The sequence below is a fragment of the Streptomyces sp. NPDC127100 genome (assembly GCF_042724095.1).
In the GTDB taxonomy this organism is placed as follows: Bacteria; Actinomycetota; Actinomycetes; order Streptomycetales; family Streptomycetaceae; genus Streptomyces.
In genome coordinates, this window is the sequence record NZ_JBHXFL010000044.1 from 1 (window position 1) to 56,211 (window position 56,211).

A 56,211-nucleotide genomic window follows, 5' to 3' on the forward strand; every position below is an offset into this window, starting at 1 on the left:
TGGCCGTCCTGGGGAGGACGGCCACCGGGGCCTTCGGATCAAGCTGGGGGACCCATGCCCGCGTGGCGAACGCAGGCCGCGCACGGGTCCGGGGTGCCGGACGGGAGCGGATGAGAGAGGGCCCGCTCTGGGTCCTTCCGGCGGTCAGACCAGATGTGAGGTTCAGCCCTGGAGGGCGCCGACCTTCTGCGCCAGAGCCGACTTCTTGTTGGCGGCCTGGTTCTTGTGGATGACGCCCTTGGAGACGGCCTTGTCGAGCTGACGCGCGGCAACGCGCTGGTACTCGGTGGCCTTCTCGACGTCGCCCGCGGCAGCGGCCTCACGAGCCTTGCGGATCGCGGTCTTCAGAGAGGACTTGACGGCCTTGTTGCGCAGCCGGGCCTTCTCGTTGGTCTTGTTCCGCTTGATCTGGGACTTGATGTTCGCCACGAATGAGCCTTTTCAGGTTCAGGCACGGGGCCGCTCGGGTCCCGGGCCGGTGATTTCTTGAGGTGTGCCTCGCGCTGAGAGGGCATGAGACACAGCCCCCCACAGTACCAGCGGCCCGATGACTGGCCCAAACCCGTCCCCAACCCCTCCCAAACCCCTCCATGGTCCCCGCGCGTGGGACGATGGAAGCTGCGTAACGATCCGACCCGAGACCGCAGACACTGCGGACGCCTCAAGAATCAGGACCCTGCGTGCCCGCGATCCCTAGCCATGTGCCCGAGCCGAGCCGTACCGACCCGGCTCTGATCCGCAATTTCTGCATCATCGCGCACATCGACCACGGCAAGTCCACGCTCGCCGACCGGATGCTCCAGCTGACCGGTGTGGTCGAGCAGCGGCAGATGCGCGCCCAGTACCTCGACCGCATGGACATCGAGCGCGAGCGCGGCATCACGATCAAGTCCCAGGCGGTGCGGTTGCCGTGGGCCCCCACCCACGACAAGAGCAACACGCACATCCTCAACATGATCGACACCCCCGGGCACGTCGACTTCACGTACGAGGTCTCGCGGTCGCTCGCCGCGTGCGAGGGCACGATCCTCCTCGTCGACGCCGCCCAGGGCATCGAGGCCCAGACCCTCGCCAACCTCTACCTGGCGATGGAGAACGACCTCACGATCATCCCCGTCCTGAACAAGATCGACCTGCCGGCCGCGCAGCCCGAGAAGTTCGCCGAGGAGCTCGCCAACCTGGTCGGCTGCGACCCCGACGACGTGCTCAAGGTCTCCGCCAAGACCGGACTCGGCGTCGACGCGCTGCTGGACAAGGTCGTCGCCGAGATCCCGGCCCCGGTCGGCGTCGCGGACGCCCCCGCCCGCGCGATGATCTTCGACTCCGTCTACGACTCGTACCGCGGTGTCGTGACGTACGTCCGTGTCATCGACGGCCAGCTCAACAAGCGCGAGCGCATCCGGATGATGTCGACGGGCGCCACCCACGAGCTGCTGGAGATCGGCACCAACTCGCCGGAGATGCTGTCCGCCGACGGTCTCGGCGTCGGCGAGGTGGGCTACCTGATCACCGGTGTGAAGGACGTCCGCCAGTCCAAGGTCGGTGACACCGTCACCAGCCAGCACAAGGGCGCCGAGGAGGCGCTCGGCGGCTACAAGGACCCCCGGCCGATGGTCTTCTCCGGCCTCTACCCGCTGGACGGGTCGGACTACCCGGAGCTGCGCGAGGCGCTGGACAAGCTCCAGCTCAACGACGCCGCCCTGGTCTACGAGCCGGAGACCTCCGCGGCCCTCGGCTTCGGCTTCCGCGTCGGCTTCCTCGGCCTGCTGCACCTCGACGTGATCCGCGAGCGGCTGGAGCGCGAGTTCGGGCTCGACCTCATCGCCACCGCCCCCAACGTGGTCTACCGGGTGGTCATGGAGGACGGCACCGAGTACACCGTCACCAACCCGAGCGAGTTCCCCGAGGGCAAGATCAACGAGGTGTACGAGCCGGTCGTGCGCGCCACGATCCTCGCGCCGACCGAGTTCATCGGCTCGATCATGGAGCTGTGCCAGACCCGGCGCGGCACCCTGCTCGGCATGGACTACCTCTCCGAGGACCGGGTCGAGATCCGCTACACCCTGCCGCTCGCGGAGATCGTCTTCGACTTCTTCGACCAGCTGAAGTCGAAGACGCGTGGTTACGCCTCGCTGGACTACGAGCCCACCGGCGAGCAGACCTCCAGCCTGGTCAAGGTCGACATCCTGCTGCACGGCGACAAGGTGGACGCCTTCTCGGCGATCACCCACAAGGACGCGGCGTACGCGTACGGCGTGCGGCTCGTCGCCAAGCTGCGCGAGCTGATCCCGCGCCAGGCCTTCGAGGTGCCCATCCAGGCCGCCATCGGCTCCCGGGTGATCGCCCGCGAGACCATCCGCGCCATCCGCAAGGACGTCCTCGCCAAGTGCTACGGCGGTGACATCTCCCGCAAGCGGAAGCTGCTGGAGAAGCAGAAGGAAGGCAAGAAGCGGATGAAGATGGTGGGTTCCGTGGAGGTTCCGCAGGAGGCCTTCATCGCCGTCCTCTCCAGCGACGACAGCGCGGGATCGGCCAAGGGCAAGAAGTAACCGCCACCGTTCCCGTACACCACGGGCAAAGCGGACGCGAAGGGGCTCGCCGGGCGAAAGCGCGGCGGGCCCCTTCGCACGTCACGGGCGGGCGTTCGTGTGAAGTGACAGGGCGCGGAGTCTTACGCGCGGGCCGGTCGCCCTTTACTCTGATGCCTGCCCCATAGTTACTCGTGAGTTAAACAACGGCCGGGAACGGCCGCGCGAGCACGAGCCCGAACCACCGCCCGAGAGTGAAACCAGCCGCACCTGAGCCAGCCGCACCGTCGCGGGCCCGGAGGATGTCGTGAGCGACACACAGACACTGATCGAGAACCGTCCGCCCTCCGTGGCGGGACTCTTCCTGGAGCGTGTGGCGGCCACGCCGGACGCCGAGGCGTACCGCTACCCGGTCCCACCGGCCTCCGGCGAGGGCCCGGACGACTGGAAGTCGCTCACCTGGGCCCAGGCCGCCGAGCGGGTCTACGCGATCGCGGCCGGCCTGATCGAGCTCGGCGTCCAGCCCGAGCAGCGCGTGGCGCTGGCCTCCTCCACGCGGCTGGAGTGGATCCTCACCGACCTCGGCATCATGTGCGCCGGCGCCGCGACGACCACGGTCTACCCGCAGACCAACGCGGAGGAGTCGGCGTACATCCTGTCCGACTCGGAGAGCCGGGTGCTGATCGCGGAGGACGCCGCCCAGCTCGTCAAGGCCAAGGAGAAGCGGGCGGAGCTGCCCGACCTCACCCACGTCGTGGTGATCGACGCGGCCGGCGCGGACACCAGCGAGGACTGGGTCCTCACCCTCGACGAGCTGGAGCGCCGGGGCGCGGCCCGCCTGGAGACGGACCCGGAGCTGGTCGTGAAGCGGGTCGGCGCGCTCACCAAGGACCAGCTCGCCACCCTCATCTACACCTCCGGCACCACCGGCCGGCCCAAAGGTGTCCGCCTCCCGCACGACAACTGGTCGTACATGGCGAAGGCGATCGCCGCGACCGGCCTGGTCACCAAGGACGACGTGCAGTACCTGTGGCTGCCGCTCGCGCACGTCTTCGGCAAGGTGCTCACCTCCGGCCAGATCGAGGCCGGTCACGTCACCGCCGTCGACGGCCGCGTCGACAAGATCATCGAGAACCTGCCGGTCGTCCGGCCGACCTACATGGCCGCCGTCCCGCGCATCTTCGAAAAGGTCTACAACGGCGTCGCCGCCAAGGCCCGCGCGGGCGGCGGAGCCAAGTACAAGATCTTCCAGTGGGCCGCCGGCGTCGCCCGCGAGTACGCCAAGGTCACCCAGGACAACTTCAAGCGCACCGGCACCGTGAGCGCGCCCTTCGGCCTGTCCGCCCGGCACGGCGTCGCCGACAAGCTCGTCTACGCCAAGATCCGCGAGGCCTTCGGCGGCCGGCTGCGGGCCTGCGTGTCCGGCTCGGCCGCCCTCGCGCCGGAGATCGGCTACTTCTTCGCCGGCGCCGGCATCCACATCCTGGAGGGCTACGGCCTCACCGAGTCCTCCGCCGCCTCCTTCGTCAACCCCGGCGAGGCCTACCGCACCGGCACGGTCGGCAAGCCGCTGCCCGGCACCGAGGTGCGCATCGCGGACGACGGCGAGATCCTGCTGCGCGGCCCCGGCATCATGGAGGGCTACCACAAGCTGCCCGAGAAGACCGCCGAGGTCCTGGAGTCCGACGGCTGGTTCCACACCGGCGACATCGGCGAGCTCTCGCCCGACGGCTACCTGCGCATCACCGACCGCAAGAAGGACCTGATCAAGACGTCGGGCGGCAAGTACATCGCGCCCGCCGAGGTCGAGGGCCAGTTCAAGGCGGTGTGCCCGTACGTCTCCAACATCCTGGTCCACGGCGCCGACCGGAACTTCTGCACGGCGCTCATCGCCCTCGACGAGGCCGCGATCATGGAGTGGGCGAAGGACAACGGCCTGGACGGCAAGCCGTACGCGGACGTCGTCGCGGCGCCGGAGACGGTCGAGATGGTCGACGGCTACGTCAAGCAGCTCAACGAGGGCCTCCAGCGCTGGCAGACCATCAAGAAGTTCCGCCTGCTGCCCCGCGACCTCGACGTCGAGCACGGCGAGATCACCCCGAGCCTGAAGCTGAAGCGGCCGGTGGTGGAGCGCGAGTACAAGCACCTGATCGAGGAGATGTACGAGGGCTCGCGCGAGGCGTAGCGCACCGCGGCCGTCCGCGCGGCGGACGAGGACGGCCGCACGGCTCGGAACTCGGCCGGGGGACCTGCGTTCGGGTGTTCCTCTAGCACGGTTCTCACCCGTGGCGGTCCACTTCGGTGACTCCGTGCTCATGGACGGGTCCGTTCTGTCACTCTGTCGGGCAACGACTGCGAAGCACTCGCACGAACTGCCCGGGGAGCCGTCCATGGGGGCCATTCCGACGCAACGGGAAACCGTCTCCTGTGCCGGCGGTGCACCCGCACCCGCCGCCGAGGCGCCGGCCCGGGAGTGCGCGCGGGCGCACGTGACCCTGCTCGGCAGCTCCCTCGCGCCGGGCGCGGCCCGCGCGACGGTGCGGGCCACGCTCGCCGACTGGGCCGCGCTCGGCCTGCCCGGGGCGCAGCGGCTCACCGGCCACCTCGCCGCCGACGCGCTGGTGGTCGTCAGCGAGCTGGTCACCAACGCCGTCGTGCACGCCGGGACCGACGTCGAGGTGATCTGCCGGCTGGAGGAGACGGGCGCGCTCGTCGTCGAGGTCGCCGACCGCCACCTCTCCCGTGCGCCGCGGGGCGGCGGTCAGGACATGCCGGGCGAGACCCCGGAGTACGGGCGCGGCCTGCGGCTCGTCGCCGCGCTCTCCGAGGCCTGGGGCATCACCTACCGGCCGGGCGGCAAGACGGTCTGGGCCCGCCTGCCCGCGCGGGACGACGAGACCGCCGGACGGGCCGGGGCCGACGCCGGTGAGCAGGAGCCGCGGCACCCCCTGTCCCCGGCCGGCACCGAGCCCCCGGAGGACCCGGACGGCCGGGTGGACACCGAGTGCGGCGCCGACGCGGCACTCGGGGTCCGACCGACCGAGTGCGGCGCCGGCGCGGCGGACGGGCCGGACCGCACTCCGTGGCCGGACGGCCCCCGGTGGCCGGACCCGGGGGACGGCACGGCCGAACCGGGGCGGCGCGGCGTGCGCGACCGGGACTGGCTGGGCCGCGGGGCCCTGTCCTTCCTCGCCGAGGCCTCCGACCTGCTGGCCGGACAGCTCGACGAGGACCTGGTCGCCTCCCTCACCGGCCAGCTCGTCGTGCCGCGCCTCGCCGACTGGTGCGCCGTGTGGCTCGAGGACGAGGCCCTGGGCCGGGGAGCCTGGGGCGACGACACCGGGGCGGCCGTCGGAGCACGGCTGGCCCGCGTCTGGCATGCCGCCGAGAGCCGCGTCGACGCCCTGTGGCCGGCCCTGGAGAAGGCCCCGCCCCGCGCCCGCGACCCGTGGCGTTCCGGCCCCGTCGTCCACCCCTGGCCCGGCGACGCGCTCGGTCCGCACGGCGCCGCGCTCGCCTACCGCCTCGTCACCGGCGGCCGGCCGCTGGGCACCCTGGTCATCGGGCGGGCCGGCACCTCCCGCTTCCCCGACGAGATCAGCGGCCTGGTCGAGGACCTCAGCCGCCGGGTGGCGCTCGCCATCGGCGCCGCCCGCCAGTACGCCCGCCAGGTCACCATCAGCGCCGTCCTCCAGCGCGGTCTGCTGCCGGGCGCCGTCGCCGAGATCCCGGGCGTGCGCAGCGCCCTCGTCCACGAGCCGTGCGACAAGGGCGGACCCAGCGGCGACTTCTACGACCTCTTCCAGGCCGGCGACGGCCGCTGGTGCTTCACCATCGGCGACGTCCAGGGCAAGGGCCCCGAGGCCGCCGTCGTCATCGGGCTCGCCCGGCCCTGGCTGCGGCTGCTGGCCCGCGAGGGGTACGGCGTCCCCGACGTCCTCGACCGCCTCAACCAGCTCCTCCTCGACGACGCCACCGAGGCCGCGGACGCCGCCGCCCGCGCCCTCATCGCCGCCGGAGGCCGTCCGGTTGCCCCGGGCGACGGACCGCAGACCCGCTTCCTGTCCCTGCTCTACGGCGAGCTGGTCCCCGCCGGCGACGGCGTCGTCCGCTGCACCCTCGCCTCCGCCGGGCACCCGCTGCCCCTGCTGCTCGCCCCCGACGGCACCGTCCGCACGGTCGCCGGGCCGCAGACCCTCCTCGGCGTCCTCGAGGACGCGACCTACACCAGCGAGACCTTCGAGCTGCGGTCCGGCGAGACCCTGCTGTGCGTCACGGACGGCGTCACCGAGCGGCGCAGCGGCTCCCGCCAGTTCGACGACGGCGACGGGCTCGCGGATGCGCTCGCCGGGTGCGCGGGGCTGGACGCCGGACTGGTCGCCGAGCGCATCAGGCGGCTGGTGCACGAGTTCGGGGCCCGGCCCCCGGAGGACGACCTGGCGCTGCTGGTGCTCCAGGCCGAGTAACCGCGGCCGTACGGGACAATGGAACGCATGCCCTCCGCACTCCCCGACGGCGAACCCGTCCCCGCCGACGGCGCGCTGCCCGCGTCCGCGCTCGCCGGCGCCGCCGACCGCCCCCTCGGTTTCTACCTGCACGTCCCGTACTGCGCGACCCGCTGCGGCTACTGCGACTTCAACACCTACACCGCGACCGAGCTGCGCGGCACCGGCGGCGTCCTCGCCTCCCGCGACAACTACGCCGAGACGCTCGTCGACGAGGTCCGCCTGGCCCGCAGGGTGCTCGGCGACGACCCGCGCGAGGTCCGCACGGTCTTCGTCGGCGGCGGCACGCCCACCCTGCTGGCCGCCGGTGACCTGGTGCGGATGCTGCACGCGATCCGCGACGAGTTCGGCCTCGCGGCCGACGCGGAGGTGACGACGGAGGCCAACCCGGAGTCGGTCGACCCGGCGTACCTCGCCACCCTGCGCGAGGGCGGCTTCAACCGGATCTCCTTCGGCATGCAGAGCGCCCGGCAGCACGTCCTGAGGATCCTGGACCGCACCCACACCCCGGGCCGCCCCGAGCGTTGCGTCGCCGAGGCCCGCGCGGCCGGCTTCGACCACGTCAACCTCGACCTGATCTACGGCACCCCGGACGAGTCCGACGACGACTGGCGGGCCTCGCTGGACGCGGCGCTCGGCGCCGGACCGGACCACGTCTCCGCGTACGCCCTGATCGTGGAGGAGGGCACGCAGCTCGCCCGGCGCATCCGCCGCGGCGAGGTCCCGATGACCGACGACGACGTGCACGCCGACCGGTACCTGATCGCCGAGGAGACGCTGTCCGGGGCGGGCTTCGACTGGTACGAGGTGTCGAACTGGGCGACCTCCGACGCGGGGCGGTGCCTGCACAACGAGCTGTACTGGCGGGGGGCCGACTGGTGGGGTGCCGGACCCGGCGCGCACTCGCACGTGGGCGGGGTGCGCTGGTGGAACGTCAAGCACCCGGGGGCGTACGCGGGGGTGCTGGCGGCGGGGAAGTCGCCGGGGGCCGGGCGTGAGGTGCTGACGGACGAGGACCGGAGGGTGGAGCGGATCCTGCTGGAGCTGCGGCTGCGCGAGGGGGTGCCGCTGTCGCTGCTGCGGGAGGAGGGCCTCGCGGCCTCGCGCCGGGCGCTGGCGGACGGGCTGCTCCAGGAGGGGCCGTACGGGGAGGGGCGGGCCGTGCTGACCCTGCGCGGGCGGCTGCTGGCGGACGCGGTGGTGCGGGACCTGGTCGACTGACCGGGCTCCCTCCCGCCCGGCTGCGGGGGACTCAGGCCGTCACGAAGTCGATCAGTTCCTCCACGCGGCCCAGCAGTTCCGGCTGGAGGTCCTTGTAGGACCGCACGTGCCCCAGGATGTGCTGCCAGGCGGCCCCCGTGTTCTCCGGCCAGCCCAGCGCCCGGCACACCCCCGTCTTCCAGTCCTGGCCGCGCGGCACCCGCGGCCAGGAGGCGATGCCCAGGGAGGACGGCTTCACCGCCTCCCAGATGTCGATGTAGGGGTGGCCCACCACCAGCGCGTGCTCGCTCGTCACCGCCTCGGCGATCCGCCACTCCTTCGACCCCGGCACCAGGTGGTCCACCAGGACGCCCAGCCGCGCGTCCGGGCCCGGCGCGAAACCGTCGACGACGGACGGCAGGTCGTCGACCCCCTCCAGGTACTCCACGACCACGCCCTCGACCCGCAGGTCGTCGCCCCAGACCTTCTCGACCAGCTCGGCGTCGTGCCGCCCCTCGACGTAGATGCGGCCGGCGCGGGCCACGCGCGCCCGGGCGCCGGGGACGGCCACCGAACCGGACGCCGTACGGGTGGGCCGTACCGGACCCGCCGCCGGCCTGACCAGGGTCACCGCACGGCCCTCCAGCAGGAAGCCGCGCGGCTCCATCGGGAACACCCGGTGCTTGCCGAAGCGGTCCTCCAGCGTCACCGTCCCCGCCTCGCAGGAGACCACCGCGCCGCAGAAGCCGGTGCCGGGCTCCTCGACCACCAGACCGGGGTCGGCCGGGACCTCGGGCACCGGCTGCGGCTTCTTCCACGGCGGGGTCAGATCGGCGGAGTACTGGCGCATTCTGCCGACGATACGAGGAACGCCCGCGCCGTGATCAACGCGACACGCCGAAGCGGGCGGCCAGCGCGTCCCGCTGGGCCCGGACGAACGCCGCGTCCACCACCGCCCCGTGCCCGGGAACGTACAGCGCGTCCTCGCCGCCCAGGCCGAGCAGCCGGTCGAGGGCGGCCGGCCAGCGGGCCGGTACGGCGTCGGGCCCCGCCTGCGGCTCGCCGGACTCCTCGACCAGGTCCCCGCAGAAGACGACCGCGGGGTCTCCCGGCACCAGCACCGCGAGGTCGTGCCCGGTGTGCCCGGGGCCCACGTCGGCCAGCACCACCCGCCGGCCGCCGCCCAGGTCGAGCGTCCGCTCGCCGGACACCTCGTGGCGCACCGGGACGAGGGCGTCCGCGGCCTCCTCCGCGAGCCGGGCGTCCAGGCCGTGGGCCACCGCGTCCGCGCGCAGCGCCTCCCGGCCCCCCGCGAGGACCGCGGCCACGCCCGCCGCCCCGAAGACCTCCGCGCCCGCGAACGCCGCGGCGCCGAGGACGTGGTCGAAGTGCGCGTGGGTCAGCGCGAGATGCGTCACACGGCGACCGGCGAGCTCCCGCGCCGCCCCGCGCAACCGCGCGCCCTCGCCGAGGCCCGACCCGGCGTCGACCGACAGCGCCGCGTCCGCGCCGACGACCAGCCCCGCCGTGCAGTCCCACCCCGGCAGGCGGCACCGCCCCACCCCGGCCGCCAGCCGCTCCCACCCCAGGTCTTCCCAAGTCACCGTCACGGCGCCGACGCTAGCGCCGGAGGGCCCCGGTCACGACGGCGGCGCCCCGCCCTTGCCGGGGGCGTACCCCGCGGCCGTACACTGGGCCGGGGAAGTCTGGCACTCGAACACGGTGAGTGCCAGGGAGAACACCGGGCGGACGGCTTTTTGGAGGTGTGCGCGATGCTCAGTGAACGCAGGCTGAAGGTGCTGCGCGCCATCGTCCAGGACTACGTCGGCACCGAGGAGCCCGTCGGCTCCAAGGCCCTCACCGAGCGGCACAACCTCGGCGTGTCCCCGGCCACCGTGCGCAACGACATGGCGGCCCTCGAGGACGAGGGCTTCATCGCCCAGCCGCACACCAGCGCGGGGCGCATCCCGACCGACAAGGGCTACCGGCTCTTCGTCGACCGGCTGGCCGGCGTCAAGCCGATGACCGCGCCCGAGCGGCGCGCCATCCAGAACTTCCTGGAGGGCGCCGTCGACCTCGACGACGTGGTGGCCCGCACGGTGCGGCTGCTCGCGCAGCTCACCCGGCAGGTCGCCGTCGTGCAGTACCCCTCGCTGACCCGGTCGACCGTGCGGCACGTGGAGTTGCTCTCCCTGGCGCCCGCGCGCCTGATGCTCGTGCTGATCACGGACACCGGGCGGGTCGAGCAGCGCATGGTCGACTGCCCGGCGCCGTTCGGGGAGGCGTCCCTGGCGGATCTGCGCGCGCGGCTCAACAGCCGGGTCGCGGGCCGCCGGTTCTCGGACGTCCCGAGCCTGGTCGAGGATCTGCCGGAGGCCTTCGAGGCCGAGGACCGCGGTACGGTCTCCACGGTGCTCTCCACACTGCTGGAGACGCTGGTCGAGGAGAACGAGGAGCGGCTGATGATCGGCGGCACCGCCAATCTCACCCGCTTCGGGCACGACTTCCCCCTCATGATCCGGCCCGTCCTGGAGGCACTGGAGGAGCAGGTCGTGCTCCTCAAGCTGCTCGGCGAGGCGAAGGATCCGGGCGTGACCGTCCGTATCGGTCATGAGAACGCCCACGAAGGACTCAACTCCACGTCCGTCGTGTCGGTGGGCTACGGTTCGGGCGGCGAGGCGGTTGCCAAGCTCGGCGTGGTCGGACCGACCCGCATGGACTACCCGGGAACGATGGGAGCGGTACGCGCAGTGGCACGGTACGTCGGACAGATCCTGGCGGAGTCGTAGGTGGCCACGGACTACTACGCCGTACTCGGCGTACGCCGCGACGCGTCCCAGGACGAGATCAAGAAGGCGTTCCGGAGGCTCGCCCGCGAGCTGCACCCGGACGTCAACCCCGATCCGAAGACCCAGGAGCGGTTCAAGGAGATCAACGCCGCCTACGAGGTGCTGTCGGACCCGCAGAAGAAGCAGGTCTACGACCTCGGCGGCGACCCGCTCTCGCAGGCCGGCGGAGCGGGCGCGGGCGGCTTCGGCGCGGGTGGCTTCGGGAACTTCTCGGACATCATGGACGCGTTCTTCGGTACGGCGTCGCAGCGCGGTCCGCGCTCGCGCACCCGCCGGGGCCAGGACGCGATGATCCGCCTCGAGGTCGAGCTGGACGAGGCCGCCTTCGGGACGACCAAGGACATCCAGGTCGACACGGCCGTCGTCTGCAACACCTGCAACGGCGAGGGCGCGGCCCCCGGCACCTCGGCCCAGACATGTGACATGTGCCGCGGCCGCGGTGAGGTGTCGCAGGTCACCCGGTCCTTCCTGGGTCAGGTCATGACCTCCCGCCCCTGCCCCCAGTGCCAGGGCTTCGGCACCGTCGTCCCCACCCCGTGCCCCGAGTGCGCGGGCGACGGCCGGATCCGCTCGCGGCGCACCCTGACCGTGAAGATCCCGGCCGGTGTGGACAACGGCACCCGGATCCAGCTCGCGGGCGAGGGCGAGGTCGGCCCCGGCGGCGGCCCCGCCGGCGACCTGTACGTGGAGATCCACGAGCTGCCGCACTCGACCTTCCAGCGCCGCGGCGACGACCTGCACTGCACGGTCACCATCCCGATGACGGCGGCGGCCCTCGGCACGAAGGTGCCGCTGGAGACGCTCGACGGCATGGAGGAGGTCGACATCCGGCCCGGCACCCAGTCCGGCCAGTCGATCCCGCTGCACGGGCGCGGCGTCACCCACCTGCGCGGCGGCGGCCGGGGCGACCTCATCGTCCACGTCGAGGTCACGACCCCGACCAAGCTCGACCCCGAGCAGGAGCGCCTCCTGCGGGAGCTGTCCAAGCTGCGCGGCGAGGAACGGCCCCAGGGCCAGTTCCAGCCCGGTCAGCAGGGCCTGTTCTCCCGGCTGAAGGACGCGTTCAACGGGCGCTGACGGGGTGCGCTGTCGGGTGGCTGCGGCCGGCGGTGTCGTGCTCTTCGGGGGTGCGCGCCGGTCTGCCGGGGGTCCGGGGGTGGTCCCCCGGGCGGACACGGTCAGCCCGGTCAGCAGGGCCTGTTCTCCCGGCTGAAGGACGCGTTCAACGGGCGCTGACACGGGCCGCCGCCAGGGGCTTCGCGGTGCGGATGCTCCTGGCGTATGCCGGCGGAAGCCCGGATTCGGACTCGTGCGGAGGACGTGACAACATGCGCTCATGTCCTCCGCACTGACCGATCTCTTCCCCTACCCGATCGTGCAGGCGCCCATGGCGGGCGGCGTCTCCGTGCCGCAGCTCGCCGCCGCGGTGTGCGAGGCGGGAGGGCTGGGGTTCCTGGCCGCCGGGTACAAGACCGCGGACGGGATGTACCAGGAGATCAAGCAGGTGCGGGGGCTGACCGCCCGCCCCTTCGGCGTCAACCTCTTCGTGCCGCAGCCGGAGACGGCCGACCCCTCCGCCGTCGGCGTCTACGCCCACCAGCTCGCCGGTGAGGCCGCCTGGTACGGGACCGAGCTCGGCGACCCCGACTGCGGCCGGGACGACGGCTACGACACCAAGCTCGCGGTGCTGCTGGACAACCCGGTGCCGGTGGTGTCGTTCCACTTCGGCGTGCCGAGTCCCGAGGTCGTCGACTCGCTCCACCGCGTCGGCACGTTCACCCTGGTCACGGCGACCACCGCCGACGAGGCCCGGGCCGTCGAGCGGGCCGGCGCCGACGCGGTGATCGCGCAGGGCGTCGAGGCCGGCGGACACCAGGGCACCCACCGCGACCATCCGGAGACCGGCGGCGCCGGGATCGGGCTGCTGTCGCTGCTCGCCCAGATCCGCGAGGCGGTGAGCCTGCCCGTCGTCGCCGCCGGCGGCATCATGCGCGGCGCCCAGATCGCCGCGGTGCTCGCGGCCGGCGCGAGCGCGGCCCAGCTCGGCACCGCCTTCCTCGCCACCCCCGAGTCCGGCGCGCACGCCCTCCACAAGGAGGCGCTGACCAACCCGCTGTTCGTCCGCACCGAACTGACCCGCGCCTTCTCCGGCCGCCCCGCCCGCGGCCTGGTCAACCGCTTCCTGCGCGAGCACGGCCCGTACGCCCCCGCGGCCTACCCGGAGGTGCACCACCTCACCTCGCCGCTGCGCAAGGCCGCGGCGAAGGCGGGCGACGCGCAGGGCATGGCGCTCTGGGCGGGACAGGGCCACCGGATGGCCCGGGAGCTGCCCGCGGGGCAGCTCGTGGAGGTGCTGGCCGCCGAACTCGCGTCCGCGGGAACGGCGTTGTCGCAGTACGTGACGGGAGGTACGGGCCGATGACGGCTCCGGTGTTCGTGGTCGACTCGCTCGGGCCGGGGGACCTGGCCGGCGGTGAGTACGTCCTGGGCGGCCCCGAGGGACGGCACGCCGTCTCCGTGAAGCGGCTGCGGCCCGGCGAGGACGTCGTCCTCACCGACGGGCGCGGGCGCTGGGCCGAGGGCGTGGTGAAGGCCGCCGAGGGCAAGGACCGCCTGGTCGTGACCGGGCTGGACGGCGTCCACGAGGAGCCGCCGGAGCAGCCCCGCGTCACCGTCGTCCAGGCCCTGCCCAAGGGGGACCGGGGAGAGCTGGCCGTCGAGACGATGACCGAGGTCGGGGTCGACGCGATCGTGCCGTGGGCGGCGTCCCGCTGCGTCACGCAGTGGAAGGGCGAGCGCGGCCTGAAGGCGCTCGGCAAGTGGCGGGCGACGGCCCGGGAGGCCGGCAAGCAGTCCCGCCGGGTCCGCTTCCCCGACGTCGCGGACGCGGCGAGCGGCAAGCAGGTTGCGTCACTTCTGGCCGACGCCGCCTTCGCCGCCGTGCTCCACGAGAGCGGCGAGGAGCCGCTGGCCGCCGCCGAACTCCCCGCCTCCGGCGACATCGTGCTGGTCGTCGGCCCCGAAGGGGGTGTGTCGCCGGAGGAGCTGGCGCTCTTCGCGGCGGCCGGTGCGAAGCCCTACCGCCTCGGACGCAGCGTGCTGCGCACCTCCACCGCCGGCACCGCGGCGACCGCCGTCCTCCTGGCCCGCACCGGCCGCTGGTCCTGACGGGGCGTCACCCGGCGGTGGCGGCGGGCGCCGACGCCACCGCGGGGAACAGCTCCCAGCCGTCCAGCTCCACCGGACGGCCCCCGTCGCCGGGCAGCAGGCCGCGCCGGCCCGCCTCGTCCACCAGCGCCCGTACGACACCGGGTTCGCGCAGGTTGAGCAGGTTGCCGCGGCCGTCGGCCACGCAGCCCTCGAACCAGGAGTCGCCCTCGGTGGTGTACCGGCCCGAGCCCGGTTCGCCCGCCGGGAAGACGATCCGGACGCGGACGCCGTCGCGGTACAGCGTGAGGGCGTCGCGCCAGACGCCGTCGCGGCCCCTCCGCTGCCGGTGGCTCCACAGGTACGTCGTCCGTTCGTCCACGACGAGCCTGCGCCGTCTGCGGTCGTTGCCCATGCGCCGCACGGTAGCGAGGAGTGGCCGTATGCGCTCTACCGGTGCGCCCCGCACCAGTGGCAGGCTGCCCTCCATGGGGGCATTGAGGCGGATTTGGCGCATCCCGAGCATCCCGAGCACGCCGAGCAGCGTGCCGGGCGGTCGGCGCGTGGCGCCGATGGTGGCCGTCGCGGTCGTCGCCGTGGGCGGGCTCGTCGCCTGCGACCCGGGCGGACTCGGCTCGGCGACGGTGGCGTACACGACCGACCGGACCGTGACCGGGGAACTCGACCGGCGCGACGCCGGGGTGCGGTGGCTCACGTGCACCGCGTCCTCCACAAGCGACGGGACCACCGCCCCGGCGGGCGAGAACACCGTCGCCTCCGTGCACTGCCAGGGGAAGACGGACGACGGGCGGGACATCACCGTCGACGGCAAGGTCACCCGCGTCGTCAACGGCGCCTGCGTGCGCGGCGACCTGACCGCCGAGGTGGGCGGCAAGCAGTGGTTCCACGTCAAGGGACTGGGCAACTGCGACGCCGGGACCTCCCCGCCCGCGAAGGACCCCGCCGGACAGCGGCCGGGCCCCACGGTCACCGTCACCCGGACCATCTGGTGCCCGGACGATCCGCACTGCCGGCCCGTGGAGGGCAAGTAGCCCGCCGGGCGCGGCCGTCGCCTCCCGCGCATCGGCGGGAAGTGATCCGAACCCCTGTCGATCGACCCCCGCCCCTGCATAGGCTGTGCGGGTGACTCAGCCCGCAGCGCCTGCCTACCTCCGCTTTCCGCACCCGCACGGCGAGTTGGTCGCCTTCACCGCCGAGGACGACGTGTGGCTCGCCCCGCTCGACGGCGGCCGGGCCTGGCGGGTCAGCGCCGACAACATGCCGGTGAACCACCCGCGCATCTCGCCCGACGGCACCACCGTCGCCTGGACGTCCACCCGCGACGGCGCCCCCGAGGTGCACGTCGCGCCCGTCGACGGCGGCCCGGCCCGACGCCTCACGCACTGGGGCGGCATGCGGACCCAGGTGCGCGGCTGGACCCCGGAGGGACGGGTCCTCGCCCTCAGCACCCACGGCCAGGCCAGCCTGCGCCGCAGCTGGGCCCGAGCCGTCCCGCTGGACGGCGGACCCGCCGCCACCCTGCCCTACGGGCCCGTCGGCGACGTCGCGTACGGGCCGCACACCGTGCTGCTGTCCGTGTCGATGGGCCGCGAGGCCGCCTGGTGGAAGCGGTACCGGGGCGGCACGGCGGGCAAGCTGTGGATCGACGCCGGGGACGACGGCGAGTTCACGCGGCTGCACGCCGACCTCGACGGCAACATCGAGTACCCGTTCTGGGCCGGCGGGCGGATCGCCTTCCTCTCCGACCACGAGGGCACCGGCGCCCTCTACTCCTCCCTCGCCGACGGCTCCGACCTGCGCCGGCACACGCCGCTCGACGGCTTCTACGCCCGGCACGCCGCGACCGACGGCACGCGGGTCGTCTACTCCAGCGCCGGTGAGCTGTGGACGCTGGACGACCTGGACGGCGCCGAGCCGCGCCGGCTCGACATCCGGCTCGGCGGCTCGCGCGCCGACCTCCAGGCCCACCCGGTCGACGCCGCCCGCTGGTTCGGCTCCGCGTCCCCCGACCACACCGCCCGCGGCAGCGCCGTCGCGGTGCGCGGCGGCGTCCACTGGGTCACCCACCGCGCCGGCCCGGCCCGCGCCCTGGCGGCCACGCCCGGTGTCCGCGCCCGGCTGCCGCGCACCTTCCGCGCCGACGGCGAGGAGTGGGTGGTGTGGGTGACGGACGCCGAGGGCGACGACGCGCTGGAGTTCGCGCCCGCCACCGGCCTCGCGCCCGGCGCCACCCCGCGCCGCCTCGCCGCCGGGCAGCTCGGCCGGGTCCTCGGCCTCGCCGTGGCACCCGACGGCAGCCGCGCCGCCGTCGCCTCGCACGACGGGCGGGTGCTGCTCGTCGAGCGCGAGACCGGCGAGGTCCGCGAGGTCGACCGCAGCGAGGACGGTGACGCCTCCGGCCTCGTCTTCTCGCCCGACTCCGCCTGGCTCGCCTGGTCCCACCCCGGCCCCGACCCGCTGCGCCAGCTCAAACTCGCCAACACCACCGACCTGTCGGTGAGCGAGGCGACCCCGCTGCGCTTCCGCGACTACTCGCCGGCCTTCACCCTGGACGGCAAGCACCTCGCCTTCCTCTCCACCCGCTCCTTCGACCCGGTCTACGACGAGCACGTCTTCGACCTGGCCTTCGTCGAGGGCGCCCGCCCGTACCTGATCACGCTGGCCGCGACCACCCCCTCGCCCTTCGGCCCGCAGCGCCACGGCCGCCCCTTCGAGACCCCGGACCGCGAGGAGACCCCCGACAGCGAGGGCACCCCGACGACCCGCATCGACATCGAGGGCCTCGCCGACCGCATCGTGCCCTTCCCGGTGGAGGCCGCCCGCTACTCCCGGCTGCGCGCCGCCAAGGACGGCGTCCTGTGGCTGCGCCACCCGGTCATCGGCGTCCTCGGCGCCTCCCGCGCCAACCCGGACGACCCCGACCCGCACACCGAGCTGGAGCGCTACGACCTCGCCCAGCAGCGCGTCGAGCACCTCGCGGGCGACGCCGACCACTTCGAGGTCAGCGGCGACGGCAAGCGGGTGCTGCTGTGGACCGACGGACGGCTCAAGGTCGTGCCCAGCGACCGGCGGGCCTCGGGCGACGAGGACAGCGACACCAACATCACCGTCGACCTGGGCCGGGTCCGGCAGACCGTCGACCCGGCCGCCGAGTGGCGCCAGATGTACGACGAGACCGGCCGCATCATGCGGGACAACTTCTGGCGGCCCGACATGAACGGCGTCGACTGGGACGGCGTCCTCGACCGCTACCGGCCCGTCCTGGACCGCGTCGCCACCCACGACGACCTGGTCGACCTCCTGTGGGAGGTGCACGGCGAGCTCGGCACCTCGCACGCCTACGTCACCCCGCGCGGCGGCCACGGCGGCGGCACCCGGCAGGGCCTGCTCGGCGCGGACGTCTCCCGCCACGAGGACGGCACCTGGCGCATCGACCGCGTCCTGCCCTCGGAGACCTCCGACCCCCACGCCCGCTCCCCGCTCGCCGCGCCCGGCGTCGCGGTGCGGGCCGGCGACGCGATCGTCGCGGTCGCGGGTCAGCCCGTCGACCCGGTCACCGGGCCCGGCCCGCTGCTCGTCGGCACCGCCGGCAAGCCGGTCGAGCTGACCGTCTCCCCGTCCGGCGGCGGCGACCTCCGGCACGCCGTCGTCGTCCCCCTCGCCGACGAGGAGCCGCTGCGCTACCACGCCTGGGTCGCCGACCGCCGCGCCCACGTCCACGAGAGGTCCGGCGGCCGGCTCGGCTACCTGCACGTCCCCGACATGCAGGCGCCCGGCTGGGCGCAGATCCACCGCGACCTGCGGGTCGAGGTGGCCCGGGAGGGCCTCGTCGTCGACGTGCGCGAGAACCGGGGCGGGCACACCTCCCAGCTCGTCGTGGAGAAGCTGGCCCGGCGGATCGTCGGCTGGGACCTGCCGCGCGGCATGCGGCCGCTCAGCTATCCGATGGACGCCCCCCGCGGCCCGGTCGTCGCCGTCGCCAACGAGTTCTCGGGGTCCGACGGCGACATCGTCAACGCCGCGATCAAGGCGCTCGGCATCGGACCGGTCGTCGGCACCCGCACCTGGGGCGGCGTCATCGGCATCGACAGCCGCTACCGGCTGGTCGACGGCACGCTGATCACGCAGCCCAAGTACGCCTTCTGGCTGGAGGGCCACGGCTGGGGCGTGGAGAACCACGGCGTCGATCCGGACGTCGAGGTGCCGCAGCGTCCGCAGGACCACGCGGCGGGCCGCGACCCCCAACTGGACGAGGCGATCCGGCTGGCGCTGGAGGCGCTGGAGCAGACCCCGGCCAAGACCCCGCCGAGCCTGCCGTAGCCGCCGGCGGACGCCGTGCGCCGGGCGGGCGTGCTCCCCACGCCCGCCCGTGCCGCCGCCGGGGCACCGCCCGGGCCGTCCGGGCACGGGAGGAGCACGACCGCCCGCGGGCCGCGGCGGACTCGATACGATGCCGTTCAGAAGATCACCACCGTAAGGAGCGCCCATGTCCGGCGAGCCACAGGACGACTGCCTGTTCTGCAAGATCGTCGCGGGTCAGATCCCTGCGACGATCGTCCGGGAGACGGACACCACCGTCGCCTTCCGCGACATCAACCCCCAGGCGCCCACCCACGTCCTGGTGATCCCCAAGGCGCACTACCGCGACGCCGCCGCCCTCGCCGCCGGCGCCCCGCAGCTCGCCGCCGACGTGCTGTGCGAGGCCCAGGCCGTCGCCGACGACGAGAAGCTGGACAGCTACCGCATCGTCTTCAACACCGGCTCCGGCGCCGGTCAGACCGTCTGGCACGCGCACGCCCACATCCTCGGCGGCCGCGGCCTCCAGTGGCCCCCCGGCTGACCGACGATGTCCGTGCGTGAACTCGTCGTCCTCGGCACCGCCAGCCAGGTCCCGACCCGGCACCGCAACCACAACGGCTACCTGCTGCGCTGGGACGGCGAGGGGCTCCTGTTCGACCCCGGTGAGGGCACCCAGCGCCAGATGCTGCGCGCCGGGGTCGCCGCGCACGACCTGAACCGGATCTGCGTCACGCACTTCCACGGCGACCACAGTCTCGGTCTCGCCGGCGTCGTCCAGCGCATCAACCTGGACCGGGTCCCGCACGAGGTGACCGCCCACTACCCGCGCTCCGGGCAGCGCTTCTTCGACCGCCTGCGGTACGCCACCGCCTACCGCGAGACGGTCGCCCTCACCGAGGCGCCGGTCGACACGGACGGGCCGCTCGCCGTCACCCCCGCCTACACGCTGGAGGCCCGCCGGCTCTCGCACCCGGTCGAGTCCTACGGCTACCGGCTCACCGAGCCCGACGGCCGCCGCATGCTGCCCGCGCGGCTGGCCGCGCACGGCATCAAGGGGCCCGACGTGGGCCGCATCCAGCGCGAGGGCTCCCTGCACGGCGTCCCGCTGGACGAGGTCAGCGAGGTCCGCCGCGGCCAGCGGTTCGCGTTCGTCATGGACACCCGGCTGTGCGCGGGGGTCCACGAGCTCGCCGAGGGCTGCGACCTCCTGGTCATCGAGTCGACGTTCCTCGACGAGGACGAGGAGCTCGCCACCGAGCACGGCCACCTCACCGCCGGCCAGGCGGCGCGGGCCGCCCGGGAGGCGGGCGTGCGCCACCTCGTCCTGACCCACTTCAGCCAGCGCTACGCGGACCCGGAGGAGTTCGAGCGGCAGGCGAGGGCGGCCGGCTACGAAGGCGAGCTGACGGTGGCCCGCGACCTGATGCGAGTGCCGGTTCCGAAACGTCGGTGAAGTCGCCGTACCATGCTCTGATGCCCCTGCCCAAAGCTGAACTGCACCTCCACATCGAAGGCACCCTGGAGCCGGAGCTGGCCTTCGAGCTCGCCGCCCGCAACGGGGTCGCCCTCCCGTACGCGGACACGGACGCCCTGCGCGAGGCCTACCGGTTCGAGGACCTCCAGTCCTTCCTGAACCTGTACTACGAGCTCATGGCCGTCCTGCGCACCGAGCGGGACTTCGAGGACCTCGCCGACGCCTACCTGGCCCGCGCCGCCGCGCAGGGCGTACGGCACGCGGAGATCTTCTTCGACCCGCAGGCGCACCTCGCCCGGGGCGTGGGGATGGGCACGGTCGTGGAGGGCCTGTGGCGGGCGCTGGGCCGCAGCCGGGAGAAGCACGGCGTCTCCACCCGGCTGATCATGTGCTTCCTGCGCGACGAGTCCGCCGAGTCGGCCCTGGAGACCCTCGACGCCGCGAAGCCGTACCTGGACCGCATCATCGGCGTCGGCCTGGACTCCGCCGAGGTCGGGCACCCGCCGGTGAAGTTCCGCGAGGTGTACGTGGCCGCCGCCGCCCTCGGGCTGCGCCGCGTCGCGCACGCGGGCGAGGAGGGCCCGCCGGCGTACGTCACCGAGGCCCTGGACGTGCTCGGCGTCGAGCGGATTGACCACGGCCTGCGCTCGCTGGAGGACCCGGCACTGGTCGAGCGGCTGGTGCGCGACCGCGTCCCGCTGACCCTGTGCCCGCTCTCCAACGTCCGGCTCCGCACGGTCGACACCCTCGCCGACCACCCGCTGCCCGCGATGCTCGACGCCGGGCTGATGTGCACGGTCAACTCCGACGACCCCGCCTACTTCGGCGGCTACGCCGGCGACAACTTCGACGCCGTGCGCACCGCGCTCGGCCTCACCGAGGAGCGGCTGCGGGAACTGGCCCGCAACTCCTTCCTCGCCTCCTTCCTGGAGGACGACGAGGAGCTGCGGGCGCGCTGCCTGGCCGAGGTGGAGGCTTACGCCTTCCCGTCGGCGTAGGACTCAGCCCGTCCCGGACCCCGGTGTGGCGGCCGCCGACCGGGGTCCCGCCGTGTCGTAGGCGTGCCGCACCGCGACGGCCGGCGCGTCCACGTCGATCTCCACGACCGGCTGCTCCGTGGCGCCGACCTCGGGCACGGCCCCGCTCGGCGTGCCGGTGGCGGCGGCGACCAGGGCGGCCGGGGTGCCGCCGCGGCGGCGGATCGCGCCGGGCAGCAGCGGGCGCCCGCCGGTGTGCAGGGCGACGGCCGTCATCGGCAGGGCGGCCAGGAGCAGCCCGGCGCCGAGGACCAGGCCCATGCCCGCGTAGCCGGCCTGCGCCGACAGCACACTGCCGGTCAGCGGTCCGGCCGCGGTGCCCAGCGAGGACGCCGACCCGACGAGCACCGCCCACCGGCCGCGCGGGTCGAGCGAGGCGGCGAGGCCGATCAGGTACGACAGGACGACGGGGTACAGCGTGTTCCAGGCGATCTCGCCGGTCGCGAACGTGGTGGGGGTGGTCGCGGACGCGCTCACCGCGATGCAGCCCGCGATCAGCACCGTGCCCGCGCCGATGGGCATGGCCCGCCCGAGCCGCGGTCCGAGCGCGCCGGCCGCCAGCACGCCGACCAGTCCGGCGCCCAGGGCGACGGCGAAGACGGCCCCGAGGGCGGCGTCGCCCAGACCGGCCTGCGTCAGCCCGATCCGGCCGCTGACGCCCCACAGGGAGTTCTGCGCGAGGGACCAGCACAGCACGGTCGCGGCGAGGACGAGTCCCGAGCGGCGGCGGGGGAGCGGAGCGGTGGGGTCCGTGCCGGGCGCGGCCGGGGACGCGGTCGTCCCGCCCGGCAGGCGGCCGGTCAGCGGCCACACCGCGAGGGCGGTCAGCGCGATCGCGGCCAGCGGCAGGCCGTGCGCCCGGCCGAGGTGCGGCACCGTCAGGTAGACGGCGCCGGCCAGCGCGGACACGGTCAGCAGCCCCAGCGTGGAGGCACGGTGCGGGTCCCGCTCGGCGGCGATCCGGGTGGCGGCGACCGTGGTGGCCGTACCCGAGCCGAAACCGCCGAGGACAGCGCCGGCGACGACGGCCGGGACGGCGGTGGTGAGCGCGGCGGAGCCGTAGCCGACGACGGCCAGCACGAGCCCGAACCGGGCCAGCGTCCGGGCGCCGATCCGCTGCACCCGGGAGGCGAGCAGGAAGCCCGCGGTCGCCGAGCTCAGCAGCAGGGCGCTGCCGACGGCGCCGGCCTGCGTGGTGGTCAGCGGCAGGCTGGTGTCGAGCCTGCCGACGGTGGTCGGCAGCAGATAGGGAGGAAGGTACCCGGCCGTGAAAAGGGCGACGAGGGGCCAGGGAGTGGTACGGGGGGCGAGCACGGGCGTTCCCAGGGCATGCGAAAGGGACGTGGGAGGCGGAGGGGGCGACGACCGTCCGACGGACAGGAACGCGCGGGCAATTTGTATCAAGCCAGGGGAGGCACGAAACAGCCACCCCGCCGTGATCTGGATCACATTTGTGTTTGCGTGCGGTGGGCCGGGGTAGCAGAGGGCGCTATCGCCAGTGGACCGAGCCGCTCCCGGCCGGAATCGTCGCCTCCACCTTGGCCCGGATCTCCCGCATCACCGCGACGATCCGCGCCTCGTGATCCGGCGTCAGACGGGCCACCGGCACCGAGCAGCTGATCGCGTCCAGGGCCGGAACCTCGTGGCGCAGCGCGAAGCCGAAGCCGACGATGCCGGTCACGCCCTCCTCGCGGTCGACCGAGTGGCCGCGCTCCCGGATCTGTGCGAGGTCGGCCGCCAGGGACTCCCTGCCGGTGTGCGTGTTCGGGGTCAGCGCCTCGTACGGCCCCTCGGGCAGCTCGTCGTCCGGCCGCTCCGCCAGCAGCGCCTTGCCCAGGGCGCCCGCGTGGGCGGGCAGCCGGCGCCCCACCCTGCTGATCGTGCGGGGGTACTCGTGCGACTCCCGCGTCGCCAGGTAGGCCACGTCGTGCCCGTCGAGCCGCCCCAGGTGGATCGTCTCGCCCAGCGCCTCGGACGCCTCGTCCAGATACGGCCGCACCACCCGCACCCGGGGGTCCGAGTCGAGGTAACCGGTGCCGGTGAGCAGGGCGCTGATGCCGATGCCGTACAGCGAGCCGGTGACGTCGGTGCGGACCCAGCCGCGCGAGATCAGGGTCTGGAGCAGCGCGTACATCGAGCTGCGCGGCACGCCCAGCTCGTCCGCCAGCTCCTGGAGCCGGGCCGGGCGGTCCCCGCGCGCGGCCAGCACCTCCAGCAGCTCGACCGTGCGCGCCGCCGACTTCACCTCGCGGACGCCGCCCGCCGCGCCCCCTGTCCCGGACATGTGCCGATCGTAGACGGACGCCGCCGGCCCATTGACGGCTCCCGTACGCGTATCTAATCTCCATCTCCGTACGTGGACGACATCTACATACGGAGACGGTGGTGAGAGCGTGGGTCCCGGCACCGGCCCCGGCCCCGTGAACCCAGGACCCTGCTCGCCGCCGGACCCGACCTCGTAGGAGCCGCCCTGTGAACCTCACCGTCACCGACGTCCGCCTGACGCCGATCCTCGTCGCCGACCCGCCCCTGCTCAACACCCAGGGCGTCCACCAGCCGTACACCCCGCGCCTGATCGTCGAGGTGGAGACCGCCGACGGGATCACCGGCGTCGGCGAGACCTACGGCGACGCCAAGTACCTCGAGCTGGCACGCCCCTTCGCCGACAAGCTGGTCGGGCGCCGGGTGAGCGACCTCAACGGCCTGTTCGGCATGGCCGACGAGGTCGCCGTCGACTCCTCCCGGGTCTCCGGCCGGGTGGACGTCGGCGGGCTGCGCGGCGTCCAGACCGCCGACAAGCTGCGCCTGTCCGTCGTCTCCGGCTTCGAGGTCGCCTGCCTCGACGCCCTCGGCAAGGCGCTCGGCCTGCCCGTGCACGCGCTGCTGGGCGGCAGGGTCCGCGACGCCGTCGAGTACAGCGCCTACCTGTTCTACAAGTGGGCCGGCCACCCCGAGGGCGTGGCGTGCGAGCCGGACGACTGGGGCGCCGCCCTGGACCCGGCGGGCGTCGTCGCCCAGGCCCGCGCCTTCACCGAGCGGTACGGATTCACGTCCTTCAAGCTCAAGGGCGGCGTCTTCCCGCCCGAGGAGGAGATCGCCGCGATCAGGGCCCTCGCCGAGGCCTTCCCCGGCCACCCGCTGCGCCTCGACCCCAACGGCGCCTGGTCCGTGGAGACCTCGCTCCGGGTCGCCGCGGAGCTCGGGGACGTGCTGGAGTACCTGGAGGACCCCGCGCTCGGCACCCCGGCCATGGCCGAGGTCGCCGCGAAGACCGGGGTGCCCCTCGCGACCAACATGTGCGTGACGACGTTCGCCGAGATCCCGGAGGCGTTCACCCGGGGCGCCGTCCAGGTCGTGCTCTCCGACCACCACTACTGGGGCGGGCTGCGCAACACCCAGCGGCTAGCCGCCGTCTGCCGCACCTTCGGCGTCGGAGTCTCCATGCACTCCAACACCCACCTGGGCATCAGCCTCGCCGCCATGACCCACGTGGCGGCCACCGTCCCGGACCTCCACCACGCCTGCGACTCCCACTACCCCTGGCAGTCCGAGGACGTGCTCACCGAGCGGCTCACCTTCGACGGCGGCCGGGTCACCGTCTCCGACGCCCCCGGCCTCGGCGTCGAACTCGACCGCGACCGGCTGGCCTTCCTCCACCGCCGCTGGCTCGACGACGACGGCGCCCTCCGCAACCGCGACGACGCGGCGGCGATGCGTGCCGCCGACCCGAAGTGGGCCGCTCCGTCCGTGCCGCGCTGGTGAACCCTTCCCCGGCTCGTCGACGGCGTGGTGCACACTGGCCTGAACCGCACCATGCCAGGGAGCGCACCGTGACAGCGACCACCGTGTCCGCGGCGTCCGACGGGACCGTCATGACCGCCGTGTCCGCCGACGAGAGAACACACCGCCACCCGCAGGACGAGGGGTCGGACCGGCACCCGCAGCTCGACCCCCTGGCCGGCCTGCGCACCCCGCAGGACCCGCCCTGGGACGTGTACCTCACCGGCACGGTCTTCCTCGACGTCGTCTTCACCGGGCTCGACTCCGCCCCGGTGCGCGGGACCGAGTCCTGGGCCCGGGGCATGGGGTCGAGCCCGGGCGGCGTGGCCAACATGGCGACCGCGCTGGCCCGCCTCGGCCTGCGCACCTCGCTGGCCGCGGCCTTCGGCGACGACCACTACGGCGACTACTGCTGGGACGCGCTCGCCAGGGGCGAGGGCATCGACCTGACCCCCTCGCGCACGGTGCCCGGCTGGCACTCGCCGGTGACGGTCTCCATGGCGTACGAGGGGGAGCGCACGATGGTCTCCCACGGCCACGAGCCGCCGCCCGGGGAGCCGTCCCCCGACTGCCCGCCGCGCGCGCGTGCCGCCGTCGCCTCCCTCACTCCCGGGGTCCGCGCCCCGTGGATCGCGCAGGCCGCCGCGCGGGGCACCCGGATCTTCGCCGACGTCGGCTGGGACGACACCGGCGCCTGGGACCTGGCCGGGCTGGCCGACCTCGCGCACTGCGAGGCGTTCCTGCCGAACGCGGAGGAGGCCATGCGCTACACCGGCAGCACGTGCCCCCGCGCCGCCGCGCACGCCCTGACCGAGCACGTACCGCTCGCGGTGGTCACCCTCGGCGCGGAGGGCGCCTACGCGGTGGACCGGCGGACGGGGGAGAGCGCCGAGGTCCCCGCCATCGCCGTGGAGGCGCTGGACCCGACCGGCGCCGGGGACGTGTTCGTCGCCGGGTTCGTCACCGGCACCCTGGCCGGCTGGCCGCTCGCCGACCGCCTGGCCTTCGCCGGCCTGACCGCCGCCCTCTCCGTCCAGGAGTTCGGCGGCTCGCTGTCGGCGCCGGGCTGGTCCGAGATCGCGACCTGGTGGCACGAGGTCCGGTCGGTCGAGGGGCAGGACCCGGCGGCCCTGCGCCGGTACGCGTTCCTGGCGGACCTGGTCCCGGACGAGCCGGCCACGCCGTGGCCCCTGCGGCGGGCGGTCCCGACCATCGGCTTCCGCCGCCCGGCCTGACCGCCGCCGCCCTCGGCCGCCCTCAGAAGCCGAGGCGGCGGAGCTGCTTGGGGTCGCGCTGCCAGTCCTTCGCGACCTTCACGTGCAGGTCGAGGAAGACGGGGGTGCCCAGCAGGGCCTCGATCTGCTTGCGGGACTTGATGCCGACGTCCTTCAGGCGCTTGCCCTTGGGGCCGATGATGATGCCCTTCTGGCTGGGGCGCTCGATGAAGACGTTGGCGTGGATGTCCAGGAGCGGCTTGTCGGCGGGGCGGTCCTCGCGCGGCAGCATCTCCTCCACGACCACGGCGATGGAGTGCGGCAGCTCGTCGCGCACGCCCTCCAGCGCGGCCTCGCGGATCAGCTCGGCGACCATGACCTGCTCGGGCTCGTCCGTAAGGTCGCCCTCCGGATAGAGCGTGGGGCCCTCCGGCAGCAGCGGGATCAGCAGATCGGCGAGCAGGTCCACCTGCTGGTTCGCGGTGGCCGACACCGGGACGATCTCCGCCCAGGTGATGCCCAGCTCCTCGCCGAGCCGGTCCACCGCGATGAGCTGCTCGGCCAGCGTCTTGCCGTCGACCAGGTCCGTCTTCGTGACGATCGCGACCTTCGGGGTCTTCTTGATCCCCGCGAGTTCCTTGGCGATGAAGCGGTCGCCCGGCCCGAGCTTCTCGTTCGCCGGCAGGCAGAAGCCGATGACGTCCACCTCGGCCCACGTCGTGCGCACCACGTCGTTCAGCCGCTCGCCCAGCAGCGTGCGCGGCTTGTGCAGGCCCGGGGTGTCGACCAGGATCAGCTGGGCGTCCGGACGGTGCACGATGCCCCGCACGGTGTGCCGGGTGGTCTGCGGGCGGTTCGAGGTGATCGCCACCTTCTGCCCGACCAGAGCGTTCGTGAGGGTGGACTTGCCCGCGTTGGGGCGGCCCACGAAGCAGGCGAAACCGGCCCGGTGGACAGCCTCGGCCGGCTTTTCGGATGACTGGGTACGCACGCTCATGGCGCCCATTGTCCCTGATCCCCGGAGCCCCGCCGTACCACCGCCGGGAGCGGACCCGGCGGGGCGGTCGGGGGTCAGTCCGCGCTCACCGTGTCACGGACCGTCCCGTCGGGCGAGGCGACCAGCACCGGGGTGCCCGCACCGCCGAGGTCCCGGACCGCCGCCAGGTCCTCGGCCGACGCCGACCCGGCATCGGTCACCACGGCCGCCGCCTCCAGCGACCTCGCACCGGACGCCACCGCCATCGCCACCGCCGTGCGCAGGGCGCTGAGCTTCAGGGAGTCCAGGGCGACGGTCCCGGCGACGTAGGTACGGCCGGTCTCGTCGCGGACCGCCGCGCCCTCGGGGACGCCGTTGCGGGCGCGGGCGGAGCGGGCCAGGGTGACGATCTTGCGGTCCTCGGGGTCGAGGTCGGTGGTGTCGGTCATGGTCAGAGCATACGGAGGCACCGCGCCGGTCACCCCGCCACCGGGTACATCGCCCCGCGCCGCCCCTGGGGCGAGGCCAGCCACTCCAGCTTCGCGGCGGTGTTCGCCTCGTCCAGCGGCGTGTGCAGCACGATCGTCAGGTCGGGCCGGGCGGGCACCTTCAGCGCCGTCGACTCCACGCACAGCAGACCGACCAGCGGATGCTCCAGCTCCTTGCGGATCTGCCCCGCGTCCTCGATGTCCCGCTCCTCCCACAGCCGCAGGAAGTCGGCGCTGTCGTCCCGCAGCCGGGCCAGCACCGCCCGGAAGCCCTCGTCGTCGGGACTGGCCGAGCACGCCGCGCGGAACTGGGCGACGACCGTACGGGCGTTGCGCTCCCAGCTCTTGGACCTGGCCCGGTACAGCGGGTCCGTGAAGAAGTCGACCAGGCAGTTCTGCGTGGTGTCGGGGCGCATGCCCAGCACGAGCGCGGCCGCCTCGTTGTACATCACGCAGTTGTAGTACCGGTCCATGATGTGCGCCGGATACGGCATCCACGTGTCGATCAGCCGCCGCAGCCCGTCGCACATGTCCCGCCTCTCGGGCTCCACCTCGGGCGCGGGCGGATTGAGCCCGGCCAGCAGGTACAGGTGCCGGCGCTCGGCGTCGCTCAGCCGCAGCACGCGGCCGACCGCGTCCAGCACCTGCGGGGAGACGGAGATGTCCCTGCCCTGCTCCAGCCACTGGTACCAGGAGGCGCCCACCCCGGCGAGCACGGCGACCTCCTCGCGGCGCAGCCCCGGCGTGCGGCGCCGCCCGCCGCCGTCCGGCAGCCCCGCCTCGGCCGGCGTCACGCGTGCGCGGCGGCTCATCAGGAACTCCCGCAGTTCGCGCCGCCGATGGGTCTTGAGCCCGGTTTCCGTCACGTGCCGATTCCCCCCTGATTCCCGGCTGGTGGTGTCACCACCAGGACAACTGGCCGCTCCCCACGATCATTCCGGCGCCCCCAGGCTCTTGTCCATGGCGATCGACACCTCCACCTCCACCCCGCCGGCGCCCGTCGGCACACCGGCCGCGGCCCGGCTCTCGCCCCGCGACCGGCTCGTCCTGTTCGTGCTGTGCGCCGCCCAGTTCATGGTCGCGCTCGACTTCTCCGTCCTGAACGTCGCCCTGCCCGTCCTCGGCGCGGACCTCGGCATGAACCAGTCCGCCCTCCAGTGGGCGGTCACGGCGTTCGCGCTGCCGTCCGGCGGCTTCCTGCTGCTCTTCGGCCGCATGGGCGACCTCTACGGCCGCCGCCGGCTGTTCCTCGCCGGCCTCGCGCTGTTCGGCGCCGCCTCGCTGCTGGCGACCCTCGCCTGGGACCCGGCCTCCTTCCTCGTCGGACGCGCGCTGCAGGGCCTCGGCGCGGCGGCCATCGTGCCGACCGGCATGTCCCTGCTGACGACGACCTTCCCCGAGGGCCCGGCCCGCGACCGCGCCCTCGGCATCTCCGGCACCCTGCTCTCGCTCGGCTTCACGGTCGGCATGGTGGCCGGCGGGGTGCTGACCGACCTGCTGAGCTGGCGCTCCACGATGGGCCTGCTGACCCTGTTCGCCCTGGTCGTGCTGCCCCTCGCCCCGGGCCTGCTGCCCGAGTCACGCACTCAGGACCGCCCCCGCCTGGACGTGCCCGGCGCCGTCACCGTCACCGGCGGGCTGCTCTCGCTGATCTACGCCCTGTCGACGGCCGCCGAGCACGGTTTCGGCCGTACCGACGTCCTCGTCGGTCTCGTCGCGGGCCTGCTGCTCCTGGCCGCCTTCGCGGTCGTCGAGTCCCGCACCGCCGCCCCGCTGGTGTCCCTGCCGATGCTGCGCCGCCGCACGGTGGCCTGGGGCAACCTGGGCGGTCTCGTCACCTTCTCGATGATGTCCACGGTGGTCTTCGTGCTCACCCTGTACCTCCAGGAGGTCCTGCACCTGTCCGCCTTCGGGACGGGGCTGGTCTTCGGCGTGCAGGGCGTGCTGTCGGTGGTGGCCGGGACGTACGCGCCCCGCGTCATCGGCCGTTTCGGCGCCCGCCGCACCCTGGTCGGCGCGCTCGCCGGGCAGGGCGCCCTGGGCCTGTCCCTGACGGCCCTGGGGGAGGGCGGCTGGTCGGTGGTCCTGGCCACGGCCGCGGTGTCCCTAGCCAGCATGTGCCACCTGGGCGCGATCATCTCCTACGGCCTGACCGTCACCTCCGGCGTCCCCGACGAGGAGCAGGGCCTGGCGACCGGCCTGGTCACCTCCACGCAGCAGGTCGGCATCACCGTCGGCATCCCGCTGCTGGGCGTGCTGGCCACCACCTCGGCGGACCTGCGCTCCGGCGTGCACACGGTGCTGGTCCTGGACGCGGTGATCGTGCTCGCGGCGGCCGCCCTGATCGCGGCCGGACTGCGGACCCGCCGCTCAGGGACGGTCGAGGCGCAGCCGGTCCGCACGCGGTAGGCCGGCGACGACCAGGTCGTACGAGTCCTCGACCAGCTCCCGGACGACGCGATCCGGGAGCCCGCCGTCGGCGGTCACCGTGTTCCAGTGCCGCTTGTTCATGTGCCAGCCGGGCACGATCAGGCCCTCGTGCTCGGCGCGCAGCCGGATGGCGTCCTCCGGGTCGCACTTGAGGTTGACCGTGAGCGGCCGCGCGTCGAGCGCGGTGAGGGCGAACATCTTCCCCTGGACCTTGAAGACCGAGGTCTCCGGGTTGAAGGGGAAGTCCTCCACCGCCGCGTTGAAGGACAGGCAGAGCGCGCGCAGCTGCCGGGGCGTCACTCCGCCGCCTCCTCGGCGCCGGCCCTGGCCGGGGCCACCGGCTCCACCAGCACCGTCACGATCTTGTTCCGGCGGCCCGCGGAGGCCTCCGCCGTCAGCCGCAGCTCGCGGCCGTCGGGCAGTCCGACGATCGACGTGGCCCCGGCGATCGGCACCCGGCCGAGCGCCTTCGCCAGCAGGCCGCCGACGGTCTCCACGTCCTCGTCGTCGAACTCCTCGAGCCCGTACAGCTCGCCGAGGTCCCCGATGTCCAGGCGGGAGGTGACCCGGAAACGGTCCTCGCCCAGCTCCTCGACCGGCGGCAGCTCGCGGTCGTACTCGTCGGTGATCTCGCCGACGATCTCCTCGAGGACGTCCTCGATGGTGACGATGCCTGCCGTGCCGCCGTACTCGTCGATGACGACGGCGACGTGGTTGTGCTCCTTCTGCATCTCGCGCAGCAGGTCACCGGCGTTCTTGGTGTCGGGCACGAAGAAGGCCGGGCGCATCGCCGTGGACACCAGGTCGCCCTCCGCGTCCCGGCTGATGTGCGTCTTGCGCACCAGGTCCTTCAGGTACACGATGCCGACGATGTCGTCCTCGCTGTCACCGGTGACCGGTATGCGGGAGAAGCCGGAGCGCAGGGCGAGGGTGAGGGCCTGGCGGATGGTCTTGTACCGCTCGATGACGACGAGGTCGGTCCGCGGGACCATGACCTCCCGCACGAGCGTGTCGCCCAGCTCGAACACCGAGTGCACCATGCGGCGCTCCTCGGCCTCGATCAGCGACTCCTTCTCGGCGAGGTCCACCAGCGCCCGCAGCTCCGCCTCGGAGGCGAACGGGCCGCGGCGGAAGCCCTTGCCGGGGGTGAGCGCGTTGCCCAGGAGGATGAGCAGCGACGGGATCGGGCCCATGACCCGGCCCAGCGGCACCAGGACGTACGCCGCCGCCGTCGCCGTGTTCAGCGGGTGCTGACGGCCGATGGTGCGCGGGGACACCCCGACGGCCACGTACGACACCAGCACCATCACGGCGATGGCGATCGCCAGCGCCTCGCCGGTGCCGTCGAACTCCTTGAGGCAGGCGTACGTGACCAGCGCGGCGGCGGCCATCTCGCAGGCGACGCGGACCAGCAGCGCCACGTTCAGGTAGCGCGTGGGGTCGGCGGCGACCTTGGCCAGCCGGGCGCTGCCGCGCCGCCCGGAGCGCACCGCCTCCTCGGCGCGGAAGCTGGACACCCGCGCCAGGCCGGCCTCCGCGCACGCGGCGAGCCAGGCGACCACGACCAGGGCGACGGCGCCGGCGACGAGCGGGAGGCTCATGAGACCGTCGGGGCCGGGGACGGGCCGGTCAGGCCCTTCTCCGCACGCCAGCCGTCCACGATGGCCGCCTGGAGGCCGAACATCTCGGCCTTCTCGTCGGGCTCCTCGTGGTCGTAGCCGAGCAGGTGCAGCACCCCGTGGACGGTGAGCAGCTGGAGCTCCTCGTCCATGGAGTGCCGCGTCTCCGCCTCGGCGCCCTGCCTGGCGGCGACCTCCGGGCACAGGACGATGTCGCCGAGCAGGCCCTGCGGCGGCTCGTCGTCGTCCTTCGACGGCGGACGCAGCTCGTCCATCGGGAAGGACATGACGTCCGTCGGACCGGGCAGGTCCATCCACTGGATGTGGAGCTGCTCCATGGCGTCGGCGTCCACGACGATCACCGAGAGCTCGGAGAGCGGGTGGATGCGCATCCGCGCGAGCGCGTGGCGGGCGATGTCGAGGATCGCCTGCTCGTCGACCTCGGTTCCGGACTCGTTGTTGACGTCGATCGACATGGTCGTGCTGGTCTACTTCCCCTGGGAGGCCTTGGCACCGGGCTTGCCGCGCCCCTTGTGCCCGCCGTTCTCGGTGCCATTCGTGCTGTCGTACTTCTCGTACGCGTCGACGATACGGCCCACCAGCTTGTGCCGGACGACGTCGTGGGACGTCAGCCGGGAGAAGTGGACGTCGTCGACGCCCTCCAGGATCTCCTGCACCTGCCGCAGACCCGACTTGGTCCCGCCGGGCAGGTCGACCTGCGTCACGTCACCCGTGATCACGATCTTCGAGTCGAAGCCGAGACGGGTGAGGAACATCTTCATCTGCTCGGGGCTGGTGTTCTGGGCCTCGTCCAGGATGATGAAGGCGTCGTTGAGGGTCCGGCCGCGCATGTACGCGAGCGGCGCGACCTCGATCGTCCCGGCCGCCATCAGCCGCGGGATCGAGTCCGGGTCGAGCATGTCGTGCAGCGCGTCGTACAGCGGGCGCAGGTAGGGGTCGATCTTCTCGTAGAGCGTGCCCGGCAGGAAGCCCAGCCGCTCGCCGGCCTCGACCGCCGGACGGGTCAGGATGATGCGGTTGACCTGCTTGGACTGCAAGGCCTGCACCGCCTTGGCCATCGCCAGGTAGGTCTTGCCGGTGCCCGCCGGGCCGATACCGAAGACGATGGTGTGCTTGTCGATCGCGTCGACGTACCGCTTCTGGTTCAGCGTCTTGGGGCGGATGGTGCGGCCGCGCGAGGACAGGATGTTCTGCGTGAGCACCTCGGCCGGGGTCTCCTGGCCGTCGCTCTCCCCGTTCTCGCTCGCCTTGAGCATGGCGATCGAGCGTTCCACTGCGTCCTCCGTCATCGGCTGCCCCGTGCGCAGCACCAGCATCATCTCGTCGAACACGCGCTGCACCAGGGCGACCTCATGGGCGTCGCCGACCGCGCTGATCTCGTTTCCCCGGACGTGGATGTCGGCCGCCGGGAAGGCCGTCTCGATCACGCGCAGCAGGGCGTCGCCGGATCCCAGGACGGTCACCATGGGGTGCTGGGCGGGGACGGTGAAGTGTGCTCTCGCCTGCCCCTGCGCGGGGGTGTGAGCTGAGGGTGTCTGAGTCATGGGCCGGCGCTCGAGGCCTGCACGTCCTCCTCTGCGGCGTGCGCCGCGTGACAGGTGTGTCTGCTGCCTCCCAGCGTACGACTCCCCGCCGACAGCACCCAGGTCTTTTATCCGACCGGCCCCCGGGTATGCCCCGGGGCACTCACCGCCGGCCGCGGAGCAGGTCCCGGAACCAGTGGTACGACGCCTTGGGCGTCCGCGTCCCCGTGGCGAAGTCCACGTGCACCAGCCCGAACCGGCGCGCGTACCCCTCGGCCCACTCGAAGTTGTCCAGCAGCGACCACACGAAGTAGCCGCGCACGTCCACGCCCGCCTCCAGCGCCCGGTGCAGGGCGCGGACGTGGCCGTCGAGGAAGGCGATGCGCTCCTGGTCGTCCAGGCCCTCGTAGGAGCAGCCGTTCTCCGTGATGACGACCGGCGGCAGCCGGTCGCCGTAGCGGTCGCGCAGGCCGGTGAGCAGCTCCGTGAGCCCCTCGGGGACCACGGGCCAGCCGAAGTCCGTCAGCGGCCGGCCCTCGACCGGGTGCACCGAGAAGGGCAGCCCGGCCGGGAGCCGCACGCCGCCGGTCCCGCTCTCGGTGTCCTGCGGGGCGCCCACCCGCGCCGGCGCGTAGTAGTTCACGCCGTACCGGTCCAGCGGCTCGGAGATCACCTCCAGGTCGGCGTGCACGTCGCCCGGCATCAGGTCGCCGATGCCGTCCGGGTACCGGCCCAGCAGCAGGGGGTCCGCGAACAGGCGGTTCAGCAGGATGTCGTAGAACTCGGCCGCCTCCCGGTCGGCGGCCGTGTCCGAGGCGGGCCAGGTGGGCCCGTGCGAGTTGGCGATGCCGATGTCGCTCGCGCCGGCCGCGCGCAGGGCCCGTACCGCCAGACCGTGCGCGAGGAGCTGGTGGTGGGCCGCCGGGAGGGCGTCGAACAGCAGCTCCCGGCCGGGGGCGTGGGTGCCGAGGGCGTGGCCGAGCAGGGTGTGCTCGGCGGGTTCGTTGAGGGTGAGCCAGGTGCCGACCCGGTCGCCGAGCCGCCGCGCGACGACCGACACGTACTCCGCGAACCGGGACGCCGTGTCCCGTTCGAGCCAGTCCAGGTCCGCCGGGAGGTCCCAGTGGAAGAGGGTCGGCATCGGGCGGACGCCCGCCGCGCACAGCTCGTCGACCAGGCGGTCGTAGAAGTCCAGGCCCCCGGGGGAGTTCACCCGGGGCCAGGAGACCGAGAACCGGTAGGCGTCCACGCCCAGGCCGGCGAGCAGCGCCACGTCCTCGCGGTAGCGGTGGTAGTGGTCGCAGGCCACCGCCGCCGTCGAGCCGTCCCCGATCCGCCCCGGCCGGTCCGCGAACACGTCCCACACGGACCGTTCGCGCAGGTCGGCCGCGCCCTCGATCTGGTGTGCCGAGGTCGACACGCCCCACAGGAAGCCGTCGGGGAACCGGGGTACCGGGTTGCTCGCGTCGGTCGCCATGCGCGGATCATCCGTACCCCCGGTAACGGAAGTCAACGCCCTTGCGCGTCAAGGGTGTTGCGCGCGGTGTTACGCGCCCTCCTTCAGCACGCGCGAGATGAGTTTGCGCTGCTCGTCCGTCAGCCGGGGATCGGCCGCGTACACCGTCCTGCCGTCCACGGTGATCTGGTAGCTGAACCCGTCCGGCACCCCGACGGGCGGCGTGCTCCGCCCGTCGGCGACCGCCCGTTCGGCCAGGGCGTGCCACTCGGCCGCGTCGGGGCGTTCCGCGGTCTCGACCTCCGCGTGGCGTTCGATGCCCGCGAAGCCTCCTGTGCGCCTCACCTGAATCCGCATGGGACCGTGTCTAGTACGGAACTACCGCGTGCGCACCCCGACCTGTTCCCAGGCCTTGCGCACCGCGTCCAGCTCGTCCGCGTCGCCGTAGCGCTCCCGGGCGGCCGCCACCGTCAGCGCCGCGAAGTCCGTGAACGAGGCGTCCTCCCGCAGCTCGCCCCCGGTCAGGACGTCGTACCAGACCTGCCCGGCCCGCTCCCAGGCGTGCCCGCCCAGCTCCGTGGCGAGCAGGTAGAAGGCGTGGTTGGGGATGCCGGAGTTGATGTGCACGCCGCCGTTGTCCCGGCCGGTGCGCACGTAGTCGTCCATCGTCGCGGGCTGCGGGTCCTTGCCGAGGACGTCGTCGTCGTACGCCGTGCCCGGCGCCTTCATCGAGCGCAGCGCCACCCCCGTCACCCGCTCCGCGAGCAGTCCGGCACCGATCAGCCAGTCGGCCTCGGCGGCGGTCTGACCGAGCGTGTACTGCTTGATGAGGGAACCGAAGACGTCGGACACCGACTCGTTCAGCGCGCCCGGCTGGCCGTAGTAGGTCAGGTTGGCGGTGTGCTGGGTGACGCCGTGCGTCAGCTCGTGGCCGATCACGTCCACGGGGATGGTGAAGTCGAGGAAGATCTCCCCGTCCCCGTCGCCGAACACCATCTGCTCGCCGTTCCAGAAGGCGTTGTTGTACTCGCGGTCGTAGTGCACGGTCGCGTCCAGCGGCAGGCCGGCGCCGTCGATGGAGTCGCGCCGGTACGCCGTCAGGAACAGCTCGAAGGTGGCGCCGAGCCCCGCGTAGGCGCGGTTGACCGTCGCGTCCCGGCCGGGTTCGTCGCCCTCGCCCCGCACCTTGCGGCCGGGCAGGTCGGTGCCGTGCCGGGCGTCGAAGATCGTGCGGTGGGGCCTGCCGGCCTCGGCGCCGGCGCGCGGGGTCACGGTGGGGGCGCCGATGACGGTGGTCAGACCGCGGCGGGTGCGCTCGGCGGCGTCGCGCTGGATGGTCCGGCGCGCGGGCCCGGCGAGCACGGGGTCCTCGTTCCGGGCCAGTTTGTCGAGGACGTGCGGCGGCACGATGGTGCAGAAGACGGGCTCGAAGCCCCCGTTGGTCGTCATGCCCGGAACCATCGCACTGTGTGACTCTACTGTCACTACCTGCAACCATGATCGGTGGAATGCGGTGCCAAGAGGGCCCGGTGAGCAGCCGGAAGTGGTATACGGCACTTTTTGTCCGGGTTCCCTCTGTGGTCCCGCATACTGATACGGACCCGCGTGACCGGCGAGGCTCGGCTAAGGTGCTGGGCACTATGCGTTACGGGCTGCTTCTCCTTAGCTGCCGCGGCGAGGGCCTGTAAGAGGCCGACTCCCTCCCCGCGGTGCTTGGTGTTGCGCGTCGGCCGTCCTTCCGGACACGCGGACACCGCGGACATCACGAGGAGCCCACGCGATCATGGCCAACCGCCAGCAGCCCAGTTCCATGCCGACCACCAAGTACCGCGGCTACGAGCAGGTCGACATCCCCGACCGCACCTGGCCCGACCGGCGCGTCACCCAGGCCCCCCGCTGGCTCTCGACCGACCTGCGCGACGGCAACCAGGCGCTGATCGACCCCATGTCGCCCGCCCGCAAGCGCGCGATGTTCGACCTGCTGGTCAAGATGGGCTACAAGGAGATCGAGGTCGGCTTCCCGGCCTCCGGCCAGACCGACTACGACTTCGTGCGGTCGATCATCGAGGACCCGGACGCCATCCCGGACGACGTGACCATCTCCGTACTGACCCAGGCCCGCGAGGACCTGATCGAGCGCACGGTGGAGTCCCTGAAGGGCGCCCGGCGGGCCACCGTCCACCTGTACAACGCCACCGCCCCCGTCTTCCGCCGCGTCGTCTTCCGCGGCTCGAAGGACGACATCAAGCAGATCGCCGTGGACGGCACCCGCCTGGTCATGGAGTACGCCGAGAAGCTGCTGGGCCCCGAGACCGAGTTCGGCTACCAGTACAGCCCCGAGATCTTCACCGACACCGAGCTGGACTTCGCCCTGGAGGTCTGCGAGGCGGTGATGGACACCTACCAGCCCGGCCCCGGCCGCGAGATCATCCTCAACCTGCCCGCAACGGTGGAGCGTTCGACGCCGTCCACGCACGCGGACCGCTTCGAGTGGATGCACCGCAACCTCTCCCGCCGCGAGTACGTCTGCCTGTCCGCCCACCCGCACAACGACCGCGGCACGGCGGTCGCGGCGGCCGAGCTGGCGGTCATGGCCGGCGCCGACCGCGTCGAGGGCTGCCTGTTCGGCCAGGGCGAGCGCACCGGCAACGTCGACCTGGTCACCCTGGGCATGAACCTGTTCTCGCAGGGCGTCGACCCGCAGATCGACTTCTCCGACATCGACGAGATCCGCCGGACGTGGGAGTACTGCAACCAGATGGAGGTCCACCCGCGCCACCCGTACGTGGGCGACCTGGTCTACACGTCCTTCTCCGGCTCCCACCAGGACGCCATCAAGAAGGGCTTCGACGCCATGGAGGCCGACGCGACGGCCAGGGGCGTCACCGTCGACGACATCGAGTGGGCCGTCCCCTACCTGCCCATCGACCCCAAGGACGTCGGCCGTTCCTACGAGGCGGTCATCCGCGTCAACTCGCAGTCCGGCAAGGGCGGCATCGCCTACGTCCTGAAGAACGACCACAAGCTGGACCTGCCCCGCCGGATGCAGATCGAGTTCTCCAGGCTCATCCAGGCCAAGACGGACGCCGAGGGCGGCGAGATCACGCCGACGGCGATCTGGGACGTCTTCCAGGACGAGTACCTGCCCAACCCGGACAACCCCTGGGGGCGCATCCAGGTCAAGAACGGCCAGACCACGACCGACCGCGACGGCGTCGACACCCTCACCGTCGAGGCCACGGTCGACGGCGCGGAGACCACCCTGGTCGGCAGCGGCAACGGCCCGATCTCGGCGTTCTTCCACGCGCTCCAGGGCGTCGGCATCGACGTACGCCTGCTGGACTACCAGGAGCACACGATGAGCGAGGGCGCCTCCGCGCAGGCCGCCTCGTACATCGAGTGCGCGATCGGCGACAAGGTCCTGTGGGGCATCGGAATCGACGCGAACACCACCCGTGCCTCGCTGAAGGCGGTCGTCTCCGCCGTCAACCGGGCGGCTCGCTGACCAGCCGAATCGGTGGTTCAGGGCCCCGCACGCCGGAAAACGGCGGGCGGGGCCCCGTCGTATACCGGCCATCTCCACACGCAGGTCACGGAAAGGTCTCTCCCCGGGTACTGACTCCACGTCGGTGATGTGGCTAACATCACGCCAGCGCGGCGATGCTGCCGCGCCGTTACGGAGGTGCGACGTGCTGCCTGGACGGGGACGAGACGACCGAGCTGCCCGGCTGCCGCGCATCCTGGGCACGCGCACCGCGTGGACGCCCGTCGGCGACGGCGAGTTCTTCTGCGCCGGCTGCGGGGGCGACCGCAACTACCAGCGCCTCGCCGGCCGCCGCCGCTTCACCCTGCTCGGGGTGCCGGTGCTGCCGCGCGGCGAGTCCGCGCCCACCGTCGAGTGCGCATCCTGTCGCCGCCATTACGGCACCGACGTCCTGGACCACCCGACCACCACCCGCTTCTCCGCGATGCTCCGCGACGCCGTCCACACCGTCGCCCTCGCGGTGCTCGTGGCGGGCGGCACCTCCTCCCGTACGTCCCTGGAGACGGCGGCCGTCGCGGTGCGCGCGGCCGGCTTCGAGGACTGCACCGAGGACCAGCTCGGCGCGCTGGTCGAGGCGCTCGAAGCCGACACCGGGCGGGTGCGCGACGAGCCCTGCGTGCCCGGCCTGGCCATAGAACTGCACGAGGCGCTGGACCCGCTGGCCCCGCACCTCGCCGCCGTCGGCCGTGAGTCGATCCTCCTCCAGGGTGCCCGCATCGCCCTGGCCGACGGCCCCTACACGCCCGCCGAGCGCGACGCCCTGGCGACGGTCGGCGCGGCGCTGACCATCCGCTCGGACGACGTGACCCGGCTGCTGGAGTCAGCGGGCACCCCTTCCTGACCCCGCTCAGCGGCCTCCCGTGAGGTCCAGGCGCAGCACGTGGCGGTCCATGCCGGGCCCGAAGTAGTCCCGGCGCAGCCCGGCGTCGGGTTCCTCGGGACGGAAGCCGAGGGAGCGGTAGAGCAGGATCGCGGCGTGGTTGGCGGGCTCCACGGTGAGCCGGACCCGTTCGATGCCGTCCCGGCGCAGCCGGGCCAGGATCTCCGTCATCAGTTCCCGGCCAAGACCGTGCCGGCGCCGGTCCAGGGTCACGCACAGGCCGAGGATCCAGCTGTCCCGGCCGAGCGCCGGCGTCGTCGTGGCGGCCAGCACGTAGCCGCGCAGCCGGCCCCCGCCGTCGTCGAGGACCAGGAAGTGCTCCGCGTACATGTCGAAGAGCTGACGCAGCAGGAAGCCCGGATAGGCGACCTCCTGGAAGACCTCCTCGTCGAGTCGTCGCAGTTCGGGAAGGTCGGACTCCCGGGCCGTCCGCAGAAGCGGAGGCAAGGTGTCCGGGAACGGCCCCCGCTGCGCGAGCTGCTCGTGGCGGTCCAGGGCGCGTTCCAGTGGTTCGGCGGTCATGCAACCCCCAGTCAGGATGTGCGGACGTCAACTCGACGGGCAACGGCGCGACACTCGAAGGAATGACGGGTCCCGCTGGCGGCCGGTGCTCCTTCTGGCTAGAGTGAGCGCCCAACTCCCGCTGTGCAAGGGAGAGTTAGGTTGTGCAACGGTGCGCCTGACGTGCGCCCGGAAGATGTGGACTGGCGGGTTCCCGGCTGTCCGGATGTCCTGCGGCGGCCTATCTTGCGAGCAAGGAGACGCCTCTTTCCATGGCCGGCGTCCACAGGACCCGCGCTCGCGTGCGCACGGTCTTGTCCACAAGCGAACGGAACGCGGCAGGGTGACTATGGACCGCAATGCCGACGCGCCTTGGTCGAAGTTCGATCCAGAGGTGTATGTCGACAACAACTACCGGACCCCGCTCGAGGTCGACCGGCTGATCGTGCGCCTCATGCGCGACTACTTCAGCCGCTGTTTCGCGGGAGCCGTACCGGATGCCGTCCGGGGTGTCGACGTCGGTGCCGGTGCGAATCTGTATCCCGCCCTGTCCATGCTGCCCTGGTGCGAGAAGGTGCTCCTGCTGGAGTACGCCGGACCGAACGTCGAGTACCTGGAGCGGCAGGCCTCCCCCCGGGGATACGACACGGCCTGGGACGCCTTCTGGGAGGAGCTGCGGGTGGCCCCGGCCTACCGCGACCTCGAGCCGAGAGCCCGGTTCAGCGAGATCGTCCGGGTCGAGCGCGGCAACCTCTTCGACCTCGACGGGCAGCGCCGCTGGGACCTCGGGACGATGTTCTTCGTCGCCGACTCGATGTCCGAGTGCCCCGAGGAGTTCCAGCGGGGCGTGCGCTGCTTCATGAACGCGCTCAACGAGGGCGCGCCCTTCGCCGCCGCGTTCATGAAGGAGTCGGTCGGCTACCGGGTCGGGGAGCACCAGTACCCGGCCTACCGGGTGAACGAGGAGCGGGCCAGGGAGAGCCTGACCCCCTTCTGCAAGGAACTGGAGATCCACGACCTGCACCACGTGGTGCGGCCGGGACACGAGGGAATTCTCCTCGCCCTGGGGCAGCGGAACGCGGAGATTGCCGCCCCGTGAGAACGGGGACCATGTCCGAGCGCACGGTCTGACACACAGGGCAACGAGATCTGTACGAGGGGTACGGGGATGCAGATCAAGCCACGCCAGCACCTGCTGGACATCTGGCAGGCCATGGCCCGCCACTCGTTCGACGACGGGAAGCTGGTCCAGGGGCCCACCGACGGGCTGAGCAGCGTCGCGGACGCCGAGCGGCTGCTCTGCCTGCTGTATCCGGCGACCGAGGTGCCCGCCTTCCGCCTCGACCAGCCCGACACGACCGAACGGGACGTGCTGCGCGCGCTGGAGCGGGTCGGCACCCGGCTGGAGATCCCCGCCAACCTGATCACCGCGCTCGCCCAGTTCACCCGCACCCACACCGGGCCGGACGAGAGCCCCACCTTCGCCGGCGGGCACTACTTCAAACCGGCCGACCCCCAGGGGAAGATCACCCACGAGCAGAGCCAGCTCGGCGTGGTGGACTCCTTCTCCATGTCCGTCACGCTCTCACTCGCCACCCTCGGGTACCTCAAGGTCTACGAGACCACCACCACCCGCCCCGAGATCCTCAAGGCGATCGCCGAGCTGCGCGAGGCCACCAACGCCCGGCTGACCTCCGCCATGATCAGCCTGCTGCGCTCCTTCACGGTCAACGTCTTCGACGCCGAGTCCGAGCAGGGCCGCAGGCTGATCCAGGTCATCGGCCAGGGCAGACAGTCCGACCGGATCGCCCTCCAGCAGTTCTCCCGGAGGTTACGGCCCCTGCGCGCCACCATCATCGAGAGCCTCACCCGCGGCATCCAGTTCGACGAGGGCATCCGGGACGAGAGCCAGCTCTTCGAGTGCGGCTGGGCCTGGGGCATCGTCCAGGACGCGCCCCGCGTCACCGACCTGGACGTGCAGGTGCCCGGCCAGCCCGACGGCATCGCCGACCGGCTGCCCTACGTGTACTTCACCGTCGTCGCCCTGGACGGTATCCAGGACCTGTTCTCCGAGCGCACCCTCACCCTCGGTCTGCTCGACGCCGACCAGCAGAAACTCGCCGAGGCCCTGCGGCTGCGCTGGGAACTGAGCCAGCAGTACTGGTCCGCCATCGCCCGCTTCGGCTCCGAGCGCTGGCCGCTGGAGGACCTGCCCTGGCAGACGACCGGCCTGCAGCTGGAGTCCGAGTACTTCTCCCTCACCGTCGCCGCCATCCTCGTCCACGACCTGGTCCGCCGGAAGGCCACCGACGACGACCTGACCCGCACCGTCGCCATCATGGAACGCCTCGCCGACCGCGGGCGCGTCACCAGCCGGATGACCCGGGACGACCCCACCATCCGGCTGCACAATCCGGGCGTCACCATGCCGCTCGCCGGATCCGAGCGCTCCGGCAGCCCCCTGCTGTGGCGCATGACCGACTTCTCCGCCCAGCTCCTCAAGCGGATCATCCAGCTCGCCGAACTCTCCCGGAACATCGGCGCCCAGGACCGGCTGCTCCGCCTCGCCGAGCAGACCTTCGAACACCTGTGGAACCGGCGGATAGAGGACGACGATGGCGCCGGCCTCTGGGACAACGTCCGGGCCGTCTACCCGGACGCGCACGACGCCGAACTGCGCATGTCCTGGAGCATCACCGAGCGCGTCACCGAATGCCTCGTGGCCGCCCGGAACCTGTACGAGCAGCAGCCCATCCGCAGCCCCGAACTCGCCGAACTGGCGCGCGAACTGCTCAGCGAGGCCACCCACCTGTTCGGCAAGGAGCAGCTCGAGGCCTCCGCCGCCGCCGACGGGAGCAGGGCCCGGGCGATGCGGAGCATCGAGAGCCGTCTCGACCACGCCCGCAGCCTGGTCGACGACCGGCCCGCCACCGCCTTCGCGCTCGCCCTCCCCGTCCTCCAGGAACTCGACACCCTGGCCCAGGCCAGGGGCGCCGCCGCACAGGAGGTGTGAGCGTGCTCGTCTTCGCCGCCTCCGACAAGGGAGGCACCGGGCGCTCGGTGACCAGCGCCAACCTGGCCTACCAGCGCGCCCTCACCGGCGACCACGTGGCCTACGTGGACTTCGACTTCGGCTCGCCCACGGCCGCCGCCGTCTTCGACGTGCCCGGTGCCATGCGCGGCACCGAGGAACGCGGCCTCCACTCCTACCTGGAGGGCGAGACCGCCGAACCGGTCAGGATCGACGTCTGGCGGCAGACCGAGCACCCCCTGCTACGCGCCCGCCCCAACCAGTCCGGGCGGCTGGTCCTGTTCCCCGGCGACGCGGGTGGCGGCGAGTTCGCCACCGGCGAGGACGCCCTCGAACGCTGCGTCGACCTGCTGCTGCGCCTGAACAGCGAGTTCGACCTGATCGTCGTCGACCTCAGCGCCGGCCGCAGCTACGCGGTCGACATGGTCCTCGCGGCGACCGCGCACCCCCGGATGCAGTTCGTCCCCTTCCGCTGGCTGGTCTTCCACCGCTGGACCCGCCAGCACGTGATCGCCGCCTCCGGACTGGTCCACGCCGAGCACGGCATCATCCGCGGCGGCGTGGAACGCGGCCACGACGAGAAGGCGCTGCGCGCCGCCACCCGCTTCGTACGGGCCGCCGTACCCGACCCCGAGTCGCCCCTGTGGTCGCAGGGCTCGCCCGCGCAGGCCGCCTGGATGCAGGCCTGCGACGAGGCACTGCGCCGGCTCGCCGCCGAGCACCGCATCGGCGACAGCGTCGTCCTCGGCGTCGTGCCGCTGGAGCCCATACTCCAGTGGCGCGAGCAGCTGATCACCGAGGAGGACGTGCTCTCCACCCAGATCGCCAACAAGGAGACCCTGGAAGCGCTGGAGGAGATCGCCCGGCGCCTGACGGACGACACGTACTGGGGGCGGCCGTGACGGAGACCGGGTTCCGCGAGACGGCCGCCGAGCCGCGCACCGAGGCGGTGCCGCTGGCCCATCTCTCCCTGGAGCTGGGCCACCTCTACATGGAGGACTTCGAGGCCGGACCCGAGCGGCTGCGCGAGCACTTCACCCAGGTACAGCCCTGGGTGGCCGCCGCCCGTGCCGCCGCCACCGCCCGCACCGGCGGCAAACGCGCCCGGATCAGCACCTGCTTCCTCATCGACGACTACTTCGCGCGCTTCTCCACCCCCGCCGAGGTCGTCCCCATGCTCCTGGCGGAGGCCGAGCGGGCAGGGCTGACCGTCGACTACCTCGCCCGCGAGTCCGGCTGCGCCGTCACCGGCAAGGTGCCCGTCGCCGAGGCGGTGGCCGGCCGCATCGTCGAGTCGCCGCCGCCCGGCAGTTACGGCCTGCGCCCGCCGGCCACGCAGAGCGGCTGGCTGGCCAACGGCGAACGCAGCCCGGTCGCCCGCGCCCCGCAGGCGATGAAGCGCGCCGTCGCCTGGCAGCCGCCGCGGGAGACGGCGGCCCGCCGGCACTCCGTCTTCCTGGACGTCGAGCTGTGGAGCGACGACGCCGACGGGCAGCGCACCTGGTCCTGCCCCTTCCTCGCCGCGGTGTGGCAGCTCGCCCGCCTCGGCCTGCTGCGCAACCAGGGCGAGGCCGTCCTCGTGCCGCAGCCGCACACCGGCTCCGGCTTCCCCGACGACTGGGACGACCTGCCCTCGCTGCTGCGGCTCAACCCCCGGGCGGACCCGTTCGCCGCCTACCGGGCCTGCTCGGTGCTGCCGAACCGGTTCCTTCCCGTCGAGCACGCCGTCCGCGTGATCCTCGACCAGATCGAGGCCGAGCCCGACGCCCTGGACCAGGTCGCCAAGCGGTCCGCCGGCGAGCGGATGCCCGTCCCCGACTCGGTGGCGGACCGCATCTCCTACGTCTACTACGCGGGGCTCTGACATGGCGCCGCGGGAGATCGCGCCGGGCCCCGTCCTCGCCTGCGGGGAGGTCCGCACCTGCCTGCTGCCCACCCGGCAGGCCCTCGACATCCGCGCCGCCGCCCAGCTCCTGGCCCTGCGCTCCGACGAACGGGTCCTGCTCTCGGAGCGCCCCAACCTCTACGCGCGTTCCCCCGACACCCTCACCGGCGTCGACTGCCACCTCCCCAGCGCCAACGGCGCCCGGATCCGCGCGGTCGGCACGGTCGTCGCACGGGCCTCGCTCACCGAGGGCCGCGTCCTGCAGTCCTCCGCGCACTTCCGCGTCCCCGCCACCGGCCCCGACCAGCGTCGGCCCTGGGGCCAGTACCTGGTGCGGCCGGGAGTGGTCGAGCCGCTCGGCAGACTGCCCCGCGAGGCGGTCGCGCAGGGCGTGCTCGGCGGCGGGCGGCACGGCGACCTCGACGCCGGACTGATCGCCGACGGTCTGCTCACCCGGCTGCTGCGCCACCCGCTCCTCGACCACCGCCCGCCCCTCAGGTCCCGCCCCACCCGGCTGCGCTGGGCGGCGCTGCCGGCGACGCCGGGCGAGGGGCCGTCGATCGAGCGGTTCACGCTCGCCGAGGACGAGCTGCGGACCGTGCTGCTCCGGGTGCCCGAGGACACCGCCGGCGGCGACCTCGCCGGCCTGTGCGACGACCTCGCCCTGCACGACTGGCTGCTCACCACCCTGGTCCGCGTGCTCGACGGCATCCGCCTGGGCGCCGGCCCGGAACACGGCCACGCCCTCGTCGAGGCACTGCGCCCCGCCGTCGGCCACCTGCTGCACCTGTGGATGCCGCGGGCCCGGGTGCCGCAGGAACTGGCCGCGCTGTGGGACCCCCTGGAGGAGCGGCCCGGCTTCACCCGCCAGTGGCAGACGCTGGTGCAGCGCATCCGCGACCAGCTCACGCTGCACTCGATCCCCTCCGTCCACCGGGAGGTGGAGCCGGCCTCCTGAGCGGACGGCACGACCTCCAGGCACATCCCCGCACCCCGATCCGACGCGCATCCCAACGGGGGGAGAAGCGAGATGAGCACGGCACAGTCACCCCAGCCCGACGGCACGGCCGTACCGCCGGACCGCACCAACGGCCCGGCGGTCCCCGGCCGCACGGCCCTGACGGGCGAGTCCCCATGGCCGCGCCGCCTGCTGGCCGGCCTGATCCTCGGCGCCCTGGCCTGGAGCGTCACCGCACTCCTGAGCCCGGGCAGCGGCGCGCCGCGGCAGCTCGCGACCGCCGCGCTGTGCGCCGTCGCCGCGGTGCTCGTCCAGTACGTGCACGGCCTGGGCCGGCGGGCCGAGGAGCCGCAGGCGGAGGACCCGCACGCCCGTGAGCTGCGGGTGGAGGAGCACACCCGGCGGGTGGAGGAACACACCCGCCGGGTCGAGACCGCGCTGGCCGAGCACGCCGCCGCCGTGCGCGACGGCCTGAACCAGTACGACGACGAGCTGCGGACCGGCCTGGTCCGGCACACCGAGGACGTGAAGCAGCTCGTCGAGAACCACCTCGTGCAGGCGGGCCACGGCACCGAGCAGCCCCACCCGCCGCCCTACCCGCCGCTCGACCGGGCCCGCATCGAGGGCGTGCCCGAACTGGCCAAGAGCTTCGCGGAGGTCCTCGCCCCCGGGCCCTCGATCCTCTACACCTTCGTGCGCCTGGAGATGACCCGGGTCGTCGGCTACATGGCGGACCTCACCAACCTGACCGCGGAGTGCCCCGGCGAGAACCACGACTGGATGCTCGCCCTCACCCGCGCCGCCGAGCAGAGCATCTGCGCCACCAGCACCTCCGTCGACCGCCTGTTCTGGAACAGCGAGCCCGCCAGCCGCTACCTGGAGGCCCAGCAGGACGCGGTCGACGAGCACGAGGTGTCGGTGCGCCGGCTGTTCCTGCTGGAGAGCGCGCGCGAGCTCGACGACCGGCTGCTGCGGCTGTGCGAGGAGCAGGAACTGCGGCACATCGAGGTACGCGCGGCGGTACTGCCCGAGCTGCCGCCGCACCTCCAGCGCGGCACCACCAACGACTTCATCGTCTTCGACGAGGAAGTGTCCTTCGAGATCGAGCAGGACCTGCGCGACGTCAACGTCAGGACCCGGCTCATCGCCCGCCAGGAGCACGTACGGGACCGGATGAAGCGGTTCAAGGAGCTCTGGGAGGCGAGCATGAGCCTGCGCGAGCTGGAGGTGCGCGTCGACGCCGAGGAGGACGGCAACTGGATGGTCGACCGGGCCTGACCTCGTCGGGCGTTACTCCCGGGGGAGTAACGCGGGCCGCGTGTCACCCCGGGCAGTAGCCGCCGGATCGGCCTCCCGCCCGACGCCCCGGCGTCCCGGTGCCGGAAGTCTGGAGACGTACCCACCCAGACATCCGACCGGAGGGAGCCCGTCACATGGGGGCCGCAAGGACACGCGCGGGGACGAGCGGGAGGCGACGCCGGGCGCTGCCCTGGCTGGTGCTCGGGCTGTGGATCGCCGTACTGACCGTCGTCTCGCCGTTCGCGTCGCAGTTGTCGGACGTGCAGCGCGACCGCGCCGTCGACTACCTGCCGGCGAGCGCCGACTCCACGACGGCCGCGAAGATCCAGGACGGGCTGCCCGGCGGCGAGGCCACCGAGATGGTCGTCGTCTACCACCGCGACACCGGGCTGACGGCGGCCGACAGGGCCACCGCCGCCGGGCAGATCGACCGGATCGCGGGCGCGCACCGGCTGACGGACCGTCCGGTGGGCGTCCCGTCCGAGGACGGCACCACCCTCATGTATCCGGTCGCCAGCACCGAACCCGGCCAGGACGAGAAGGCCCGCGACGACCTCGTGGGCGCCGTGCGGGACGTCGCGCGGGGCGGCGGCGGGCTGAGCGTCGAGGTGGGCGGCGCGGGAGCCCTCGCCACCGACTCCGCCGAGGTCTACAACTCCCTGAACGGCCCGCTGCTCTACACCACCGCCGCCGTGGTCGCGCTGCTGCTGATCCTCATCTACCGCAGCCCGTTCCTGTGGCTGATCCCGCTGGCCGTCGCCGGCCTCGCCGACTACCTCTCCATGGGCGTGGCCTACGGCCTCAACCAGGCGTTCGGCACCGCGGTGTCCGGCCAGAGCACCGGCATCATGACCATCCTCGTCTTCGGCGTCGGCACCGACTACGCGCTGCTGCTCGTCTCCCGCTACCGCGAGGAACTGCGCCGCGTGGAGCGGCCGTACGACGCGATGCTCGCCGCGCTGCGCGGGTGCGGTCCCGCCGTGCTCGCCTCGTCCGGCACCGTGGCCGCCGGGCTGCTGTGCCTGCTCGCCGCCGACCTCAACTCCAGCCGCGGCATGGGCCCGCTCGGCACCGTGGGCGTGCTGTGCGCCCTGGCCGCCATGCTGACGCTGCTGCCCGCGATCCTGGTCCTGCTGGGCCGCCGGGTCTTCTGGCCGCTCGTCCCCCGCCACGGCAGCACCCCCAGGGTCCGCCGGTCGCTGTTCGCCGCGATGGGCGGCTCCGCCGAACGCCGGCCCCGTGCCGTGCTGGTGGGCGGTGCGCTGCTGCTCGGCGCGCTGGCGCTCGGCTCGCTCGGCCTGCCCGGCTCGCTCAAGCTGGAGGACTCCTTCACCTCCGAGCCCGACGCCATCGCCGCCATGGACACCCTCGCCGCCGCCTATCCGCAGCACGGCACCCAGCCCATCACCGTCATCGTCCCCGGCGACCGCGCCGACGCGGCCCTCGCCGAGGCCCGTGACACCCGGGGGGTGGAGAGCGCCGAGAAGGGCCGCAGCGGCGGAGGCTGGACCGAGCTGACCGTCCTGGCCTCCGCCCCGCCGCAGTCGGCGGCCGAGACCGCCACCATCGAGGCGCTGCGCGACAGGCTCGACGACTCCTACGTCGGCGGCCCCAGCGCCCAGCAGATCGACCTGGACGACACCAACGCCCGGGACACCGTGATCGTCGTCCCGATCGTGCTGCTCTCCGTCCTGCTGATCCTCGTGGTGCTGCTGCGGTCACTGGTCGCCCCGCTGATCCTGGTCGGCGCCGTCGTCGCCGTGTGGGGCGCGGCGCTCGGCGTCGGCGGACTCGTCTTCGGGCCCGTCCTCGGCTTCGAGGGCACCGACCCGGGCCTCGGTCTGCTGTCCTTCGTGTTCCTGGTGGCCCTCGGCATCGACTACGGCATCTTCCTGATGCACCGCATGCGCGAGGAGGCCCTGAACGGCGCCGGACCCACGCGGGCCGCGCTCACCGCGCTGCGCACCACCGGCGGGGTCATCGCCTCCGCCGGGCTCGTCCTCGCGGCCACCTTCGCGGTGCTGACGACCATGCCGATGGTGTCGCTCGTCGAGCTGGGCTTCGTCATCGCCGTCGGCGTCCTCCTCGACACCTTCCTCGTCCGCACCTACCTGGTCACCAGCGCGAGCGTCGCCCTGCGCCGCCGGGTGTGGTGGCCGGGGCGGCTGTCCCGGGAGCCCGGGGAGGCGGCGCCGGCCGGTGAGCGGGAGCCGGTCGGTGTCTGACCCGGTGAGGGACCGGAGCGCGCCCCTGCCGTCCCGCGGGGGCGCGCCCGTGGCGGAGGATGGGCGCGTGCAGGCATCCACCGAGGCAACGTCCGGACCCCGCGTCGGCGAGCGGATCATGGCCGTCGTCAACCGCGACCCGCGCACCGTCCCGCACGGCACCCGCAACGACGCCGTGCTCGCCGCGGTCCTCCTCGCCGGGGCCGTCTGTCTGGCGCTGTTCACCGACGAGGGCCGCCGTCCCGACGCGGCCGGCTGGACGCTGCTGGTCGCGGCGCACGTCCCGATCGTGTGGCGGCGACGGCACCCGCTGCCGGTGCTCGCGACGGTGGTGGCCCTGGTCGGGCCGTACCACGCCCTGGACAACAACCACGCCGCCGCCGGACCCGCCTCCTACGTCGCGCTGTACACGCTGGCCGTCACCGGCCGCCCGCTGCGCACGCTCCTGTCCGGCGCCGGGGTCCTCACGGTGTCGGTGAGCATCATGCTCACCGTCAACACCCATCAGGCCGTCGAGCTGCTCCGCATCTCCGGCTGGGTGGTCGCCATCCTGTTCGCGGGCGTCGACGTCCGCTACTACCGCCAGTACGTGGCCGCCATCGTCGAGCGCGCCGAACGCGCCGAACGCACCCGCGAGGAGGAGGCCCGGCGCCGTGTCGCCGAGGAGCGCCTGCGCGTCGCACGGGACCTGCACGACCTGCTCGCGCACAGCATCACCCTCATCGGCGTGCAGACCTCGGTCGCCGCCCATGTCCTGACCGCCGACCCCGGGCGCCTGGACCGGGCCGCCGTCGCCAAGGCCCTCGACGACATCGCGGACACCTGCCGGACCGCGCGCGGCGAACTGCGGACCACGCTGGAGGTGCTCCGCGAGCAGGACGCGCCCGACGCCCGTGGCCCACTGCCGGGGCTGCACGGCCTGGCGCACCTGGCGGAGGCCGCCCGGCTCGCCGGGGCGCGGGTGGACCTGTCGGTCCGGGCGGGCGACGTGCCGCCCGCGGTGGGCGCCGCCGCGTACCGCATCGTGCAGGAGGCGCTGACCAACGCCGTGCGCCACGCGGGCCCGGAGCCGTCCGTCCGCGTCGCGGTGCACGCGGAGCCGGGCGCCCTGCGCCTGTCCGTCACCGACGACGGCACCGGCCCGGACCCCGGCGGCACTCCGGGCTTCGGGCTGGTCGGGATGCGGGAACGCGCCCGGAGCGTGGGTGGCACACTCGACGCCGGACCGCGGGCCCGGGACGCCGGCGGCTTCGGGGTGACGGCCGTGCTGCCGACGCCCACCGCCCCCGAGCCGGCCGTGACGCCGGCGACCGTGACCCCGGAGAGGGACGCATGACCATTCGCGTGCTGCTGGCGGACGACCAGAACCTGGTCCGTGCCGCGTTCGCCCTGCTCGTCGCCTCGGCTCCCGACATGGAGGTCGTCGGCGAGGCCGGCACCGGCCGCGAGGCCGTGGAACTGGCCCGCGCCCGGCGCGCCGACCTCGTCGTCATGGACGTCCGCATGCCCGATCTGGACGGCATCGAGGCGACCCGGCTGATCGCCGCCGACGAGGACCTGGCGGGCGTGAAGGTGCTGGTCCTCACCACGTACGACACCGACGACAACATCGTGGAGGCGCTGCGGGCGGGCGCCGCGGGCTTCCTGGTGAAGGACACCCGGCCCGCCGAACTCCTCGACGCCATCCGCACGGTGACCGCCGGCGACGCCCTGCTCTCGCCCGGCCCGACGGCCCGCCTGATCGAGCGGTTCCTGCGGACTCCGTCGGCGCCGGTGCCGGGCGCGGCCGGCCCCGACTGCCTGTCCGCGCGGGAGCGGCAGGTCCTCACCCTGGTCGCACGCGGCCTCACCAACACGGAGATCGCCGATTCCCTCGGGCTGAGCCCGCTGACCGCGAAGACCCACGTGAGCCGCGTCATGGGCAAGCTGGGCGCGCGGGACCGGGCGCAACTGGTCATCGTTGCCTACGAGTCCGGGCTGGTGACGCCGGGCGACCGTCAGGCGCAGTAGGTGTCCGTGCCGGGCCGCCGTCCGGTCGCGAGGAAGGCGGAGACCGTGCGGTCGCCGCAGGCGTTGCCGTTGGCGAGGTAGGCGTCGTGGCCGGTGGAGTTCACGGTCACCATGACCGCGCGCCGGCCGAACGCCTCCCTGAGCCTGCGGGCGCCGCTGAGCGGGGTGGCGACGTCCCGCTCGTTCTGGACGAGCAGGACGTTGGACGGTCCGCGGTCGGTGATCCGCACCGGTGCCTCACGGGGCGGGTAGGGCCAGGCGGCGCACACCATCGCGTTGCGGGGCATGCCCGCGGTGAGGGGGTACTTGGCCCGGCTCTCGGCGACGTCCTTCTCGTACACGGCCTGCGCCTTCGGCCACGCGACGTCGTTGCACAGCGTCCCGGCGCCGACTGCGGTGACGTTCTGGAGCACGGCCTCGGGCGGCGCCTGGGGCGCGGGCGGCACGGTGCCCTGCCGCGCGGCGTTCATCAGCCTGGCGAGCGTGGGGTAGCGGCTGGGGGAGTAGAGGCTGTCCAGCATGGTCTGGCGCAGCACGTTGCCGTTCAGCTCCGCCGGGTTGGCGCCGGGCCAGGGGAGGGGCTCCCGGTCGAGCCGGGCGGCCAGCCGCAGGAACAGCGGCCGTACGTCGGCGGCCCGGGTCGCGACGCGGTCCGGGTTGCCGGGCTTCGAGGCCCACGCGGCGAAGTCCGGGAAGGTGTCCTCCACGCCCTGCTCGTGCCCGGCCAGCCAGGCGCGGGCGACGCGGGTGGGGTCGGGGTCGTCGTTGCTGTCCAGCACGATGCGGTCGGTGCGGTGCGGGAACAGCTGCGCGTACACGGATCCGACGTACGTCCCGTACGACACGCCCCACGCGGAGAGCCTGCGCTCGCCGAGGGCGGCGCGCAGGCGGTCGATGTCGCGCGCCTCGTTGGCGGTGCCGAGGTGCCGGATCAGCTCGCCGCCGTTCGCGGCGCAGGCGTCGGCCGTGCGGCGGGCGGTGGCCATGTTCCCGTCCACCGAGCCGTCGGCGGCGGGCCAGGGATGGAGCTTGGAGGTGGCGAGGTCGCCGTAGTCGAGCCCGCAGGTGACGGGCGTGGACGGGGCGAGGCCGCGCGGCGCGAAGCCGACGAGGTCGTAGGCGTCGCGGACGTCCTGCGGCAGCTTCTGTCCCTTCCCCGACGGGTCGCCCAGACTGGAGCCGCCCGGTCCGCCGGGTATCAGCAGCAGGGTCCCGCGCCGGGCGTCCGGGTTCTCGCTCGGGATGCGCGAGACCGCGATGTCGATGCGGGGGCCGTCGGGGTCCGCGTAGTCCATGGGGACCCGGAGGGTGGCGCACTGCTGCCGGGGATCGAGGCCGGAGCCCTCGCAGGTGGTCCAGGCGAGGCCCCCGGACGGGCTCGCGGCGGCGGAGGCGGCCACGGGTGCGGTGACGGCCAGGAGGGCGGTGGACACGCCGACGACTGCGGCGTTGCGGATGGTGCGGGTGCGCTGCGTCATGCGGAAGAGCCTCGCGGATCTCCGGGGGCCGCCCCATCCGGTCAACTGCCTGAAAGGCCCTGGGGTTTACCCCACCAGGCCCCTGACGAACGCCGCCCAGGCCCCCTGCCCGACGAGGACCACGTCCCCGCCCGCCACCTTGCTGTCCCGCACGGGCACGACCCCGGGAACTCCGTCGGCGACCTCGACGCAGTCGCCGCCTTGGCCGTTGCTGTAGGTGCTCTTCCGCCAGCGGGCGGCGCCGGGGAAGTCGTAGCCGACCTCGACGCAGTCGCCGCCTTCGCCGTTGCTGTAGGTGCTCTTCGTCCAGCGGGCGTTGCTCAGGTCGTACTCGCGCATCGTCTGAAGTCCTCCGCCGCCGATTCGATCAGGGCCAGGGACGCCTCCGGCGACAGCGTGGCGACCCTGAGCAGATCGTATGTGCGCTCGGCGTGCTTCACCACGGCTGGATCGTCGATGAGAGTTCCCGAATACTCCGTCTCTGTATAGGCCACCGGCGGCGCGTCTTCGAAGCCCATCAGTTTCAGCATCCCGCCCATGGCCGCATGCGCGCCCGTGGCGTACGGCAGTACGGTCACCACCGCTGTGCGCTCCGACATCAGGCGCGCGATGTGGTCCAGCTGCGCTGCCATGGCCTGCGGGCCGCCCACGGGCATGCGCAGTACGTTCTCGTGCAGAGTCACCCAATACTCGGGACGCGCGGCGTCGTCGAGGATCAGGGACCGTTCCAGACGGGCGCCGACGATCTCGTCCACGTAGGAATCCGGCTTGAACGGGTTCGCGGCGACCGTGACCGCGCACGCGTACTCCTTGGTCTGGAGCAGACCCGGAACCACCGTGGGCGCGAACTCGCAGATCCGCGTCGCCATCCGCTCCAGCTCCACCACCCCCGCGAAGTAATCCGCATACCGCGGGTCGTCGATCAGCTTGCGGCACAGGCGCTCGAAAATACCGTCGGTTTGCAGTATCGCGTCAATCCTCTGGGCCACGTCCAACTGGGGTTTGCGAATCGCCTGTTCGAACTGGCCGATGTAGCCACCGGACACGAATACCCTTGCCCCCAACTCCACTTGGGTGATCCCGGCGTCCTCCCGCCGCCGCTTGAGTTCCGTGCCGAAGAACTCCCAGGCGGCCTGCCGCGAACCGTTGGCCATAACCAAACCCCCTGCGCTGACCAGCACTTGTAGTGCACAGACTTCTGCCGAGTCTAGATGCGGGCGGGCATTCTGGGAGCAGGAAGAGTGAAACGGGAAAGGTGAGGGGAACACGGTGGAGCCAGCACACTCGGCGCCCTGCGTCGAAGAAGCGGAGGACACGGTGAAGGAATTGCGCGCGGCGCTCGTGAGGGCCGGAATTACTCTGCCGTCGCTCGGGCTGGACCCGGTGAGTCTCGCGCGGGAGGCGCCTTGTCCGCTCATCGAATTGGGACGGTGTTCCGTGGAGACCGCGCGGCGGCTCGCGGCGGTCCTCCGATGATGCCGCCGATCGGTTCCCACGCGGTCGACACCCGCACCGGACGGGTCGGCATCGTCATGGGGCACGAGGGCCCGTACGTCCAGCTGCGGCCGTACGGCGGGGGCCGGGAGTGGGACGCCGAGCCGGGTGACGTACGCCACGCCACCCCGGCCGAGCGGCTCAGCGCGGCGACGGCGTACACCAACGCGAGAAGCCGGGGCGAGGTGCCGTGAGGCATGCGGGAGAATGGACCGCATGAGTCTGTTCCGCGACGACGGCATCGTGCTGCGCACCCAGAAGCTGGGTGAGGCGGACCGGATCATCACGTTGCTCACGCGCGGTCACGGGCGGGTACGCGCCGTGGCCCGGGGGGTGCGCCGCACGAAGTCGAAGTTCGGGGCGCGGCTGGAGCCGTTCTCGCACGTGGACGTGCAGTTCTTCTCGAAGAACAGCGAGCTGGTCGGGCGCGGTCTGCCGCTGTGCACGCAGAGCGAGACCATCGCGCCGTACGGCGGCAGGATCGTGACGGACTACGGCCGGTACACCGCCGGGACGGCCATGCTGGAGACCGCCGAGCGGTTCACGGACCACGAGGGCGAGCCGGCGGTGCAGCAGTACCTGCTGCTGGTCGGCGCGCTGCGCACCCTCGCCCGGGGCGAGCACGCGCCCCCGCTCGTCCTCGACGCCTTCCTACTGCGCTCCCTCGCGGTGAACGGGTACGCGCCCACCTTCGGAGACTGCGCGAAGTGCGGCATGCCGGGACCGAACCGGTTCTTCTCGGTCGGATCGGGCGGTTCCGTCTGCGCCGACTGCCGGGTGCCCGGCAGCGTCGTACCCTCGCCGCAGGCCCTGGAACTGCTCGGTGCGCTGCTCACGGGAGACTGGGGCACCGCGGACGCGTGCGAGGCGCGGTACGTCCGGGAGGGGAGCGGGCTGGTGTCCGCGTACCTGCACTGGCACCTGGAGCGCGGCCTGCGCTCCCTGCGGTACGTCGAGAAGTCCTAGACACACGTAGAGCACGAGGAGACGAGAGACACATGGCCGTACGCGGTTTCCTGGGGCGTCAGCGCCGGGAGTACAGGACGCCGGAGCCGCACCCGTCCGGCGCGCGGCCGCCCAGGCTCGGTGAGCTGGTGCCGGAGCATGTGGCGATCGTCATGGACGGCAACGGGCGCTGGGCCAAGGAGCGCGGGCTGCCGCGCACCGAGGGGCACAAGGTCGGTGCCGAGCAGGTCATGGACGTCCTCCAGGGGGCGATCGAGATCGGCGTCGGGAACGTCTCGCTGTACGCCTTCTCCACCGAGAACTGGAAGCGCTCGCCGGAGGAGGTGCGCTTCCTGATGAACTTCAACCGCGACTTCATCCGCAAGTCCCGCGACACCCTCGACGAGCTCGGGGTGCGGGTGCGCTGGGCGGGGCGGATGCCCAAGCTGTGGAAGTCGGTCGCCAAGGAGCTCCAGGTCGCCCAGGAGCAGACCAAGGACAACGACCGGCTCACGCTGTACTTCTGCATGAACTACGGCGGCCGCGCGGAGATCGCGGACGCGGCGCAGGCCCTCGCCGAGGACGTGCGGGCGGGGCGGCTCGACCCGTCGAAGGTCAACGAGAAGACCCTCGCGAAGTACCTGTACTACCCGGACATGCCGGACGTGGACCTGTTCCTGCGCCCGAGCGGTGAGCAGCGGACGTCGAACTACCTGCTGTGGCAGAGCGCGTACGCCGAGATGGTGTTCCAGGACGTGCTGTGGCCGGACTTCGACCGGCGCGACCTGTGGCGGGCGTGCCTGGAGTTCGCCTCCCGGGACCGCCGCTTCGGCGGTGCCATCCCGAACGAGGAGCTGCTCGCCATGGAGGGCAGGAGCGCGGAGGCCTGAGCCCGGCGGGCCGAGAAGGCCGAAAAAAGGGCCCGGGGCTCAGCCCCGGGCCCTCGGCGGCTCAGCCGCCGGAGGCACTCGCGCAGTCGGCGCAGGTGCCGAAGATCTCCACGGTGTGCGCCACGTTGACGTATCCGTGCTCGGCGGCGACGGCCTCCGCCCACTTCTCCACCGCCGGGCCCTCGACCTCGACCGCCTTGCCGCAGATCCGGCACACCAGGTGGTGGTGATGGTCGTCGCTGGAGCAGCGCCGGTAGACGGACTCGCCCTCCGCGGTGCGCAGGACGTCGACCTCGCCGGCGTCGGCGAGCGACTGCAACGTGCGGTAGACCGTGGTGAGCCCCACCGAGTCGCCCTTGTGCTTGAGCATGTCGTGGAGCTCCTGCGCGCTGCGGAACTCCTCGACCTCCTGGAGAGCCGCCGCGACGGCGGCCCGCTGCCGGGTGGCGCGGCCCTTCACGGGCGGTCCAGCGGTCGTCACGGGGTGCCTCCTCACGTCTGCAC

51 protein-coding genes are annotated in these 56,211 nt (G+C 73.0%); 30 read left to right on the forward strand and 21 right to left on the reverse strand.

Annotated features, from left to right (window positions below; genetic code table 11):
* Positions 1-162 precede the first annotated feature (162 nt).
* A complete protein-coding gene (gene rpsT, locus ACFWJB_RS29160) occupies positions 163-429 on the reverse strand; it encodes a 30S ribosomal protein S20 (RefSeq protein WP_362488760.1) in 267 nt (88 codons plus the stop codon).
* Between the two features lie 251 nt (positions 430-680).
* Here rpsT and lepA point away from each other — a divergent pair, with 251 nt between their 5' ends.
* The 4 genes from lepA (at position 681) to hemW (ending at position 8,254) form a co-directional block, all read left to right on the forward strand.
* Positions 681-2,549 carry a translation elongation factor 4 gene (gene lepA, locus ACFWJB_RS29165; protein ID WP_385460231.1) on the forward strand — a complete coding sequence of 623 codons (1,869 nt, stop codon included), beginning with the start codon at positions 681-683 and terminating at the stop codon, positions 2,547-2,549.
* Positions 2,550-2,835: 286 nt separating this feature from the next.
* Positions 2,836-4,713 (forward strand): AMP-dependent synthetase/ligase, encoded by a 1,878-nt coding sequence (locus ACFWJB_RS29170; protein ID WP_385460233.1) that lies wholly within the window; start codon positions 2,836-2,838, stop codon positions 4,711-4,713.
* Between the two features lie 205 nt (positions 4,714-4,918).
* Positions 4,919-6,994 carry a SpoIIE family protein phosphatase gene (locus tag ACFWJB_RS29175; protein ID WP_386925978.1) on the forward strand — a complete coding sequence of 692 codons (2,076 nt, stop codon included), beginning with the start codon at positions 4,919-4,921 and terminating at the stop codon, positions 6,992-6,994.
* Positions 6,995-7,021: 27 nt separating this feature from the next.
* Positions 7,022-8,254: a radical SAM family heme chaperone HemW gene (hemW, locus tag ACFWJB_RS29180; protein ID WP_386925980.1), complete on the forward strand. Its 1,233-nt coding sequence runs from the start codon at positions 7,022-7,024 to the stop codon at positions 8,252-8,254.
* Between the two features lie 31 nt (positions 8,255-8,285).
* On the opposite strand, the gene ACFWJB_RS29185 is transcribed toward hemW, so the two are convergent.
* Both ACFWJB_RS29185 and ACFWJB_RS29190 read right to left on the reverse strand, forming a co-directional pair.
* Positions 8,286-9,083 (reverse strand): DUF3097 domain-containing protein, encoded by a 798-nt coding sequence (locus tag ACFWJB_RS29185; RefSeq protein ID WP_386925982.1) that lies wholly within the window; start codon positions 9,081-9,083, stop codon positions 8,286-8,288.
* 34 nt (positions 9,084-9,117) lie between these two features.
* A complete protein-coding gene (locus tag ACFWJB_RS29190) occupies positions 9,118-9,843 on the reverse strand; it encodes an MBL fold metallo-hydrolase (RefSeq protein WP_386925983.1) in 726 nt (241 codons plus the stop codon).
* Positions 9,844-10,005: 162 nt separating this feature from the next.
* Here ACFWJB_RS29190 and hrcA point away from each other — a divergent pair, with 162 nt between their 5' ends.
* The 4 genes from hrcA to ACFWJB_RS29210 all read left to right on the forward strand — a co-directional run bounded on the left by hrcA (position 10,006) and on the right by ACFWJB_RS29210 (position 14,250).
* Positions 10,006-11,022, forward strand: coding sequence for a heat-inducible transcriptional repressor HrcA (hrcA, locus tag ACFWJB_RS29195; RefSeq protein ID WP_385460242.1), 1,017 nt, complete (start codon positions 10,006-10,008; stop codon positions 11,020-11,022).
* The gene (gene dnaJ, locus ACFWJB_RS29200; RefSeq protein WP_385460244.1) at positions 11,023-12,159 is read left to right on the forward strand and encodes a molecular chaperone DnaJ; all 1,137 of its coding nucleotides are present in this window, start codon (positions 11,023-11,025) and stop codon (positions 12,157-12,159) included.
* Positions 12,160-12,418: 259 nt separating this feature from the next.
* Positions 12,419-13,504 (forward strand): nitronate monooxygenase, encoded by a 1,086-nt coding sequence (locus ACFWJB_RS29205; RefSeq protein ID WP_386925986.1) that lies wholly within the window; start codon positions 12,419-12,421, stop codon positions 13,502-13,504.
* Positions 13,501-14,250 (forward strand): 16S rRNA (uracil(1498)-N(3))-methyltransferase, encoded by a 750-nt coding sequence (locus tag ACFWJB_RS29210; protein ID WP_385460248.1) that lies wholly within the window; start codon positions 13,501-13,503, stop codon positions 14,248-14,250. Before ACFWJB_RS29205 ends, ACFWJB_RS29210 begins: the two co-directional genes overlap by 4 nt.
* Positions 14,251-14,257: 7 nt before the next feature.
* Here ACFWJB_RS29210 and ACFWJB_RS29215 read toward each other — a convergent pair whose 3' ends face one another.
* Entirely contained in the window at positions 14,258-14,644 is a 387-nt protein-coding gene (locus ACFWJB_RS29215; protein ID WP_385460250.1) for a hypothetical protein, read from the reverse strand.
* 73 nt (positions 14,645-14,717) lie between these two features.
* Here ACFWJB_RS29215 and ACFWJB_RS29220 point away from each other — a divergent pair, with 73 nt between their 5' ends.
* From ACFWJB_RS29220 to ACFWJB_RS29240, 5 genes are all read left to right on the forward strand, one after another.
* Complete coding sequence (locus ACFWJB_RS29220) at positions 14,718-15,281, forward strand: hypothetical protein (protein ID WP_386925988.1); 564 nt, start codon at positions 14,718-14,720, stop codon at positions 15,279-15,281.
* Positions 15,282-15,366: 85 nt separating this feature from the next.
* On the forward strand, positions 15,367-18,570 hold the full coding sequence (locus tag ACFWJB_RS29225; protein WP_386925990.1) for a S41 family peptidase: 3,204 nt from the start codon (positions 15,367-15,369) through the stop codon (positions 18,568-18,570).
* Between the two features lie 166 nt (positions 18,571-18,736).
* A complete protein-coding gene (locus ACFWJB_RS29230; protein ID WP_385460256.1) occupies positions 18,737-19,090 on the forward strand; it encodes a histidine triad nucleotide-binding protein in 354 nt (117 codons plus the stop codon).
* A gap of 6 nt (positions 19,091-19,096) precedes the next feature.
* A complete protein-coding gene (locus ACFWJB_RS29235; protein WP_385460258.1) occupies positions 19,097-20,002 on the forward strand; it encodes a ribonuclease Z in 906 nt (301 codons plus the stop codon).
* Positions 20,003-20,022: 20 nt separating this feature from the next.
* Positions 20,023-21,021, forward strand: coding sequence for an adenosine deaminase (locus tag ACFWJB_RS29240; protein WP_386925993.1), 999 nt, complete (start codon positions 20,023-20,025; stop codon positions 21,019-21,021).
* A gap of 3 nt (positions 21,022-21,024) precedes the next feature.
* On the opposite strand, the gene ACFWJB_RS29245 is transcribed toward ACFWJB_RS29240, so the two are convergent.
* Together ACFWJB_RS29245 and ACFWJB_RS29250 are read right to left on the reverse strand one after the other, a co-directional pair.
* Complete coding sequence (locus ACFWJB_RS29245; protein ID WP_385460262.1) at positions 21,025-22,374, reverse strand: MFS transporter; 1,350 nt, start codon at positions 22,372-22,374, stop codon at positions 21,025-21,027.
* 175 nt (positions 22,375-22,549) lie between these two features.
* Complete coding sequence (locus ACFWJB_RS29250; protein WP_385460264.1) at positions 22,550-23,344, reverse strand: IclR family transcriptional regulator; 795 nt, start codon at positions 23,342-23,344, stop codon at positions 22,550-22,552.
* Positions 23,345-23,532: 188 nt separating this feature from the next.
* Between ACFWJB_RS29250 and ACFWJB_RS29255 the strand changes: the two genes are divergently transcribed.
* Both ACFWJB_RS29255 and ACFWJB_RS29260 read left to right on the forward strand, forming a co-directional pair.
* Positions 23,533-24,822: a glucarate dehydratase family protein gene (locus ACFWJB_RS29255; protein ID WP_386925995.1), complete on the forward strand. Its 1,290-nt coding sequence runs from the start codon at positions 23,533-23,535 to the stop codon at positions 24,820-24,822.
* A gap of 68 nt (positions 24,823-24,890) precedes the next feature.
* Positions 24,891-26,075, forward strand: coding sequence for a carbohydrate kinase family protein (locus ACFWJB_RS29260; RefSeq protein WP_385460268.1), 1,185 nt, complete (start codon positions 24,891-24,893; stop codon positions 26,073-26,075).
* Between the two features lie 22 nt (positions 26,076-26,097).
* Here the strand turns inward: ACFWJB_RS29260 and era are convergent, their stop codons facing one another.
* The 3 genes from era to ACFWJB_RS29275 all read right to left on the reverse strand — a co-directional run bounded on the left by era (position 26,098) and on the right by ACFWJB_RS29275 (position 28,330).
* Entirely contained in the window at positions 26,098-27,051 is a 954-nt protein-coding gene (gene era / locus ACFWJB_RS29265) for a GTPase Era (protein ID WP_385460270.1), read from the reverse strand.
* Positions 27,052-27,125: 74 nt separating this feature from the next.
* Complete coding sequence (locus ACFWJB_RS29270) at positions 27,126-27,479, reverse strand: cytidine deaminase (protein WP_385460272.1); 354 nt, start codon at positions 27,477-27,479, stop codon at positions 27,126-27,128.
* 29 nt (positions 27,480-27,508) lie between these two features.
* Positions 27,509-28,330 carry a helix-turn-helix transcriptional regulator gene (locus ACFWJB_RS29275; RefSeq protein WP_386926027.1) on the reverse strand — a complete coding sequence of 274 codons (822 nt, stop codon included), beginning with the start codon at positions 28,328-28,330 and terminating at the stop codon, positions 27,509-27,511.
* Between the two features lie 148 nt (positions 28,331-28,478).
* Between ACFWJB_RS29275 and ACFWJB_RS29280 the strand changes: the two genes are divergently transcribed.
* Positions 28,479-29,927 carry an MFS transporter gene (locus ACFWJB_RS29280; protein WP_386925999.1) on the forward strand — a complete coding sequence of 483 codons (1,449 nt, stop codon included), beginning with the start codon at positions 28,479-28,481 and terminating at the stop codon, positions 29,925-29,927.
* Here ACFWJB_RS29280 and ACFWJB_RS29285 read toward each other — a convergent pair.
* The 7 genes from ACFWJB_RS29285 to ACFWJB_RS29315 all read right to left on the reverse strand — a co-directional run bounded on the left by ACFWJB_RS29285 (position 29,889) and on the right by ACFWJB_RS29315 (position 36,016).
* Positions 29,889-30,248, reverse strand: coding sequence for an MmcQ/YjbR family DNA-binding protein (locus ACFWJB_RS29285; RefSeq protein ID WP_385460276.1), 360 nt, complete (start codon positions 30,246-30,248; stop codon positions 29,889-29,891). The two genes, ACFWJB_RS29280 and ACFWJB_RS29285, sit on opposite strands and share 39 nt — an antisense overlap.
* A complete protein-coding gene (locus ACFWJB_RS29290) occupies positions 30,245-31,549 on the reverse strand; it encodes a hemolysin family protein (RefSeq protein WP_386926001.1) in 1,305 nt (434 codons plus the stop codon). The genes ACFWJB_RS29285 and ACFWJB_RS29290 overlap by 4 nt, the downstream gene beginning before the upstream one ends.
* Entirely contained in the window at positions 31,546-32,043 is a 498-nt protein-coding gene (gene ybeY / locus ACFWJB_RS29295) for an rRNA maturation RNase YbeY (RefSeq protein WP_385460280.1), read from the reverse strand. The genes ACFWJB_RS29290 and ybeY overlap by 4 nt, the downstream gene beginning before the upstream one ends.
* 12 nt (positions 32,044-32,055) lie before the next feature.
* Positions 32,056-33,132 (reverse strand): PhoH family protein, encoded by a 1,077-nt coding sequence (locus tag ACFWJB_RS29300; protein WP_385460282.1) that lies wholly within the window; start codon positions 33,130-33,132, stop codon positions 32,056-32,058.
* A 142-nt stretch (positions 33,133-33,274) separates the two neighbouring features.
* Positions 33,275-34,588 carry a GH1 family beta-glucosidase gene (locus tag ACFWJB_RS29305; RefSeq protein WP_386926004.1) on the reverse strand — a complete coding sequence of 438 codons (1,314 nt, stop codon included), beginning with the start codon at positions 34,586-34,588 and terminating at the stop codon, positions 33,275-33,277.
* Between the two features lie 69 nt (positions 34,589-34,657).
* Complete coding sequence (locus ACFWJB_RS29310) at positions 34,658-34,924, reverse strand: protealysin inhibitor emfourin (RefSeq protein ID WP_385460286.1); 267 nt, start codon at positions 34,922-34,924, stop codon at positions 34,658-34,660.
* A 21-nt stretch (positions 34,925-34,945) separates the two neighbouring features.
* Positions 34,946-36,016 carry a M4 family metallopeptidase gene (locus tag ACFWJB_RS29315; protein WP_385460288.1) on the reverse strand — a complete coding sequence of 357 codons (1,071 nt, stop codon included), beginning with the start codon at positions 36,014-36,016 and terminating at the stop codon, positions 34,946-34,948.
* A 334-nt stretch (positions 36,017-36,350) separates the two neighbouring features.
* Between ACFWJB_RS29315 and leuA the strand changes: the two genes are divergently transcribed.
* A complete protein-coding gene (leuA, locus tag ACFWJB_RS29320) occupies positions 36,351-38,072 on the forward strand; it encodes a 2-isopropylmalate synthase (RefSeq protein WP_385460290.1) in 1,722 nt (573 codons plus the stop codon).
* Positions 38,073-38,256: 184 nt separating this feature from the next.
* On the forward strand, positions 38,257-38,952 hold the full coding sequence (locus tag ACFWJB_RS29325) for a TerB family tellurite resistance protein (RefSeq protein WP_385460292.1): 696 nt from the start codon (positions 38,257-38,259) through the stop codon (positions 38,950-38,952).
* A 6-nt stretch (positions 38,953-38,958) separates the two neighbouring features.
* Here ACFWJB_RS29325 and ACFWJB_RS29330 read toward each other — a convergent pair whose 3' ends face one another.
* Positions 38,959-39,513, reverse strand: a complete 555-nt coding sequence (locus ACFWJB_RS29330; RefSeq protein WP_385460294.1) for a GNAT family N-acetyltransferase — start codon at positions 39,511-39,513, stop codon at positions 38,959-38,961.
* Between the two features lie 328 nt (positions 39,514-39,841).
* Here ACFWJB_RS29330 and ACFWJB_RS29335 point away from each other — a divergent pair, with 328 nt between their 5' ends.
* From ACFWJB_RS29335 to ACFWJB_RS29375, 9 genes are all read left to right on the forward strand, one after another.
* Complete coding sequence (locus ACFWJB_RS29335; RefSeq protein ID WP_385460296.1) at positions 39,842-40,591, forward strand: SCO2525 family SAM-dependent methyltransferase; 750 nt, start codon at positions 39,842-39,844, stop codon at positions 40,589-40,591.
* Positions 40,592-40,660: 69 nt separating this feature from the next.
* Positions 40,661-42,505, forward strand: coding sequence for an SCO2524 family protein (locus ACFWJB_RS29340; RefSeq protein WP_385460298.1), 1,845 nt, complete (start codon positions 40,661-40,663; stop codon positions 42,503-42,505).
* 2 nt (positions 42,506-42,507) lie between these two features.
* A complete protein-coding gene (locus tag ACFWJB_RS29345) occupies positions 42,508-43,425 on the forward strand; it encodes an SCO2523 family variant P-loop protein (RefSeq protein ID WP_385460335.1) in 918 nt (305 codons plus the stop codon).
* Complete coding sequence (locus tag ACFWJB_RS29350; protein WP_386926008.1) at positions 43,422-44,387, forward strand: SCO2522 family protein; 966 nt, start codon at positions 43,422-43,424, stop codon at positions 44,385-44,387. Before ACFWJB_RS29345 ends, ACFWJB_RS29350 begins: the two co-directional genes overlap by 4 nt.
* A 1-nt stretch (position 44,388) precedes the next feature.
* Positions 44,389-45,366, forward strand: coding sequence for an SCO2521 family protein (locus ACFWJB_RS29355; RefSeq protein ID WP_385460302.1), 978 nt, complete (start codon positions 44,389-44,391; stop codon positions 45,364-45,366).
* A 72-nt stretch (positions 45,367-45,438) separates the two neighbouring features.
* Positions 45,439-46,644 carry a hypothetical protein gene (locus tag ACFWJB_RS29360; protein ID WP_385460304.1) on the forward strand — a complete coding sequence of 402 codons (1,206 nt, stop codon included), beginning with the start codon at positions 45,439-45,441 and terminating at the stop codon, positions 46,642-46,644.
* 155 nt (positions 46,645-46,799) lie between these two features.
* Positions 46,800-48,890 carry an MMPL family transporter gene (locus ACFWJB_RS29365; RefSeq protein ID WP_386926011.1) on the forward strand — a complete coding sequence of 697 codons (2,091 nt, stop codon included), beginning with the start codon at positions 46,800-46,802 and terminating at the stop codon, positions 48,888-48,890.
* 118 nt (positions 48,891-49,008) lie between these two features.
* Positions 49,009-50,226 carry a sensor histidine kinase gene (locus tag ACFWJB_RS29370; RefSeq protein ID WP_385460338.1) on the forward strand — a complete coding sequence of 406 codons (1,218 nt, stop codon included), beginning with the start codon at positions 49,009-49,011 and terminating at the stop codon, positions 50,224-50,226.
* Entirely contained in the window at positions 50,223-50,900 is a 678-nt protein-coding gene (locus ACFWJB_RS29375; protein ID WP_385460308.1) for a response regulator, read from the forward strand. The genes ACFWJB_RS29370 and ACFWJB_RS29375 overlap by 4 nt, the downstream gene beginning before the upstream one ends.
* On the opposite strand, the gene ACFWJB_RS29380 is transcribed toward ACFWJB_RS29375, so the two are convergent.
* The 3 genes from ACFWJB_RS29380 to ACFWJB_RS29390 all read right to left on the reverse strand — a co-directional run bounded on the left by ACFWJB_RS29380 (position 50,888) and on the right by ACFWJB_RS29390 (position 53,532).
* On the reverse strand, positions 50,888-52,378 hold the full coding sequence (locus tag ACFWJB_RS29380; protein WP_386926013.1) for an alpha/beta hydrolase: 1,491 nt from the start codon (positions 52,376-52,378) through the stop codon (positions 50,888-50,890). The genes ACFWJB_RS29375 and ACFWJB_RS29380 overlap by 13 nt on opposite strands.
* Positions 52,379-52,444: 66 nt before the next feature.
* Positions 52,445-52,717: a DUF397 domain-containing protein gene (locus tag ACFWJB_RS29385; protein WP_386926015.1), complete on the reverse strand. Its 273-nt coding sequence runs from the start codon at positions 52,715-52,717 to the stop codon at positions 52,445-52,447.
* Positions 52,699-53,532 carry a Scr1 family TA system antitoxin-like transcriptional regulator gene (locus tag ACFWJB_RS29390; RefSeq protein ID WP_386926017.1) on the reverse strand — a complete coding sequence of 278 codons (834 nt, stop codon included), beginning with the start codon at positions 53,530-53,532 and terminating at the stop codon, positions 52,699-52,701. Before ACFWJB_RS29390 ends, ACFWJB_RS29385 begins: the two co-directional genes overlap by 19 nt.
* Positions 53,533-53,850: 318 nt before the next feature.
* On the opposite strand from ACFWJB_RS29390, the gene ACFWJB_RS29395 reads away from it, so the two are divergent.
* From ACFWJB_RS29395 to ACFWJB_RS29405, 3 genes are read left to right on the forward strand one after another with little or no spacing between them, the layout of a single operon-like run.
* Positions 53,851-54,066, forward strand: a complete 216-nt coding sequence (locus ACFWJB_RS29395) for a hypothetical protein (protein ID WP_385460316.1) — start codon at positions 53,851-53,853, stop codon at positions 54,064-54,066.
* 22 nt (positions 54,067-54,088) lie between these two features.
* The gene (gene recO / locus ACFWJB_RS29400; protein ID WP_385460318.1) at positions 54,089-54,838 is read left to right on the forward strand and encodes a DNA repair protein RecO; all 750 of its coding nucleotides are present in this window, start codon (positions 54,089-54,091) and stop codon (positions 54,836-54,838) included.
* A gap of 32 nt (positions 54,839-54,870) precedes the next feature.
* Positions 54,871-55,707, forward strand: coding sequence for an isoprenyl transferase (locus ACFWJB_RS29405; protein ID WP_386926020.1), 837 nt, complete (start codon positions 54,871-54,873; stop codon positions 55,705-55,707).
* A 61-nt stretch (positions 55,708-55,768) separates the two neighbouring features.
* Here the strand turns inward: ACFWJB_RS29405 and ACFWJB_RS29410 are convergent, their stop codons facing one another.
* The gene (locus tag ACFWJB_RS29410) at positions 55,769-56,188 is read right to left on the reverse strand and encodes a Fur family transcriptional regulator (RefSeq protein ID WP_385460322.1); all 420 of its coding nucleotides are present in this window, start codon (positions 56,186-56,188) and stop codon (positions 55,769-55,771) included.
* Between the last annotated feature and the right edge of the window lie 23 nt (positions 56,189-56,211).

Bases quoted from the DNA above. Each gene is read 5' to 3' on its own strand.
- ACFWJB_RS29175 (WP_386925978.1), top strand. From the start codon at position 4,919: ATGGGGGCCATTCCGACGCAACGGGAAACCGTCTCCTGTGCCGGCGGT.
- ACFWJB_RS29360 (WP_385460304.1), top strand. From the start codon at position 45,439: ATGAGCACGGCACAGTCACCCCAGCCCGACGGCACGGCCGTACCGCCG.
- ACFWJB_RS29230 (WP_385460256.1), top strand. From the start codon at position 18,737: ATGTCCGGCGAGCCACAGGACGACTGCCTGTTCTGCAAGATCGTCGCG.
- ACFWJB_RS29305 (WP_386926004.1), bottom strand. From the start codon at position 34,588: ATGGCGACCGACGCGAGCAACCCGGTACCCCGGTTCCCCGACGGCTTC.
- ACFWJB_RS29240 (WP_386925993.1), top strand. From the start codon at position 20,023: ATGCCCCTGCCCAAAGCTGAACTGCACCTCCACATCGAAGGCACCCTG.
- ybeY (WP_385460280.1), bottom strand. From the start codon at position 32,043: ATGTCGATCGACGTCAACAACGAGTCCGGAACCGAGGTCGACGAGCAG.
- ACFWJB_RS29275 (WP_386926027.1), bottom strand. From the start codon at position 28,330: ATGAGCCGCCGCGCACGCGTGACGCCGGCCGAGGCGGGGCTGCCGGAC.
- ACFWJB_RS29380 (WP_386926013.1), bottom strand. From the start codon at position 52,378: ATGACGCAGCGCACCCGCACCATCCGCAACGCCGCAGTCGTCGGCGTG.
- ACFWJB_RS29280 (WP_386925999.1), top strand. From the start codon at position 28,479: ATGGCGATCGACACCTCCACCTCCACCCCGCCGGCGCCCGTCGGCACA.
- ACFWJB_RS29405 (WP_386926020.1), top strand. From the start codon at position 54,871: ATGGCCGTACGCGGTTTCCTGGGGCGTCAGCGCCGGGAGTACAGGACG.
- ACFWJB_RS29250 (WP_385460264.1), bottom strand. From the start codon at position 23,344: ATGTCCGGGACAGGGGGCGCGGCGGGCGGCGTCCGCGAGGTGAAGTCG.
- ACFWJB_RS29330 (WP_385460294.1), bottom strand. From the start codon at position 39,513: ATGACCGCCGAACCACTGGAACGCGCCCTGGACCGCCACGAGCAGCTC.
- ACFWJB_RS29355 (WP_385460302.1), top strand. From the start codon at position 44,389: ATGGCGCCGCGGGAGATCGCGCCGGGCCCCGTCCTCGCCTGCGGGGAG.
- ACFWJB_RS29340 (WP_385460298.1), top strand. From the start codon at position 40,661: ATGCAGATCAAGCCACGCCAGCACCTGCTGGACATCTGGCAGGCCATG.
- ACFWJB_RS29375 (WP_385460308.1), top strand. From the start codon at position 50,223: ATGACCATTCGCGTGCTGCTGGCGGACGACCAGAACCTGGTCCGTGCC.
- ACFWJB_RS29385 (WP_386926015.1), bottom strand. From the start codon at position 52,717: ATGCGCGAGTACGACCTGAGCAACGCCCGCTGGACGAAGAGCACCTAC.
- ACFWJB_RS29215 (WP_385460250.1), bottom strand. From the start codon at position 14,644: ATGGGCAACGACCGCAGACGGCGCAGGCTCGTCGTGGACGAACGGACG.
- ACFWJB_RS29395 (WP_385460316.1), top strand. From the start codon at position 53,851: ATGATGCCGCCGATCGGTTCCCACGCGGTCGACACCCGCACCGGACGG.
- ACFWJB_RS29335 (WP_385460296.1), top strand. From the start codon at position 39,842: ATGGACCGCAATGCCGACGCGCCTTGGTCGAAGTTCGATCCAGAGGTG.
- ACFWJB_RS29185 (WP_386925982.1), bottom strand. From the start codon at position 9,083: ATGCGCCAGTACTCCGCCGATCTGACCCCGCCGTGGAAGAAGCCGCAG.
- ACFWJB_RS29365 (WP_386926011.1), top strand. From the start codon at position 46,800: ATGGGGGCCGCAAGGACACGCGCGGGGACGAGCGGGAGGCGACGCCGG.
- ACFWJB_RS29370 (WP_385460338.1), top strand. From the start codon at position 49,009: ATGGCCGTCGTCAACCGCGACCCGCGCACCGTCCCGCACGGCACCCGC.
- ACFWJB_RS29290 (WP_386926001.1), bottom strand. From the start codon at position 31,549: ATGAGCCTCCCGCTCGTCGCCGGCGCCGTCGCCCTGGTCGTGGTCGCC.
- hemW (WP_386925980.1), top strand. From the start codon at position 7,022: ATGCCCTCCGCACTCCCCGACGGCGAACCCGTCCCCGCCGACGGCGCG.
- ACFWJB_RS29300 (WP_385460282.1), bottom strand. From the start codon at position 33,132: ATGACTCAGACACCCTCAGCTCACACCCCCGCGCAGGGGCAGGCGAGA.
- ACFWJB_RS29270 (WP_385460272.1), bottom strand. From the start codon at position 27,479: ATGACCGACACCACCGACCTCGACCCCGAGGACCGCAAGATCGTCACC.
- recO (WP_385460318.1), top strand. From the start codon at position 54,089: ATGAGTCTGTTCCGCGACGACGGCATCGTGCTGCGCACCCAGAAGCTG.
- ACFWJB_RS29310 (WP_385460286.1), bottom strand. From the start codon at position 34,924: ATGCGGATTCAGGTGAGGCGCACAGGAGGCTTCGCGGGCATCGAACGC.
- era (WP_385460270.1), bottom strand. From the start codon at position 27,051: ATGAGCGTGCGTACCCAGTCATCCGAAAAGCCGGCCGAGGCTGTCCAC.
- ACFWJB_RS29205 (WP_386925986.1), top strand. From the start codon at position 12,419: ATGTCCTCCGCACTGACCGATCTCTTCCCCTACCCGATCGTGCAGGCG.
- ACFWJB_RS29220 (WP_386925988.1), top strand. From the start codon at position 14,718: ATGGGGGCATTGAGGCGGATTTGGCGCATCCCGAGCATCCCGAGCACG.
- leuA (WP_385460290.1), top strand. From the start codon at position 36,351: ATGGCCAACCGCCAGCAGCCCAGTTCCATGCCGACCACCAAGTACCGC.
- ACFWJB_RS29390 (WP_386926017.1), bottom strand. From the start codon at position 53,532: ATGGCCAACGGTTCGCGGCAGGCCGCCTGGGAGTTCTTCGGCACGGAA.
- ACFWJB_RS29315 (WP_385460288.1), bottom strand. From the start codon at position 36,016: ATGACGACCAACGGGGGCTTCGAGCCCGTCTTCTGCACCATCGTGCCG.
- hrcA (WP_385460242.1), top strand. From the start codon at position 10,006: ATGCTCAGTGAACGCAGGCTGAAGGTGCTGCGCGCCATCGTCCAGGAC.
- ACFWJB_RS29210 (WP_385460248.1), top strand. From the start codon at position 13,501: ATGACGGCTCCGGTGTTCGTGGTCGACTCGCTCGGGCCGGGGGACCTG.
- ACFWJB_RS29235 (WP_385460258.1), top strand. From the start codon at position 19,097: ATGTCCGTGCGTGAACTCGTCGTCCTCGGCACCGCCAGCCAGGTCCCG.